Origin of the sequence: Schaalia sp. lx-260 (assembly GCF_021083645.1) — a bacterium.
In the GTDB taxonomy this organism is placed as follows: Bacteria; Actinomycetota; Actinomycetes; order Actinomycetales; family Actinomycetaceae; genus Pauljensenia.
In genome coordinates this window covers 1-57,671 of record NZ_JAJNRQ010000002.1, presented here as the reverse complement: position 1 = coordinate 57,671, position 57,671 = coordinate 1, and the positions used below count along the sequence as shown (strand labels likewise).

At 49.3% G+C, this 57,671-nt stretch carries 50 protein-coding genes and 1 tRNA gene (1 of these 51 running past the window's edge); 12 read left to right on the top strand and 39 right to left on the bottom strand.

Annotation, left to right across the window (positions count from 1 at the left end; translation table 11 throughout):
- The 18 genes from LRP57_RS02265 to dinB form a co-directional block, all read right to left on the bottom strand.
- Positions 1-167, bottom strand: the start of a protein-coding gene (locus tag LRP57_RS02265; RefSeq protein WP_231204713.1) for a DivIVA domain-containing protein. 478 nt of this gene lie to the left of the window's left edge; 167 of the gene's 645 nt are visible here — the first part of the coding sequence; the start codon lies at positions 165-167; its stop codon lies beyond the left edge, outside the window.
- A gap of 159 nt (positions 168-326) precedes the next feature.
- On the bottom strand, positions 327-635 hold the full coding sequence (locus LRP57_RS02260) for a YggT family protein (RefSeq protein WP_331274734.1): 309 nt from the start codon (positions 633-635) through the stop codon (positions 327-329).
- Between the two features lie 3 nt (positions 636-638).
- A complete protein-coding gene (locus LRP57_RS02255) occupies positions 639-1,109 on the bottom strand; it encodes a cell division protein SepF (RefSeq protein ID WP_231204709.1) in 471 nt (156 codons plus the stop codon).
- Positions 1,110-1,123: 14 nt separating this feature from the next.
- Complete coding sequence (locus tag LRP57_RS02250) at positions 1,124-1,960, bottom strand: polyphenol oxidase family protein (protein WP_231204707.1); 837 nt, start codon at positions 1,958-1,960, stop codon at positions 1,124-1,126.
- Entirely contained in the window at positions 1,957-3,234 is a 1,278-nt protein-coding gene (gene ftsZ / locus LRP57_RS02245; RefSeq protein WP_231204705.1) for a cell division protein FtsZ, read from the bottom strand. Before ftsZ ends, LRP57_RS02250 begins: the two co-directional genes overlap by 4 nt.
- A gap of 143 nt (positions 3,235-3,377) precedes the next feature.
- Entirely contained in the window at positions 3,378-4,529 is a 1,152-nt protein-coding gene (locus LRP57_RS02240) for a cell division protein FtsQ/DivIB (protein WP_231204703.1), read from the bottom strand.
- Positions 4,526-5,854 (bottom strand): UDP-N-acetylmuramate--L-alanine ligase, encoded by a 1,329-nt coding sequence (gene murC, locus LRP57_RS02235; RefSeq protein WP_231205224.1) that lies wholly within the window; start codon positions 5,852-5,854, stop codon positions 4,526-4,528. The genes LRP57_RS02240 and murC overlap by 4 nt, the downstream gene beginning before the upstream one ends.
- A 34-nt stretch (positions 5,855-5,888) precedes the next feature.
- The gene (murG, locus tag LRP57_RS02230; RefSeq protein ID WP_231204701.1) at positions 5,889-7,004 is read right to left on the bottom strand and encodes an undecaprenyldiphospho-muramoylpentapeptide beta-N-acetylglucosaminyltransferase; all 1,116 of its coding nucleotides are present in this window, start codon (positions 7,002-7,004) and stop codon (positions 5,889-5,891) included.
- Positions 7,001-8,266 (bottom strand): FtsW/RodA/SpoVE family cell cycle protein, encoded by a 1,266-nt coding sequence (locus tag LRP57_RS02225; RefSeq protein WP_231204699.1) that lies wholly within the window; start codon positions 8,264-8,266, stop codon positions 7,001-7,003. Before LRP57_RS02225 ends, murG begins: the two co-directional genes overlap by 4 nt.
- A 21-nt stretch (positions 8,267-8,287) precedes the next feature.
- Positions 8,288-9,721 carry a UDP-N-acetylmuramoyl-L-alanine--D-glutamate ligase gene (gene murD, locus LRP57_RS02220; protein WP_231204697.1) on the bottom strand — a complete coding sequence of 478 codons (1,434 nt, stop codon included), beginning with the start codon at positions 9,719-9,721 and terminating at the stop codon, positions 8,288-8,290.
- Positions 9,718-10,800, bottom strand: coding sequence for a phospho-N-acetylmuramoyl-pentapeptide-transferase (gene mraY / locus LRP57_RS02215; protein WP_231204695.1), 1,083 nt, complete (start codon positions 10,798-10,800; stop codon positions 9,718-9,720). Before mraY ends, murD begins: the two co-directional genes overlap by 4 nt.
- On the bottom strand, positions 10,797-12,284 hold the full coding sequence (locus LRP57_RS02210) for a UDP-N-acetylmuramoyl-tripeptide--D-alanyl-D-alanine ligase (protein WP_231204693.1): 1,488 nt from the start codon (positions 12,282-12,284) through the stop codon (positions 10,797-10,799). The genes mraY and LRP57_RS02210 overlap by 4 nt, the downstream gene beginning before the upstream one ends.
- Before the next feature lie 41 nt (positions 12,285-12,325).
- Positions 12,326-14,077 carry a peptidoglycan D,D-transpeptidase FtsI family protein gene (locus LRP57_RS02205; protein WP_231204691.1) on the bottom strand — a complete coding sequence of 584 codons (1,752 nt, stop codon included), beginning with the start codon at positions 14,075-14,077 and terminating at the stop codon, positions 12,326-12,328.
- Complete coding sequence (locus LRP57_RS02200; RefSeq protein WP_231204689.1) at positions 14,074-14,472, bottom strand: hypothetical protein; 399 nt, start codon at positions 14,470-14,472, stop codon at positions 14,074-14,076. Before LRP57_RS02200 ends, LRP57_RS02205 begins: the two co-directional genes overlap by 4 nt.
- A gap of 2 nt (positions 14,473-14,474) precedes the next feature.
- Positions 14,475-15,455 carry a 16S rRNA (cytosine(1402)-N(4))-methyltransferase RsmH gene (gene rsmH, locus LRP57_RS02195; protein ID WP_231204687.1) on the bottom strand — a complete coding sequence of 327 codons (981 nt, stop codon included), beginning with the start codon at positions 15,453-15,455 and terminating at the stop codon, positions 14,475-14,477.
- A gap of 118 nt (positions 15,456-15,573) precedes the next feature.
- Positions 15,574-16,005 carry a division/cell wall cluster transcriptional repressor MraZ gene (mraZ, locus tag LRP57_RS02190; protein ID WP_231204684.1) on the bottom strand — a complete coding sequence of 144 codons (432 nt, stop codon included), beginning with the start codon at positions 16,003-16,005 and terminating at the stop codon, positions 15,574-15,576.
- 474 nt (positions 16,006-16,479) lie between these two features.
- The gene (locus tag LRP57_RS02185; RefSeq protein ID WP_231204682.1) at positions 16,480-16,878 is read right to left on the bottom strand and encodes a DUF3040 domain-containing protein; all 399 of its coding nucleotides are present in this window, start codon (positions 16,876-16,878) and stop codon (positions 16,480-16,482) included.
- Between the two features lie 37 nt (positions 16,879-16,915).
- A complete protein-coding gene (gene dinB, locus LRP57_RS02180; RefSeq protein WP_231204680.1) occupies positions 16,916-18,166 on the bottom strand; it encodes a DNA polymerase IV in 1,251 nt (416 codons plus the stop codon).
- Positions 18,167-18,225: 59 nt separating this feature from the next.
- Here dinB and LRP57_RS02175 point away from each other — a divergent pair, with 59 nt between their 5' ends.
- A complete protein-coding gene (locus LRP57_RS02175) occupies positions 18,226-19,215 on the top strand; it encodes a spermidine synthase (protein ID WP_231204677.1) in 990 nt (329 codons plus the stop codon).
- A 57-nt stretch (positions 19,216-19,272) separates the two neighbouring features.
- Here the strand turns inward: LRP57_RS02175 and LRP57_RS02170 are convergent, their stop codons facing one another.
- Together LRP57_RS02170 and LRP57_RS02165 are read right to left on the bottom strand one after the other, a co-directional pair.
- Positions 19,273-20,535, bottom strand: a complete 1,263-nt coding sequence (locus LRP57_RS02170) for an MFS transporter (protein WP_231204675.1) — start codon at positions 20,533-20,535, stop codon at positions 19,273-19,275.
- Positions 20,536-20,671: 136 nt separating this feature from the next.
- On the bottom strand, positions 20,672-21,784 hold the full coding sequence (locus tag LRP57_RS02165) for a PAC2 family protein (RefSeq protein ID WP_231204673.1): 1,113 nt from the start codon (positions 21,782-21,784) through the stop codon (positions 20,672-20,674).
- A 214-nt stretch (positions 21,785-21,998) separates the two neighbouring features.
- Between LRP57_RS02165 and LRP57_RS02160 the strand changes: the two genes are divergently transcribed.
- Entirely contained in the window at positions 21,999-24,281 is a 2,283-nt protein-coding gene (locus tag LRP57_RS02160; protein ID WP_231204672.1) for a HelD family protein, read from the top strand.
- A gap of 61 nt (positions 24,282-24,342) precedes the next feature.
- Positions 24,343-25,554 (top strand): phosphoglycerate dehydrogenase, encoded by a 1,212-nt coding sequence (gene serA, locus LRP57_RS02155; protein WP_231204670.1) that lies wholly within the window; start codon positions 24,343-24,345, stop codon positions 25,552-25,554.
- A gap of 59 nt (positions 25,555-25,613) precedes the next feature.
- Here serA and nrdR read toward each other — a convergent pair whose 3' ends face one another.
- Both nrdR and LRP57_RS02145 read right to left on the bottom strand, forming a co-directional pair.
- Entirely contained in the window at positions 25,614-26,144 is a 531-nt protein-coding gene (nrdR, locus tag LRP57_RS02150; RefSeq protein WP_231204667.1) for a transcriptional regulator NrdR, read from the bottom strand.
- Positions 26,145-26,469: 325 nt separating this feature from the next.
- Positions 26,470-26,940 carry a LysM peptidoglycan-binding domain-containing protein gene (locus LRP57_RS02145; RefSeq protein WP_231204665.1) on the bottom strand — a complete coding sequence of 157 codons (471 nt, stop codon included), beginning with the start codon at positions 26,938-26,940 and terminating at the stop codon, positions 26,470-26,472.
- Between the two features lie 177 nt (positions 26,941-27,117).
- On the opposite strand from LRP57_RS02145, the gene lexA reads away from it, so the two are divergent.
- On the top strand, positions 27,118-27,813 hold the full coding sequence (gene lexA / locus LRP57_RS02140; protein WP_231204663.1) for a transcriptional repressor LexA: 696 nt from the start codon (positions 27,118-27,120) through the stop codon (positions 27,811-27,813).
- Between the two features lie 176 nt (positions 27,814-27,989).
- Here the strand turns inward: lexA and LRP57_RS02135 are convergent, their stop codons facing one another.
- From LRP57_RS02135 to hflX, 3 genes are all read right to left on the bottom strand, one after another.
- Positions 27,990-28,976: an L-lactate dehydrogenase gene (locus LRP57_RS02135; protein WP_231204661.1), complete on the bottom strand. Its 987-nt coding sequence runs from the start codon at positions 28,974-28,976 to the stop codon at positions 27,990-27,992.
- Positions 28,977-29,051: 75 nt separating this feature from the next.
- Entirely contained in the window at positions 29,052-31,301 is a 2,250-nt protein-coding gene (locus LRP57_RS02130; protein WP_231204659.1) for an ATP-dependent DNA helicase, read from the bottom strand.
- Positions 31,298-32,803 (bottom strand): GTPase HflX, encoded by a 1,506-nt coding sequence (gene hflX, locus LRP57_RS02125; protein WP_231204657.1) that lies wholly within the window; start codon positions 32,801-32,803, stop codon positions 31,298-31,300. Before hflX ends, LRP57_RS02130 begins: the two co-directional genes overlap by 4 nt.
- 117 nt (positions 32,804-32,920) lie before the next feature.
- Between hflX and LRP57_RS02120 the strand changes: the two genes are divergently transcribed.
- A complete protein-coding gene (locus LRP57_RS02120; RefSeq protein ID WP_231204654.1) occupies positions 32,921-33,544 on the top strand; it encodes a class I SAM-dependent methyltransferase in 624 nt (207 codons plus the stop codon).
- Between the two features lie 13 nt (positions 33,545-33,557).
- Here the strand turns inward: LRP57_RS02120 and dapF are convergent, their stop codons facing one another.
- Positions 33,558-34,529, bottom strand: a complete 972-nt coding sequence (dapF, locus tag LRP57_RS02115) for a diaminopimelate epimerase (RefSeq protein WP_231204652.1) — start codon at positions 34,527-34,529, stop codon at positions 33,558-33,560.
- Between the two features lie 307 nt (positions 34,530-34,836).
- Between dapF and LRP57_RS02110 the strand changes: the two genes are divergently transcribed.
- The 4 genes from LRP57_RS02110 (at position 34,837) to LRP57_RS02095 (ending at position 37,901) form a co-directional block, all read left to right on the top strand.
- Entirely contained in the window at positions 34,837-35,391 is a 555-nt protein-coding gene (locus tag LRP57_RS02110) for a hypothetical protein (protein WP_231204651.1), read from the top strand.
- The gene (locus LRP57_RS02105; RefSeq protein ID WP_231204649.1) at positions 35,382-36,359 is read left to right on the top strand and encodes an ABC transporter ATP-binding protein; all 978 of its coding nucleotides are present in this window, start codon (positions 35,382-35,384) and stop codon (positions 36,357-36,359) included. The genes LRP57_RS02110 and LRP57_RS02105 overlap by 10 nt, the downstream gene beginning before the upstream one ends.
- A 76-nt stretch (positions 36,360-36,435) precedes the next feature.
- Positions 36,436-37,143 (top strand): hypothetical protein, encoded by a 708-nt coding sequence (locus tag LRP57_RS02100; protein ID WP_231204647.1) that lies wholly within the window; start codon positions 36,436-36,438, stop codon positions 37,141-37,143.
- Entirely contained in the window at positions 37,143-37,901 is a 759-nt protein-coding gene (locus LRP57_RS02095) for an ABC transporter permease (RefSeq protein WP_231204645.1), read from the top strand. Before LRP57_RS02100 ends, LRP57_RS02095 begins: the two co-directional genes overlap by 1 nt.
- A gap of 120 nt (positions 37,902-38,021) precedes the next feature.
- Here LRP57_RS02095 and miaA read toward each other — a convergent pair whose 3' ends face one another.
- From miaA to LRP57_RS02045, 10 genes are all read right to left on the bottom strand, one after another.
- Complete coding sequence (miaA, locus tag LRP57_RS02090) at positions 38,022-39,113, bottom strand: tRNA (adenosine(37)-N6)-dimethylallyltransferase MiaA (protein WP_231204643.1); 1,092 nt, start codon at positions 39,111-39,113, stop codon at positions 38,022-38,024.
- Positions 39,114-39,136: 23 nt separating this feature from the next.
- Entirely contained in the window at positions 39,137-40,669 is a 1,533-nt protein-coding gene (miaB, locus tag LRP57_RS02085; protein ID WP_231204641.1) for a tRNA (N6-isopentenyl adenosine(37)-C2)-methylthiotransferase MiaB, read from the bottom strand.
- 220 nt (positions 40,670-40,889) lie between these two features.
- The gene (locus LRP57_RS02080; protein WP_331274732.1) at positions 40,890-41,450 is read right to left on the bottom strand and encodes a CinA family protein; all 561 of its coding nucleotides are present in this window, start codon (positions 41,448-41,450) and stop codon (positions 40,890-40,892) included.
- Positions 41,440-42,060, bottom strand: a complete 621-nt coding sequence (locus LRP57_RS02075) for a regulatory protein RecX (RefSeq protein ID WP_231204639.1) — start codon at positions 42,058-42,060, stop codon at positions 41,440-41,442. Before LRP57_RS02075 ends, LRP57_RS02080 begins: the two co-directional genes overlap by 11 nt.
- Before the next feature lie 29 nt (positions 42,061-42,089).
- Positions 42,090-43,187: a recombinase RecA gene (gene recA / locus LRP57_RS02070; protein WP_231204637.1), complete on the bottom strand. Its 1,098-nt coding sequence runs from the start codon at positions 43,185-43,187 to the stop codon at positions 42,090-42,092.
- Positions 43,188-43,276: 89 nt separating this feature from the next.
- Positions 43,277-44,245: an anchored repeat-type ABC transporter permease subunit gene (locus tag LRP57_RS02065; protein WP_231204634.1), complete on the bottom strand. Its 969-nt coding sequence runs from the start codon at positions 44,243-44,245 to the stop codon at positions 43,277-43,279.
- Complete coding sequence (locus LRP57_RS02060; RefSeq protein ID WP_231204632.1) at positions 44,245-45,141, bottom strand: anchored repeat-type ABC transporter ATP-binding subunit; 897 nt, start codon at positions 45,139-45,141, stop codon at positions 44,245-44,247. The genes LRP57_RS02065 and LRP57_RS02060 overlap by 1 nt, the downstream gene beginning before the upstream one ends.
- Positions 45,142-45,206: 65 nt before the next feature.
- Complete coding sequence (locus LRP57_RS02055; protein WP_231204630.1) at positions 45,207-46,295, bottom strand: choice-of-anchor M domain-containing protein; 1,089 nt, start codon at positions 46,293-46,295, stop codon at positions 45,207-45,209.
- 179 nt (positions 46,296-46,474) lie between these two features.
- On the bottom strand, positions 46,475-48,025 hold the full coding sequence (locus LRP57_RS02050; RefSeq protein ID WP_231204628.1) for an anchored repeat ABC transporter, substrate-binding protein: 1,551 nt from the start codon (positions 48,023-48,025) through the stop codon (positions 46,475-46,477).
- Between the two features lie 123 nt (positions 48,026-48,148).
- Positions 48,149-52,342 (bottom strand): TIGR03773 family transporter-associated surface protein, encoded by a 4,194-nt coding sequence (locus LRP57_RS02045; protein WP_231204626.1) that lies wholly within the window; start codon positions 52,340-52,342, stop codon positions 48,149-48,151.
- 869 nt (positions 52,343-53,211) lie between these two features.
- On the opposite strand from LRP57_RS02045, the gene LRP57_RS02040 reads away from it, so the two are divergent.
- Together LRP57_RS02040 and LRP57_RS02035 are read left to right on the top strand one after the other, a co-directional pair.
- Positions 53,212-53,285: transfer RNA gene (locus LRP57_RS02040), tRNA-Gly, on the top strand.
- 213 nt (positions 53,286-53,498) lie between these two features.
- Positions 53,499-53,717 (top strand): hypothetical protein, encoded by a 219-nt coding sequence (locus LRP57_RS02035; protein ID WP_231204624.1) that lies wholly within the window; start codon positions 53,499-53,501, stop codon positions 53,715-53,717.
- A gap of 184 nt (positions 53,718-53,901) precedes the next feature.
- On the opposite strand, the gene LRP57_RS02030 is transcribed toward LRP57_RS02035, so the two are convergent.
- Positions 53,902-54,504 (bottom strand): hypothetical protein, encoded by a 603-nt coding sequence (locus LRP57_RS02030; RefSeq protein WP_231204622.1) that lies wholly within the window; start codon positions 54,502-54,504, stop codon positions 53,902-53,904.
- A gap of 1,121 nt (positions 54,505-55,625) precedes the next feature.
- Here LRP57_RS02030 and LRP57_RS02025 point away from each other — a divergent pair.
- Positions 55,626-55,925, top strand: coding sequence for a hypothetical protein (locus LRP57_RS02025; RefSeq protein ID WP_231204620.1), 300 nt, complete (start codon positions 55,626-55,628; stop codon positions 55,923-55,925).
- 236 nt (positions 55,926-56,161) lie between these two features.
- Here LRP57_RS02025 and LRP57_RS02020 read toward each other — a convergent pair whose 3' ends face one another.
- Both LRP57_RS02020 and LRP57_RS02015 read right to left on the bottom strand, forming a co-directional pair.
- Positions 56,162-56,572: a hypothetical protein gene (locus LRP57_RS02020; RefSeq protein WP_231204618.1), complete on the bottom strand. Its 411-nt coding sequence runs from the start codon at positions 56,570-56,572 to the stop codon at positions 56,162-56,164.
- Positions 56,573-56,584: 12 nt separating this feature from the next.
- A complete protein-coding gene (locus tag LRP57_RS02015) occupies positions 56,585-56,875 on the bottom strand; it encodes a hypothetical protein (protein ID WP_231204615.1) in 291 nt (96 codons plus the stop codon).
- Positions 56,876-57,671 lie beyond the last annotated feature (796 nt).

The following is a 57,671-nucleotide window of genomic DNA, read 5'->3' as shown; positions in this document are numbered from 1 at the left end:
GCAGCTTCAAGTTTTTCTTTCAGATCTTGATTTTCAGTCTGAAGGGTGTAGATCGTCGATACAACCTCGTCGAGGAATTCATCAACCTCAACCTGATCGTAGCCTTCACGAAACTTCACGTACTGGAACTTCTTCGCGAGCACATCTTCAGTAGTGAGCAGGGCCATTCCTTTGCCTCTCTGTCTCTTGGATGTCGCGCATACGAATTTGCTCTTGCGTATGCGCTACGGGTGTATCGGCAGATAACCCGTCATGCACTTCATGAATATAATATCTGAAACGATGTCACATTATCATCATTGGTCACATCTCACATAATTTTGATGTCAGATGTACTGCAGATAAACAGCAAAACGCTGCGCAATAAGGACTATCAGCACAACAATGATGAATCCCATATCCACAGCGAAGCCCTGTCCTAATCGCAATGGCGGAATGTGACGCTGAAAAAATCGTATGGGCGGGTCCGTTATCCAAAAACACAAGTTAAATAACGGTAACAAGGTAAGGGGTGGTCGCCAACGTGGTTGAAAAACATTCACCCACTGGATGACCATACGCGCAACCAGAATCATCATATACACAGATGAAACGAGTGAGAGAAGCCACCCGACCCAATGAAAAAATAAAGTCACGTATCAGCCCTGATTAAAGAGCATACTCCGACGAGGTGTACCACCAAAGTCGCCACTGACCTCCACTGTACGCGGAGAAAGCAAGAAAACTCCCGGAGTCACTCGCTCAATGACACCATGTAACCCAAAGGTTAAACCTGCAGCAAAGTCAATCATGCGACGAGCTTCCTCATCGGACATTTTTGTCAGATTCAAAATAACTGGCAGCCCCTGACGGAAAGACTCTGCGATAGACAAAGCATCCGCATAGGAATCAGGATGCACTGTGACTATCCGAGAAAGCTGGGGAGCAGGAGAAGCCTCCGAGTATTTTTCAGAAACCTCATGAGTAGGGGTTTCATGTCGCACAGAAGGCAAAGGGGTCACTTCGGCAAAATCTTCAGCCGCAGCATAAAACTCTTGGTCGTCTTCCATGTTCTCTGGGGTATACCATCCGAGGAAACGACGAGCACGCGCCCCAAAAGGCTCTGTCATTCTTTTCTCCTTACCTATAAGTGTGCTGCTGCCACCGTAGTGGGGTATGAGCGTAAAACTGTTAAGACACGCGGAGAGTCATCAATATCACCAAAATAATAAGGACGAATAACCCCTATTTGACGTCCCGACTCAGGATTTCGACGGTGAGAATGACATGTGTCCTCCTCGATTGTGCAGATACCTTCAACAAAGATTTGTTGTATTCCGCGCATCCGCATTTCTTCACACGCTGCCGCCTGTAAATTGATGGCAGGAGTTCCCCAGCTTGTTGTTGAGTAAGCTGCCGGATGGGTCATTACTGCCTGGTCACGCATTGATGCCGGCACCTCGTAACAAGAACCACAAGCTGATGGGCCAATGACGACACGCACATCTTCCATCTGACATGATAGGTCCCGCATCAGAGAAAGCGTGCGAGTCAAAATTCCTGATAAAAGTCCTCCTCGCCCCGCATGAACGCAGGCAACGACAGAACCGCCACATGCTGACATGAGGATCGGCATACAGTCTGCGACCATAACTGCTGCAGCAGGCGCATTTTTCCACTCACGCGCGTCAATAATCATCGCGTCGGCCACGATTGGGCCGTATTCCATTGGATACGGGGAATCAGGTACTCTCAATTTTGCTAGGTCATCATCACAGGTAAAAACGGCCACCTGATTCCCGTGTACTTGATTCATCCATATAATCGCGCGTCCAAGATCATCAGCTAAATGATGACGACGCTCATGCACTTTTTCCTCATTATCAGAAACATGAAGGCCGTAATTCGCCCGCAAAGGATCGGTGCCGTATCCCGCTCCAGTGAAGCAGTACACGGCACCACGTGTATCCACAGGGGTCATCGTAAGAAGTCTGGGATGTCAAGGTCTTCTGGACGTTCTTCCTCATCAAAGACACGAGGTACTTCCAGTGAGGCTTCTTCTTGAGGCCCCTCCGTCGGAACGTGACCGACATGTGATGCTGTCGGAATCGGAGGAAGGGGTGACTGTGCAGAGGCGCGGCGAGTAGGAACTTCCACAGTCGCACGGTGAGCAGGTCGAGCAATTGGAACTTCACCTAATGATCGCTTCTGTACTTCAGGAACAGGAGGTGCAGAAGTCATTACTTGACGAGCAGCGGGGGTTGGTGCAGGAGTTGCTGAAGGCGCTGTAAAGTTTTCGTCCTGAGTGTCGGCTTCATCAAAACCCGCGGCAATGATTGTGACGCGGATTTCGTCGCCTAATGCATCATCGACCACGTTACCGAAAATAATATTGGCTTCCGGATGAACAGCTTCACGTACAAGCTGTGAGGCCTGAACGATTTCATGCAATCCAAGATCAGATCCGCCTTGGAAGAACATAAGGACACCGTGTGCGCCGTCAATAGAGGCTTCAAGCAGAGGCGATGATATAGCTGTTTCAACAGCTCGTAAAGCGCGATCTTCACCGGTTGCTGCACCAATACCCATCAGAGCAGAACCTGCATCCTTCATCACTGATTTCACATCGTTGAAGTCCACATTGATAAGGCCCGGGGTGGTAATCAGCTCAGTGATACCTTGAACACCAGAAAGAAGGACCTGATCGGCTGCGCGGAAAGCTTCTAATACGGAGATTCCCGTATCTGAAATTTTCAACAAGCGATCATTGGGAATAACGATGAGGGTATCTACTTCTTCGCGTAGTGCATTCACGCCCGCGTCAGCTTGCGCTGAGCGACGCTGCCCTTCAAAGGAGAACGGACGTGTCACAACACCAACTGTCAGCGCTCCACTTGCCCGCGCGATACGTGCCACCACGGGGGCTGCGCCGGTTCCTGTTCCGCCGCCTTCACCGGCGGTCACGAAAACCATGTCAGCGCCTTCAAGTGATTCCGCAATTTCATCAACGTGATCCTGCGCAGCTTGACGACCCACGGTAGGATCGGCACCTGCACCCAGACCGTGTGTTAGCTCGCGTCCAATATCAAGTTTCGTATCTGCATCGGACATCAGAAGCGCTTGTGCATCCGTGTTGACAGCGATGAAGTCGACGCCTTTTAAGCCTACTTCGATCATGCGGTTAACGGCATTGACACCGCCGCCACCGACACCGACGACCTTTATCACAGCTAGTTGATTCTGGAGTGCCGCCATGTGTCGTTCTCCTCACCCAATCCCAAACCTTCAACCTCAAGTAGAAGGTTGTTGTTTTTCCTGTATTCTGGCTGAAAGAAAATAGAGGTCAAAACCGCAATGAGCAAGTATGTGCTCGGGCGTGTCGAAACACTCGGACAAAACTAGCGAATCACAGGACGTGTAGGCGCTGAAACATCATAGGTAGCAGCCGAACGCTCCGCCACCAAAATAGCTAACACACGACTTTTCAGCTCCACAGCCTCATCAGTCCCCCACACCACCGATGCACCTGATGTCAATGTAAAAGTCACAAACATACCATCAGAGGACATAAGATCACATTGACTCTGCAGATCCGTACCTAAAGCAGTCCACGCATGATACAAAGCAGCAGCAGCCTGAGTACGTTCCTTCCCCTCCTCTTGAGGTAAAACAACGCGCGCAGTACCCTCAGCAGGAACACCCTGACCCCGCCGCAAAATAACACCCGACTCATCAACATGATTCCACGAAGAATCAAGCCTTTCCGATAAAACAACTTCACGAAGCGTCAAAACAATATCCAAACCCACAGGATAACGTCGCTTCACTTCCACATCCTTTACCTGCGGAAAAGAATGACGAATATGCTCAGCAATCGACGAAAGAGACAAACGAGTCAAAGGAACGCCATACCATTGCTCCACTGATTCAACGACAGCCACAGGCGACACAATCTCATCATCACTTCCCGTCACCTGTATCTGCTGTTGCTCTAAAGCAAACAAACGCGAAAAAAATACACCCCACACGCACAGCGCCACAGCAAGAACAGAGAAACATGCAACGATATAACGTCCCGCACGTAAACGACGACGAGCACGTCTTTTTTCTTCAAGCCGCGCAGTCGCAGAGGCAACAGGCGCTCCCTGAGAAACACCCATAAGTTCCACGGCGGCACGTGAACCAATAGGTCGACGAAGAACCTCACGTAAACGATGACGACGCCCCGATAATTTCACAGTATCTGAAACAGAATCCTCAGAAATACTCTGCCGCGCTTCCTCTTGTACTATGCGACGGTGCCGCAAAGACTTCTTACCCCTTTGACGAACAGGTGCACCTACAGGTACAGAACAAGAAACAGAAGTATCCTCAGGAACACGGATACTCACATGCGCAGATTGCTCAAGATCAGAAGAAACCGACTCAGTAAAAACAGCCGAATCCTGTGACAGGCCCCCTGTTTTTTCCTGACCAGGCACAAACTCGCGCCCTTGAGTGTCCTGAGAACGTGAATCAGAAGAACGACGAGGACGAGGCGGAGTTTTCACTGCAACGACTCCCACTGACGCAGCGCATCACATGCGCATGAAGTAATATCACCCGCACCCATCAGCAACAAAACACCATTTTCGCCGGTTAAGTGAGCAGCAACACGCGTTGCTTCATGCATATCACGTACCCATTGCGCCCCTTGAATATGACGGGAAATAATCGAAGAATCCACGCCCTCCACAGGATCTTCACGAGCAGCATAAATATCGGTGAGCACCACGTGATCCGCAGTTGATAAAGCCCGGGCGAAACGATCAGCAAAAGAAAGAGTACGAGAAAACAAATGAGGCTGAAAAACAACCGTGACAGGACCACCCTGCGCCACCATCCGCGCCTGAGCAAGAGCAGCCGCAACCTCTGTTGGATGATGCGCATAATCATCAAACAAACGCCGCGAACCTACCTGTCCGCGTAACTCAAAACGACGCGCAGTTCCCGTGAACGCACTAAGCGATTGAGCCATGACCTCAGGTAAAACACCGAGTTCACAGCCCACAGTCCAAGCTCCCACCGCATTTAACACATTATGTTCACCAAATAGCGGTAATGAAATACGCACAGAAATATCCGCATAAGACACTCGCGCTTTCATCCCATCCGCTCCTACATGCACATCATGTATCTGCACATCTACAGGAATCAAACAACGCTCAGGACGACCATAGGTAAGTACACGGTGACGTTGAGAAGCAGCTTCAGCTAAACGAGCAGCACCGGCATCCTCTGCACAGCAGACAAGCAGCCCCCCCTCAACTAAACGATCAGCAAACTCAAGGAACACAGCCTCGAATTCTTCAGGACTGCCATAGCGATCCATATGATCCGGTTCCACATTCGTCACAAGCTCAATCACAGGAGCATAATTCAAAAATGACCCGTCAGACTCATCGGCTTCAGCAATGAAAATATCGCTTGCACCCACATGGGCTCCAGAACCGTAACGACCAATCACAGACCCCACTGCTGCGGAAGGATCATAACCGGCCTCAGCAAGCGCAACAGTCAACATACCTGATGTGGTTGTTTTCCCATGCGTACCCGCAACCGCAACAAAACGCATACCCTGCGATGCTAACTTCAAGGCCTCAGAACGGTGAATAATGCGCTGCCCACGCTCACGAGCCACCCTATACTCAGGATTTGATTCACGTATTGCTGTTGATACGACCACCGTTGCATCTGCTGAAACCGCGTGCGCATCATGCCCGCACCGCGCATCAATACCAAGTGAACGCAGACGCTCTAAAACAGGCGAATCGCTTCGATCACTGCCAGAAACCACAGCTCCTCCGGCTGCAAGAAGCTCAGCAATAACCGACATGCCAGCCCCGCCAATACCAATAAAATGGTAACGATCAGCCACGAGCCATCGCCTCCCCCATCACGAGATCTGCCAAACGAGTCGCCGCATCAGTCTTTCCGATATTCACAGAGGCACGTTTCATCTGATCTAAATGGTCAGAAAGCATTAAAGAGAAAACTTCTTCACGAACAAAATCCGCGTCCACACACGCATCCTCCACAAGGAGCGCGCCACCGCAAGCCACATGATCGGCAGCATTCAGGCGTTGCTCACCATTACCGATCGGCAGAGGCACATAAACACACGGCAAACCTAAAGCCGTCATTTCAGCCACCGTACCCGCACCACTGCGACACAGCACAAGATCAGCAACAGCGAGAGCATCCTCCATTGTCGAAAGGTAGTCATGCACCAACCAACGCGAAGAAACCCCGGCCTCTTGAACAGCGGTACGCACTGCTTCGTCTTTACCACGACCAGTCAGATGAATAACTTGAACATCCTCAGGTAAAAAACGCGCAGCCTGAGTCACAACCTCATTCAAATGAACAGCACCCAAAGAACCGCCTGTTACAAGCAGTGTTTTCATATCCGACGAAATACCTAAACGGGCAGCAGCTTGGAAGCGCCGATCCTGCAACTGATCGGGGTGACGACGAGCCTGCGCTAATTCACTGATCGCACTACGCAAAGGCAAACCTGTCACCGTCGTCATTCCTCGACGAGCCTGCAAAGGAGTAGATTCAAATGTTAAAGCCACGACACGCGCCCACTGCGCCCCTAAACGATTAGCCAAACCTGGACGCACATTTTGTTCATGAATAACCACTGGAACGCCACGTGAACGCGCCGCAAAGTACGCAGGCGTTGACACGTAGCCACCAAAACCTACAAGCACATCCACGCTTTCAAGGAGTTCTTCACAGCGCTTCACTGCTCGACGCAAACGTAACGGCAAAGTCATTAAAGCTGGCGTTGGTTTCCGAGGAAGGGGTACTTTCTCAATCGTTTCCAATGGAAAACCGTGAGCCGGGACAAGATCAGATTCTAAACCCTCCTGAGTTCCAAGAACGATCACTTCATTTCCGCCTTCACGCAACACATGACCTGTTGCGAGCAAAGGATTCACGTGACCTGCCGTACCGCCACCGGCTAAAAGGAATCTCATCGTACCTGCCTGCTTCGTTTCGTTACTTTATCCGCTGGCCGGCGTTTAGGAAGTACCCGAGGATCACGACCAGCAGAAGATTCATCGGGCCGTCCCCACCTTCCCATGCCTGCTTCATCTCGCGCGAATCCAGCAACAACGCCTAAAGCAAGAGCAGTGAAAAAGAATGAGGAACCACCATAGGATACCAACGGCAAGGGAACACCAATAACCGGACCGATTTTTGTTACTGAAAAAATATTAATAATGGCTTGAATTCCAATCCACGAGGCAATTCCCGCAGAACTCACCGCAACAAAAGGTGAAGTGGTTGTCATACACAACCGCACAAGCGCCCACACAAGAACAGCTATACATGCAAGAACAGACAGGGTACCTAAAAGCCCAAATTCTTCACCTAAAATAGCTAGAATAAAATCCGTATGACCTTCCTGAAGATAATTCCATTTTTCACGTGAAGCCCCCGGGCCTAAACCTGTTAAACCACCAGAACCCAAAGCCCACAGCGCGTGGTCAATCTGTTCTGGTGCAGAAAGGTTACGGACACTTTGACGCCACGGAAGAATATCAAGAACCCGTCGAATACGTGAAGGATTCATCGCAACTAAAAGAACCATGACCGGAATGCTGACAACCACGGCCCACCCGAACCATTTTGCTGGTAGCCGAGCAACCCATAAGGCACCGACGCAGGAAACCATGACAACTAAAGCAGTTCCAAGATCACGGCCCAGCATGATGGAGCCAACAGCTATAACAAAAGCAAGGCCCACCGTCGCAGCCATTTGTTTCCAGTCATGAAGACGAGCACCTGTACGGGTAACCAGACGTGCCAAAAAAATGATGATCGCAAGTTTCATAAATTCGGAAGGCTGTGCCTGCCCCAAAATCGGCAGGTAAATCCAGTTCCTGTTACCGCCAACTTCCCTGCCAAGCGGCGTGAAAACCAAAAGCTGTGCCAGTAACGCAGCCACAAAAATAAACGGAGCGCATTTATACCACCACCAGGGGTTAATCATGTGCACACAAGCCGCAAGCAGAGTAGAAATGACAATAATTCCAAGCTGGCGAAGAAAAGCAGAATACGGGCTTTCACCTTGCGAGATATGAAGAACCGCCGAGGCAGAAAAACCCATGACCAAGCCAAATAATGTCAATAAGGTAGCGGGAATAATGATGAGGTAATAGGTCACCACAGGATGAGCAGGAGGCCTTTCTTTGTTTCGATCTCCAAACTCAATTTTCGGTAGGCGAAAACGCATATCAGACCTCCCCTGCCCTTTTTACTTCCCCCATTGGCGGGCAAGTCGCTGCACAGCCTCAGCAAATACGTCACCACGCTGACCATAATTCTCAAACTGATCCCACGAAGCACACGCCGGCGCTAAAAGAACCGTATCACCTGGACGTGACAGGGCAACAGCTTCATTCACCACTGAAAACATCCAATCCTCATGTTCAGCTACTTCAACAACCGGTATTTCCGGAGCATTCTGTGCAAAAGCACGAGCAAAGTCAGTGCGGTCTGCGCCGATAAGAACGACACCTCGAAGCTGATCTTTAACGCGCACAATCATGTCATCAAAGACCTGCCCTTTCGTGTCACCACCGCAAATCCAAATAGCGCTATGCGGCTCTAATCCACGTAAAGATGCTTCAGCAGCATGCGCATTCGTTGCCTTTGAATCATCAATCCAGGTCAGATCTGCAGCCTCAGCGATCACTGCGCGACGATGAGCGGCCGGACGGAAGGTACGCAAGCCCTCAGCCACACTTTCAGGTGAAACATCAACAGAACGCGCAAGCGCAGCCGCAATCAGCGCGTCCATCATTACTGCTGCTGTTACAGAACCACCATAGGCAGCAGCAACATCTTCAACATCAGCAAGGTGCAGGGCGTTTTTGTGTCGATCAGCTACAAATGCCCGATCTATCAAATGATTTTCAACAAGCCCCACCTGCGATACAGATGGAATCCCCAATGTGACGCCGATAGCACGCGCCCCCTCAATCACATCGGCATCTTCAACCATTTTTTCAATAGGACGATCATGCGCTGGGTACACGCAAGCCATCTGGGTATGAGTATAAATACGTGATTTATCATTCGCATACGCTTCAGGACTTCCATGCCAATCCACATGGTCCGCATCCACGTTAATACATACGCAAGCCCACGGCGATAGCGTATGAGTCGTATGCAATTGGAAACTAGAAAGTTCAACGGCAAAGATGTGCGCATCTGTGTCAATAGCTTCACAAATGGGAGAACCGATATTTCCTACTTCCATTGCGTGTTTACCTGCAGCCCGTAAAATCGAACCCAGCATACCAACGGTTGTTGTTTTACCATTTGTCCCAGTTACGCAAAGCCAAGGCCTACCAGCATGCGGCCCTGATTCTTGCAATTGCCACGCAAGTTCAACTTCACCCCATACGGGAATTGAGGAGCGCTCACATGCCTGCATGAGCGGGGTATGCGGAGCGACTCCCGGTGAAACAATAACGAGTGTTGGTTGTGCTGCTAGGACCGCCTGTGCTAAAGATTCTGGATCTGTAATCGAGCGGACGTTCACCTGTGGAAGATCCGGTAAGGGAGCTGCCCCTTCTTTCCCGTCAAAAACCATCACGTCAATGCCGCGACGCACTAAAGCACGGGCAGCGGCCTTGCCTGACACACCCCATCCGACGATTGCTACTGGTGACTGAGGAATCACAGGCGAGACACCCACTCTGCATAGAAAAGAGCCGCCCCAATCATGGCAAGAAGTGCGGCAACTAACCAGAAACGAATCACAATTGTGATTTCTTTCCATCCTTTTTGTTCAAAATGGTGATGCAAAGGAGCCATGAGGAAAACGCGGCGGCCTGTTGCTTTGAAGAAAGCCACTTGAATAACCACTGAAATAGTGGTGGCAAGGAATAAACCGCCTGCAATCACTGCAAAAAATTCCGTATGCGTCAGTAAAGAAACACCGGCGAGGACACCTCCAAGTGCGAGTGATCCTGTGTCACCCATGAAAATTTGTGCAGGAGAACAGTTCCACCACAAGAAACCCGCTAAAGCTCCTACAAGTGCAGCACAGATGATAGCGATATCCAGAGGATCACGTAACGCATAGCACGCATGAACATTCAATGTCCGGCCGCCACATACCTGCATTGTAGAAAAGTACGACATGAATGTGTAGGCACCGAAAACAAAAATAGATGCACCAGCAGCTAAACCATCAAGCCCATCCGTCAGATTCACAGCATTCGACCATGCTGTTACCAGGAAATTTGCCCACAGAATAAAAAGAATAACGCCGAGGATGATGCCGCCAAAAACCAGTGACACGGTCAAAGTGTGCGTAAACGTAATCTGGAGGGCCCCCGGGGTGTACCCCCTTTCATCGGGCAATATGAGTGCGCCCACGGCAAAAAGGGAAGCTACCGCAAGTTGGCCAATGATTTTTGCACCGGCATGAAGCCCCAACGAACGCTGACGCATGATTTTGATGGAATCATCAAGTAAACCGATCACGCCTAAACCTACAAGAAGGAAGATCAGCAAAATACCTGACCATGTAGGCCCCCCGTTTAGAAGGGAACCGACAAGCCATCCGATGACGGTGGCGAATATGAAAACTACGCCCCCCATTGTTGGAGTACCGCGTTTTGTGAGGTGTTGTGTAGGCCCATCCTGACGGATGAACTGACCGTACTGGTGGGCAACCAGATAGCGGATAAACAGAGGTGTCAGACCTAACGAAAGGACAAGGGCTAAAACGAAAGCCAAGATAAGCCCTATCATCGGACGGTTCCCCTCTCAATGAGCATGTCGGCGACAAGATGAGCGCCAGAGCCATGCGATCCTTTCACAAGGAGCACACAGTCCTCAACTATCTCCTCTGAGAGGATACCGAATGCTTCCTGTGGTGTACGCGCATGACGTGTGCGGGTCGCCTCAGAAAGTTCCTGTGTGATATATCGCGCCCCGTCTCCCAAAGTAATCACGGTATTAATGCCACAATGACGTGCCATCTGTCCGACTTGACGGTGCATAGCTTCAGCTTCATCACCAAGTTCAAGCATTTCACCCAGAAGTGCTATGCGAGGGCGAGTACCAGCCAATGTTCCTAAAGCAGTAATTGCAGCACTTATCGAATCAACATTCGCATTATAAGAATCGTCAATCAGCGTGTATCGGCACGAACCGTAGTTTAAGGAGCGCACGTCCATTCGATGTGGTGATTGTGCACGGGCATTCGATAGGTGCTTGGCTATATCTGCTGCTTCCAGTCCCAAAGCATATGCTGCTGTAGCGGCTGCTAAAGCATTAGCAACATGGTGAATACCAACTAATTGTAAAGTCACAGGATATGTGTGGTATTCAGTAATTTCATCGGATGGGGTCGAAAGATGAGCTGAGGTTTCTCTTTCTTTTACGGTTGCCACTGGACTATGTGTTTGAGCAGGTAACATAAGTGAAAAAGATGGACAGCCTTTTTCGTCTATCTCAACATCTGCGGCGGTCACACATGCATCAGTTTTCCCCGCGGCAGAAAAAGTCATCACGTGGCCTTGTGTGCGATGTGACATGGCCATCACATTCGGGTCGTCTGCGTTGAGGACAGCGATGCCTTGAGATGTCAAGGCTTCCACAAGTTCAGCTTTTGCTTGCGCGATTCCTTCTACGTTGCCAAAGCCTCCCATGTGCGCGTGCCCAACCATCAGTTCAACTGCGACATCGGGAGGTGCAATATCCGCAAGGTAAGCAATATGTCCACGACCAGAGGCACCCATTTCAAGAACAAGGTAACGTGTGTTTTCTGTAGCTGTCAGGACAGTCAGCGGCATACCGACTTCATTATTGAAAGAGAGTTTAGGTGCCACTGTGGGACCGTGAGCGGACAAGATCTGATGGAGCAGGTCTTTTGTTGTCGTTTTTCCTGCAGATCCTGTCACAGCGAGCACACGTAGGTTCGGATTTTTGGCTCGAAGGTCTGCAAGATGAGCCTGCGCAAGGCGTCCCAAAGCACGTGTCGCATCTGGAACACGTATCTGCGTATTTGGCCCATCTGCACGGTATTCTTCAACAATCGCAGCAACAGCCCCATTGTGCTTGGCAGATGCGAGGTAGTCATGCCCATCCGCATTTTCACCGCGTCGCGCAACGTAGAGTGAACCCGGTGTCACTTCACGTGAATCAGTGGTGACAATTCCTGTGATTTCACAGGAAGGGCCGGTTATTTGCCCTGAGAGTGCCTGTGCGATCCAGTCGCTGCTGCGGTGCATCTTTCTCCTTCCAGGTGTTTTTCCTGGTGTGCTGTGAATCCTTATTGAGAACTGGACGGATATAGCTGGGCTTCTTCGGCAGAGGCAGGTACGCCGAGAATACGAACGGCATCTGCTCCCACGTCACCTAGGAGAGGAGCGGAAGAACTATCACCGTATAAGCCATTAGCAGGATTGTAAATGACAACGGCAATAGCGAGTCGTGGTTTATCGGCGGGAATGATTCCTGCCGCAGTTGAGAGAATACGTTTGGTTCCTCCCTCAAAGATTTCTGCGGTACCAGTTTTAATACCGACACGGTATCCTTCAACTTTCGCTAAGCCACCTGTGCCGCCTTCACCCGAAACAACGGATTCCATCATTTTGGCTATCTGAGCTGCGGTATCGGCCGATATTACTTGAACGGGTTCAGGAGCTTGAGGGGTGTGTACTGTGCCGTCCGCTAAAGTCCACGAGTCAATGATTCGTGGGTTAATTCGTACTCCCCCATTTCCGATGGTTGACATGAGTGTGACTTCTTGGAGGGCATTCATTGAGTAGGCTTGACCGAACATGGTAACGAAACGGTCACGTCCTTGCCATTGATCTGGGGGACGTAAACTTCCGGTAGTTTCGCCGGGCAGTTCAATTCCTGTGACTTCACCAAAACCTAGGAGACGCATAAATTCGTAGCGTTCTTCGTCGGTGAGGGTTTCACCGATTTGCATTGTTCCCACATTGGAAGATCGAGCCAAAATACCGGTACTTGTTAGGTTAAGAACAGGGTGTGGGATAGCATCTTTTATGATGCCATCGCCACCGGGAAGCTGCACTGTCGAAGCTACTTCATATACTGAGGTGGGTGTGCTTGTTCCTTTTTCTATTGCTTGCGCCATGGTGACGACTTTGCCAACAGAACCTGGTTCAAAAGCGTATTGGACAGCTGAAATGGGTTGTACTTTTGATTTATTTGGCGCTTCAGAAAATGAGTCTGCAAGGACAAGGACTCGTCCGCTACTTACTTCGGTGACTACTACTGCTCCCCACTCTGCTTGATGTTTACGCACACGGTCATCAAGTTTTTCTTGCACTAAGTGTTGCAGATCAGCATGAAGTGTCGTACGGATTGTCGCTCCGTTCATGGGTTCTTCGATGACTTTTTTACCGCCGGGCATTACAGCACCATTCGGCGCAATTTCGTACGCTTCTTTACCAGCAACGCCTTCTAACAGAGAATCCATCGTTGCTTCGAGGCCTGAGGCGCCTTTGCCTTCAGCATTGATGGTACCGATAACTGGTGCTGCTGTATTTCCATTGGGGTAGACACGGTCTGTGACGGCTTCCCATTCGATACCGTGTATGTCGAGTGCGCGAATATCCTTGTAGGTTTGTGCGCTCACATTTTTCTTCAGGTACACGTATGTGCTGTCACCAACGAGTTGTCCGCCAAGTGTAGCCTCATCTATGTCGAGAAGTGGCGCAAGAAGTCGGGCGGCTTCTGCAGGACCTCGACCTTGTATTTTTTGAGTTCTTTTGCCGTCTACTGTTTCGTAATGTATCCAGCGCGCAATATTTTGTTGATTTGCTGCAATGTGATAGGTCTGAACAGAATCAGCAAGTACGGTCCCGGTCGCATCAATAATTGTGCCGCGCTGAGCAGGAACCTCTGACACTTGGGTGCGGACAATTTGTCCTTCTGTTGCCAGTGTTTTTGCTTGGATAATTTGAATATCAAAGAGGCGTACAGCGCATATACACAGTAATAAGAGGGTGATGATGACGATCCATCGTGCCCGACGAGCCGAAAGTGTCATTGGGCAGCCACACCTGCGTCAACTGTGCCATCTGCTAAGCGAATGATTCCTGGGCGTCCGGAAGGAACCATATCTTGCGCTTTGGCGGCCTTTTCCAATGAGATCGCAGATGAGCGTTCATGGATCTGTACTTGCATCTGGGCAGCTTGAGAGTTGAGTTCGTTGAGTAGAATTTGCTGCTCACGAATAGCAAATGATGTTTGGGCCATCCGCGTATTGAGCAGCATAGGTGTCACGATAGCTGCAACGAGTGCGAACAGTACCACGAGTGTCAGCGGGAGGACCGAACGACGTGGCTGCGCTCCTCCCTCAACGATATGTAGCCGTGGAGTGGCTGGCATACGCAGCTGATCTGTCCGCGTTGCCGGACGGTTCCTGTTGGGTACAGCGCTCATATTCATTCCTTCCACGGTGCAATAATTTGGGCTCCGCGTAGGCGTACAGATGCAGAGCGGGGATTGTGTTCTTGTTCTTGGGTATGTGCTCGTTGCGCACCGCGTGTCAGCAATGTGAGACGTGCTTGAAGATGCGGAGGTATTACCGGCATTTCGGGGGGTGCTTGATCTGTTGCGCCACGTTTGAAAATATCTTTCACAATGCGGTCTTCAAGGGACTGGTAGGATTCCACTACCAGTCGGCCACCGATCCTGATGCTGCTCAGTGCGCGAGGAAGCGCGTGTTCAAGAATGCGTAGTTCGTCGTTGACGGCAATACGTAGTGCTTGGAATGTGCGTTTTGATGGATTCCCACCTGTACGCCGCGCAGGTGCAGGGATGGAACGACGAACAATATCAGCAAGCTGTCCTGTACGTAGTATCGGTGTTTTCTCGCGTTCTGTCACGATATTTCGCGCAATTCTTGAGGCAAAGCGTTCTTCACCGTAGATTCTTAGAATACGTGTCAGTTCCGCTGCGCTCATATGTGCAATCAGGTCTGCTGCTGTAGGCCCATCTGTAGGGTTCATCCGCATGTCAAGAGGAGCATCAACAGCGTAGGAGAAACCACGTTTTTCTTCATCAAGTTGCAGCGAGGAAACACCTAAGTCCATGAGGACGGCTTCAACTTTCCCGTCATGACCATATTCCTGAGCCACTTCGTCAACGTGGTCGTAGGTTGTATGAACTGCGTGAAAACGAGAGCCGAATGTGCTCAGTCGGCGTGAAGCAATACTGATTGCTTCAGGGTCACGGTCTATACCAATGACGGTGACATTAGGGAATCGTTCAAGAACAGCGTGCGTGTGCCCACCCATTCCAAGGGTGCAGTCAATCAAAATAGGTTTTTCCACTGTGAAAGCGGGAGCTAGCATAGCTAAGCATTCGTCAAGGAGGACAGGGATATGCAAAGTTGCAGGGTCAGCATGTTCAGGCCCGGCCATGCTATATCCTCCTTTCCTCTGTTTCCTTGAACATTCCTTCGCCTATCGGGGTCCCCCACCGAGTTCTGCCATCGGGGAAGTGATGTCAGACCTTGGGGCGGAGACCTCAATATGCGCTTTAGAACATTCCAGGAATGATTTCTTCTTCTGTATGTGCGAATGCTTCCTCTTGGAGGGCAAGGTATTCATGCCAGGCCTCGGCATTCCATATTTCTGCTCTGCTTCCTGCGCCAATAACGATGAGTTCTCGACCAAGATTGGCGTAATTTCGCAGGTCAGATGGAACAACGATTCGACCTTGCTTATCAGGCATTTCTTTGTATGCGCCAGAAAGCATGACGCGGATCCAGTCACGAGCTTGTTTTGATGACAATGGTGCGCGTCGCAGATCAGCGGTCATATTCTCAAATTCGTGGGCTGGAAAAGCGTAAATGCAGCGTTCTTGCCCGCGAGTGAGAACAATCCCTCCCTCCATGTCTGCACGGAATCGGGCAGGCAAAATTACACGTCCTTTGTCATCGAGCTTTGGCTCGTAAGTTCCAAGAAACATGTTTCACCGCCTTCCCCTGCGTGACATCTTCCACCACTTTACTCCACTTTTTTCTAAAATCAAGATATTTACACGCAAAAACTCTTGAGTTATTGCATAAATATGCTGAAAATAAGCCAAAAATAATTGGTGGAGGAAAATGGGGGAAAATACACACTTTTATCTCAACAGATACGCAGGATAAAAGTTTCCACACACACACTAAAGACCGCAAAATTTTTAGGAGATACTGCTCATAGCAGCGAAAAAGACTCAGAAAAAGCGATATATCCCCAACAAAGGCGCATAAGAATCACAAACACATATCTATGCTGGGGAGCAAAGTGGAAGCAGAAAAACTATGTGTCACAACCAACTATTTCATCAAAGCATTCAACACAAAAAGTTGAGACACAATCACACAAAATGACACAAGAGCAGCACAAATATTCCGTGCGCACAACAGCGTACGCACAACAAAAATCACATAGCGCTTTAACGCTGCTGACGCTCATCCCAATACTGTTGCTGCCTGTACATGAAACGGGACCACATGCCTTTACGTGAAACAGCCCCAGCAGAAGCACTCTGTGATGAATCTGTTCGGAACATCCACAGCAAACCCGACACCATCACAACAAACCCGCATACCGCCAACGCAATAGACGTATAACTGTAACCCAAAGACACAGCTGTTAATAACAGCAGCGAACCAACAATGACGACACACAGCCCCAAAATAAAACGACGAGGTGACAAACGCAGACGCTCACGTGGCACAGGGCGAGGCTCAGCAGCAGAATCAGACATACCTGCCACAAATTGGGGATCCGAACGACGGAAATCTGCTTCCATCTGTTCAAGAACTTTCTTTTCGTACTCAGATAACGCCATCGCGCACTTCCTTGTCGTCGTCTCAGTTGCCCTTAGTCTAATGCTCTGTGGCCCGAGGAGACGAATCTCCATTCTTTGTGGACTCTAACAAACGAGCCGGACGTAATGCATACGCACCAAAACGTTCAACCACCTGATCCATTGCACGCTCAGTTGCCCGCGGACGAGGATCTTCCTCCAAAGGCACAGCAAAACCTTCATCTGCACGTCGAAGCCCTTCCGCACGCACACCCAATAAACGCACCCCAGCAAGGGGAATGGGCTGAGCTTTCAGCAAACGCTGCGCAGCCAACGCGAGGCTACGCCCCACATCAGTAACATCAGGTAAAGTTGCCGAACGAGTTACCGTCACAAAATTCCCATCACGTATTTTCAGAGCAACACCAGAAGCAACAAGACCTGCCCTACGCAGACGCGCAGCACATTTATGAGAAGCAGCCAAAACAAAACGCTCTAATTCTTCTCGCGAATAAATATTGTGTTCAAAAGTGCGTTCCACACCCACAGATTTTTCCGGATGAACAGCAGCAACCGGACGAGGATCAATCCCCCACGCCAAATTATGTACGTGATGAGCATGAGCCGTACCTAAAAGTTTCACCACACGATCAATAGGTAAAGCAGCAAGATCACCTATGGTGGTCACACCCTCACGCTCCAGTATCTCCACAGTACGCGCGCCTACACCCCATAAAGCTCCCACAGGTAAACCATGTAAAAAAGGCAAGGTCGCCTCATGAGAAATCAACAATAAACCATCTGGCTTCGCATTAGCTGAAGCAATTTTTGCCACAGACTTATTGACTGCAATACCAACAGAAGCGGGTAAACCTACTTCAGTGCGCACCCGCTGGCGAATCAGCTCTCCAATCACACGCGGAGAACCTAAACGCCGCCGAGCACCCGACACATCCAAAAATGCCTCATCAATACTGACCTGCTCATAAACAGGGGTAATACTCGACAATACCTCCATCACACGATGCGAATACTGTGAATAAAGCGAATAACGAGAGGCCACCACATACGCATGAGGACATAAACTCCGCGCGCGACCCATTGGCATTCCTGCACGCACCCCTAAAGCACGGGCCTCATATGTCGCAGAGGTCACAACACCGCGATTACCTTTACCGCCCACAATCAAGGGACGTCCACGCAACTGCGGATTCTCTTGTAATTCAACCTCAGCGAAAAAAGAATCCATATCAACATGAAGAATCGGGGTATGTGAATCATCATCACCCCAATCCTTTACTCCCCTGCTATCACGTGGAGCGTGAGACATATACACCCCCTTTTGCTCATAGCCCCTATTTTCCCTCATTTTTCACTACAGTGTCTTTCATGAAAAAAGGTCCCCGGCTGCGCGGCGCTGAAGAATTCCCCATTGACTACGGATACGCCCGCCTTACTCAAGACGGCCCCCTTCTCACCTTATTCCTCAATGATGTGGAATCGTCATGTATTGATATAAACGACCCCACGCATATGGATTTTGAATACATGCAACATATGACATGTGCTCTCCAGGCCACCTACGAGACGCAGGCACGTATTCAGGTCCTACATCTGGGAGGAGCCGCATGCGCACTGCCGCGAGCTTGGGTCACACTTTTCCCCCATTCACGGCACACTGCTGTTGAATACGATGCAGCTTTAGCGCAACTCGTGCGTGAACACTTTGACCTACCACGGGCACCTCAATTGAAAATTCGTGTCGGTGAAGCACGCCATGAAACAGAAAAGACTCGCCCTCAACGTTGGGATGTTATCGTGCGTGATACTTTTGCTCACGGAGAAGTACCCTCGCACCTACGCACCATTGAATACGTTCATTCTGTTGCGCGCGCATTAAGCCCCGGCGGACTCTATATGGTCAATTGCGCACATGGTGGCATAAGTGACGCACGCTATGATATTGCTGCCGTATCTGAAGTTTTCGATCGAGTCATTGCTATTGCAGATCCAAAAGTAGGACGCGGAGGACGCAGAGGAAACGTCGTCCTTATTGCCCAAAACACCTCACCTAAAACACATGCCCCTGCACAAAAGACTTCTTTTCCGCATAACGACTTATCCTATGAAACGGCGAGCGCACCTGTACCTGTGGTAAGGACACATGCAGATTCACCCTTCACTAAATCTAAATCTGAATCCGAATCCGCTTCATCTTTTCAGCCTATTGTTTATCACAACACTGATTTTTCTCTGTGTGATTTTGAGGAGATTGAACGTTTACTCAGGCGTTTGCCACTGCCTGCGCGGGTAATACAAGGGCATGATATGCGTAAATGGTACGCCGGTATTCACCCTCTACATGACGAAGGCGCATAAGATCACCGTAGGCTCCCCTGTTTGCTCGTAAACTACCAGGAAAACTGCAACTTTTAATCAGTCAGTTGTTCGACCAAAGAACACATGTCGTGCTTTTATCAGTGTGAGCACAAAACCTATGATGCCAATAAGCCACAGGAAGGCCTGCGCACTCATAGCTACACGGAAATGGCTCCACCCTAAGACCTCATCCCCTGAGAGCGCATCAAGGGTAATCCCGATAGTAAGCATCGTCGTCAAAGTCGCCATGAAACCACCCATATTTGCCACAGATAAAGCTGTTCCTAATGTGTGGATGGGTGAAGTCATCCGGACAATATCAAATGCAAGCGATGAAGATACCGCCCCCAATGCCAAAGCCACAACAAGGCAGGTGGCAGCAAAGATAGAAGGCGGCGAATACGAAGAAAGCAACCAAGCCCATACTGCGGCAATCACCGTGAAAGATAGGGCAATCATATGCGGACGTCGTTTCGGCATCCGCGCACTCACAATACCCATCACAGGGCCGAAAAGAATATTTGTCACAGAGAAAATAATGAGCATCCTGCTGACTTGTTCTGGTTTCATCCCCATACCTAAGGTCATAAAAGGAACTCCCCACAGCAAAGTGAATGTCATCGGTGGCCCTGCGCCAATCCAATGAGCAAAGAAACCAGCCCATGTTCCTGGATTACGAAATACATGAGGGGACACACTGGGGAAAACCTGAGAATCAGACGGGGTGTTTTGTGTTGAATCACGTATCCCAAGAGCAGCGATGAAGGCCACGATCAGTGCAGCGGCGGCTGTCATACAAAAAGCAGGGCTCCACCCCCATTGATGAAGTGACATCAAAAACGGTCCTGCAGAAAGGATTTGTCCAAAAAGCCCGAAGATTGACGTGAGTTGAGTAAATATTGGGATGTGCCGTATGGAAAACCACGAGGACAGTAAGCGTAAAACTGAAATAAATGCTGTGGCGTCTCCAATGCCTAAAAGGATTCTGGCAATGATCGCCCACATAAAAGATGAAGAAAAAGCCATTTCGGTTTGTGCAATAGCAACAAGGACAGCACCCAATGTCATCAGTCGGCGCGGGCCCCATCGATCAAGCAGAATCCCCATCGGAATCTGCGCGCAGCCGTAAACCCCTACTTGAAGGGCAGCAAAAAGAGCAAGTCCCGATGCTGTCAGGCCGAAGCGTTCTATTGCTTCTACGCCGGATACTCCTAATGACGTACGAGCAGTAACAGCCACTATGTAGATCAGCATTGCGCATGCCCATACGCGAATACCTGTAGCAAATTGTGGCGGTGTGTGATTATGCGATGGTGTCATGGTGTACGTCAGAAGATAGAGCGGGTCAGATGGGCAGGTGGATACATCACACAGTTAGGTTTTGAGCGTAAGACAGTAGTGGAAACCTGTACACTCGCCTGCGCGTATCTGCCGGTTATTCACAGGTCAATCCGTTTTACATCTGTTGTTCAGATGGAGGAAGTGGCGGTGGTTCGTGAGTGTCTGCGCGGTGGCGAGGAATATGGCGGATATTCAACGAGGCAGAGTTTTTCTGTGCTTCTCGATGCGCTAGGCGGCGCAGAACGTCCTCTACGGTTTCCGTTTCAGGTTCGCTTTCCTCATCGGTTTGTGATGCGGAATGAGAAGGGGCATTCTCCGTCACATCCGCTGAATTTTTCGTGACATTTGCCAAATAGGCTTCAATCACATCTCCGATATTTTGGGTTTCTGTATGCGGCGCAGAGGTTACATCGTCAGAAAAGGAAGTTAAGGGAGCAATACCGTTGGCCCCTGTTAAGGCATCGTAGTGTGTTTCTAGGGCTTGAACAGTTTCATGGATCTGCGGATTTTCTTCCGTGAAACTTTCAAGAGCTGCGATATCTTCGGCAGCTCCACGCTCTAAATCCCCTACTGGTAAAGCCAGTCCCGTTAGTTCAGAGAGTTTACGCAGGATCGCTGAGGATACTGCAGGATAAGGACGATCAGCCATGTAGAAAGGAACCGATCCGAGTAAAGCCACTCCGTCAATACCTGATTCAGCTAAGCGTGCTTGAACAAATGAACTCACAGGAGAGGGAAAATACATTGGCTGCATCATCTGTGGTTGAGGCGGAATCAAAGAAGAATCCGTTGCTTGAATGTGAACTTGCGCAGGCCGCGTGTGTGGAGTTCCCGCTGGCACACCATGCAAAGACACCGTGATTTCCACTCCTGCTTCTTCAGCGATCTGACGTATGTGGGAGGCAAATTTTTCCCACCGCATATCCGGTTCAGGACCGTGAATCAGCAAAAATGGCTGTCCTAAATCATCATCGACACGTTCCACAATAATCTCGGGCATATTCAGATCGGTGGATACCCAGTCCTCTACTGTCAGCACTGGCCGGTGGGCGCGGTAGTCAATAAATTCGTCCGTGTGGAATGTTGCAATCCGGTCTGTACGTAAGGCGTGACGCATCTGTTCTACTGCGATATGACCGGCAACCCCCGCATCAATAGCGCCATCGAAATGTAAAACCAGGATCGGTGACTTTACTCCCCATGCAGGCCCTTGATCGTACAACGGCATAGCGCTCCTCCCCTGCGTACGTATGTGTAGTGATACTGTGCCGTATTGATGACATTGATGTTTTCTATTGTGAGTACCACGCTACCCGCTTACTCAAAAGAATTCCCGTCGAAAAGAAAATGTGGCAGGAACATCAGTCTTTCTTCCAGCATTTTGAGTAAGAAATTGACACAATGGTGGGTCCCTTCTTTTTCAGATTCACTGTGGAGGCACTGTGTCGGATTCGCCGCATTCGAGTGATATCTCGCGTGAAATCACCCGCGAACAGGTTTTTGTTGACAATGCTTACCGTCATCTTGATGACCTGCGGGACACATATCGTCAGCGTCAAGCTCGTGTCCACGCCAACCACGGGGTAGGAAATGCGCAAGGCTGGACAGAACGCGATGCTATTTCAGCTCATTACGGGAATATGGCCGCGCGCTTAGATGGCGTAGAAGACCGACTGGTCTTTGGCCGACTTGACGATATGGAAGGCAAGCAACGCTATATTGGGCGCACCTCATTATCTGAAGAAGATGGCACTTCGCTTCTTATTGACTGGAGAGCCCCCGCTGCCGCTCCTTTCTATCGTGCCACACCTATTGACCGGCAAGGCATTGTTCGCCGCCGTCATATTTTGACACGTGCGCGCACAGTTTTAGGGATTGAAGATGATGTCCTTGATGCCCAGGCAGCCAGTGAGTCCGGTTTAGAACTTCAAGGTGAAGGCGCTTTGATGGCAGCTTTAGGTAAAGCGCGTGATGGTTTTATGGGCGATATCGTTGCTACCATTCAGGCTGAACAAGATCATATTATCCGTGCGCAAAGTAACGGTCTGATCGTTGTTCAAGGCGGTCCCGGAACTGGTAAAACTGCTGTTGCTTTACATCGAATTGCTTATCTTCTTCATGCTGAACGTGAACGTTTAGAGCGCTCAGGTGTGCTTTTAGTTGGTCCTTCACGTGTCTTTTTACGTTATATCGAAAAGGTCCTTCCTTCTTTAGGTGAAACAGGCGTTGTGTCTTTAACCGTAGGTGACCTTGTCCCAGGTATCAAAGCTCGTGGCGTTGAATTACCTGATGTTGCCTACATTAAAGGTCTTTCAGCGTGGACACAGATTCTGCATCGCGCGGTTCGTACTCTTGTGCAAATTCCACTCCATGACGAAGTCCTTGATGTGTGGAATCGTCGTGTTACTCTTCGGCAAGACGATGTGGTACGCGCAGCAAAATATGCACGTCGAGGTGGTCGCCCTCATAATGTTGCGCGTGATGTTTTTGCTTTAGAACTGATGAAAGTCTTGGCTCGGCGTTTAATCACTGAAGCTGCGGGCATACCTGAAAGTTCTGATATAGATTCTGAAGAATTTACTTTGTGGCTCCAAGAAATCCGGGATTCTGTCAGCGCACGTCGAGCAATTAATCGTGCGTGGATGCCTACTTCTTCCCTTACCCTTTTGGAACGTTTATGGGCTAAACCAGCTTTACTTGCACGACTCAATGATGAAGTAGGCTCTCCTTTATCACCTGAGCAGCTCACTCAGTTAGCTCGCCCACGTACTTCTCCTATAACAGTGGCTGATATCCCTTTACTGGATGAATTAGAAGAATTACTTGGTCCTTTACCTTCCTGCGCTGCTTCGCGTTCTTCTGCGCATGATGATGAGGCAACGCAGGTAGAACGCGCACGTGAAGCAATGGAGGCTTTAGGGCTTGGTGGCGGTATTGTTTCAGCAGAAATGCTAGCTGAGTCCGTTGCAGGTGCCGCAGAATTTACTCCACTGGCTGAACGCGCTGCCCGTGATCGTACCTGGACTTATGGGCATATTGTGGTTGATGAGGCTCAGGATCTTTCTGCGATGGCGTGGCGGTCTTTGCTGAGGCGTTGTCCTGCTCGTAGTTTCACGGTCGTCGGCGATTTAGATCAAAGGCGCGGTAATCATCGTATTGCCTCGTGGTCTGAGGCTTTGGGACCTGCTGTGCGAGCTTTGACCGATGAATTTGTTTTATCTGTGTCATATCGGACCCCTCGCACGCTTACTGATGTAGCTGAACGTGTTCTTGCGCGCGCAGGTATGCCTGTTATTCACCCTATGCAGGCTGTACGCGATGTGGATGATTGTTTGCATATAGTTGATGCGCGAGACGAGTTTCCAACGCATGATGATGACGAAGCTTTACGGATGGCTGTTGCGGCAGTGCTGCGCCACGTATGTGAGGTACTTGACCAGCGTCAAGGACGTGATTATGGTCGCGTAGCGGTCCTCCTGAGTGCTGATCGTGCCCGAGCTTGGGGTGGTGACACTGTAGGCATGTCGACGCTGACTGAGCGCGTAAGCGTATTGTCGGCGAGCGCCTCTAAGGGTTTGGAATTTGATTCCGTCATTGTTGTGGAGCCTTCAGAGATTCTTCATGATGGCCCTGGGGATTTATTTGTGGCTTTGACACGCGCAACCTACGACCTCACTGTTGTGCATTGCCAGTCTTTACCTGCTGGTATGGATGAATGGGAGTAGGGAAAGTCCGTCTCACGGATATTCCTGTTTCTTTCTAGCTGAGCATGGCACGATTAAAGCTATGACTCGTGTACTTCTTTTAGAAAATCCTCACCGCGTATCTGATGATGTTTTCCAGCAGGCAGGTATTGAGGTTATTCGTCATACGGGAGCACTTGATGAGGATGAACTCATACAGGCTCTTGATGGCGTTGACTACGTTGGTGTGCGTTCTAAAACGATGGTGACTGAACGAGTGCTGCGTGCTCGTCCTCATTTACGTGCTATCGGCGCTTTTTGTATTGGGACAAATCAAATTGACCTTGGGTGCGCTACTTCTTTAGGTATTGCTGTTTTTAATGCCCCGTATTCTAATACCCGTTCCGTTGTGGAGTTAGCGATCGGTCACATCATTAATTTGTCACGACGTGTCACAGTTAAAAATTCTTGTTTACATCGCGGTATATGGGATAAGAGCGCTGATGGTGCGCATGAGGTACGTGGACACACATTAGGCATTATCGGTTACGGCAATATTGGTAAGCAGCTGTCTGTTTTAGCTGAAGCTATGGGGCTGAATGTTATTTACTATGACGTGGCAGAAAAGCTTTCTTTAGGTAATGCCACACAAATGCCGACTTTAGAATCAGTACTACGTGAAGCTGATATTGTGTCCATTCATGTCAATGGTTTACCTGATAATGCGGGTTTATTCGGTGAGCGTGAGTTCTCTTTAATGAAACGCGGTGCTTTATTTATCAATTTGTCGCGTGGTTTTGTTGTGGATGTGGAGTCTTTACGCGATCATCTGCTCAGCGGTCATCTTGCTGGTGCTGCCTTAGATGTTTTCCCTTCAGAGCCTAAGGCGAATGGGGATCCTTTCACATCGGTACTTTCAGGTCTTGATAATGTGATTCTCACTCCGCATATTGGTGGTTCAACTGAAGAGGCTCAGTGGGATATTGGACGTTTCGTATCCGGTAAGATTGTTGATTTTGAGAAAACCGGTTCAACGGATATGAGTGTCAATTTGCCGAATTTGCAGTTGCATTCTTCGCCTTCAGCTCGTTTCCGTATTTCTTTGGTTCACCGAAACACACCTGGTGTTTTGGCTTTGGTTAACCAAGTTTTCGCTGAGTCTGGGGCCAATATTGAAAGTCAGATTCTGTCTACGTCAGGGTCTACAGGATATGTGCTTACTGATATTTCATCAGAGTTACCTGTGGAGGCTTTAGCGGCAATTGAGCAAATGAATGACACTATCCGTCTTGTTGTGACGGCTATTCATCGCTGAGGCGTGTACAGACTCATCTTTGAAGGTTTATCTGCGTATTGGTTTTGTTGCCAAGATTTTTAATCTAAAAGTGTAGGCACTGAATCTTGAGGTGGAGTTTTTTTGCGACGGGTGTGAGCTGTGGAGCGTGCTTGTGCGCTTTTTTTACGCCCTTGGAGTTCTTCGATTGCTTGAGCAAAATCTTCTACGCTATTGAAGGCACGGTAAACCGAGGCGAAACGTAAATACGCTATTTCGTCGAGGTCGCGTAAGAAAGGCAGGATGGCTTTTCCTACTTCTTCGGAGGACACATTTGATACTCCTGAGGACCGTATTTGTTCTTCAACTTGTTGTGCAAGATAGGCAAGCTGATCGCCGGTGACATCAGGGCGGCCACGGCATGCTTGTTTGAGTCCAGAAACAATTTTGTCGCGCGAGAATGGTTCCACGACGCCTGAACGTTTCACCACTTGGAATGATGATGTTTCCAAAGTTGTAAAGCGTTTCTTACAGGTAGCACATTCCCTTCTGCGACGTATGGAGGCACCATCATCAGCGATTCGGGTGTCTACTACGCGCGAATCGGAACTCTGACAGAAAGGACAATGCACCCCATAAAATTACGTTTACATTGAGTCCAATGCAAGAGGCACACGAATAGTAGACACTTTTTCCACACATATCACGGCGATAAACACTATTCTTTCGCGGATTTTGCAGTTTCTGTGTCTTTTTTCGCCACCCTTTATTCGTCATACGTGCGTGAGCTTCCCTATACTCTGGGATTTTGATACGCATAGCGTGAGCACATATATATCGACACAAAAACTTCAGTTATTTTCTTTTATGTTGAGGCATCTGCGACGTATTCATCCCGCACGATGCCACACAGACTGAGGAAAATAAGAGCCTCTGACCTCTTATATAGCAAAACATCTACTTGTCATACCGAGGAAGCGCAATCGTCTGCCCCACAAGCAAAGTTCCATCAATAGGATTCAAACGTTCGATATCCGTGACTACTTCCTCAAGAGGACGGCTTGTTGGCACCGTCGCAGCTAAACTCCACACAGAATCCCCTGCACGTACTAAATGAACGCTTGTCGGAATGTGAGAGATATCAGGCTGCAGAGCAAAACCTATATGTGCAGCACATACGCTAGCAATAACAGTACCGAATATCGCAGCCCCCACTTTCAGCGCAGAAAAACGATACTGGCGTATCGCTCGTGTACGAGGAGGATGAGGACGACGAGCAGCCGCAGGGTTTTCTGACCGTAAAGCACGACGTACACGACGACGTGAAGGCGCCATGCGAATATCAGAAACCGTTGCAAGAGGCATATCCCCTGCACTCAATACACGCATGTCATGTTCCGTAGCGATTTCATATGCTTTAAGCGCCATTTCTACCTCCACAAACTAGAACATATGTTCGTCGAACACATGTACGATATCATTATTTTTCGGTAATGTCGAGAACCGCTCGAACATGTGTTTCACTTCGACGATTTATTCGCATAACCTGTGTATTACTAGTGGAACAGCAGGCACCCACATCTGCGTACCGCCCGGGAGGAACTCATGGAAAAAACACCGCTCACTGAACGGCAACTGCAAATACTGCATCACATATCCGCACATGCACACAGCCACGGCTTTCCCCCGTCAGTACGCGAAATTGCCTCAGCAGTTGGACTCGCTTCCCCTTCAACAGTGAAGCATCATCTCGATATTCTTGAACGTGACGGATATCTCCAACGAGTTCAAGGTTTACCACGAGCACTTGAAATTTCTGAAACTGGTCGCACCCTATTAGGCCACGGCAACACGCAAACACCCCATGACAATTCCACCGAAGCTTCATTCATTGATATCACTGTTCCAGTTGGACATGCCGATGAGGAAGCCTCCAATATCCCCCTTGTTGGAAGAATTGCTGCAGGAACACCTATCACCGCCGAACAATACGTGGAAGATATCTTTCAGCTACCCACCCGCCTAACCGGGCATGGACAACTATTCATGCTGGAAGTACACGGAGATTCAATGATCGAGGCAGGCATCCTCGATGGAGATTTCGTTGTGATCCGCGCACAGCACACAGCACATGAAGGTGAAATTGTTGCCGCCATGATTGAAGGCGAAGCCACCGTCAAAGTATTTTCACGCACAGGTGGACATATCTGGCTTTTACCCTGTAACGAAAATTACTCACCTATTGACGGTGACACTGCAACTATCCTTGGTCGCGTTGTCACAGTACTGCGATCCCTCTAAAAACATGCACAATGTCAGTACCGGACATATTTCCGCCGCAAGCATCATGATCTGCTCATAAAAAGAAACGACCGCAACTACCCAGACTCACACGCATAAGACATAATAAAAATCCTGCCCTTACAGCCAAAAGCCACAAGGACAGGATTCCTGACAAAAATCAGCAGATACAGCTCTTAAAAGCCCAGATCGCGGGCCACCTGACGCAAGCGCTGCGCAGAAGCAGTTAAACCATCACGTTCACTTAAAGTCAATGGTGGATTCAACACGCGCCCCGCACCTGCACGCCCCACAATCGTCGGCGCAGCCATACAGACATCTGAGATCCCTTCCCAATCCTCTAAAAGAGTGGAAATAGTAAGTACACGGTTCTCATCACGCAAAACAGCTCCTGCAATACGTGAAGCCGCCAAACCAATCGCGTAATTCGTTGCGCCTTTACCCTCAATAATCCGATAAGCCGACTGGACAACATCTTCAGCAATACGACGACGCAAATCAGCGTCAAAAAGAGAACCTGACAATGTTGGCCCCCAATGACGCAACGGCACATTACCGATTTCTGCACTTGACCACAACGCCACCTCAGAATCACCATGCTCGCCCGCAATGTATGCGTGAATATTCTGCGTAGCAACACCTGTTTCTAAGGACACCAGATAACGCAGACGCGAAGTATCAAGGACCGTTCCTGAACCAAAAACTTGATTACGAGGCAAACCGGTAATCTTCAAAGCCGCATATGTCACCACATCCACTGGATTTGTAATAAACATAAAAATGGCTTCAGGAGCAACCTTTTGTAAATTCGGCACAATCGTCCGCATCAGTTCCACAGTCGAACCTGCAAGCTCCAAACGCGACTGTCCTGGTTTTTGTTTCGCCCCAGCAGTCACAATTACTAAATCAGCGCCGCGAACAATTTCAATATCATCAGATCCTTCCACGCTACTCGTTGGCGTGAATTGAATACCATGCGCAATATCTAAAGCTTCAGCCTCTACTTTCGCTTTATTAATATCATGCAACACCACCGAACGCGCATCCCCTTTAATGGCACACGCATAAGCAACAGCCGTGCCAACAGCACCTGCACCTACCACAGCAATTTTTGATGGACGTCCCGTAGACATCGGATACAAGCTCTGTACCTCGCTACTCATCTTTACCCCCTACACACATGTTATTTTTTATAACTATTTCTATCATCACATATTTTCTGATCTACTATGTGCAACCTACGTCACAGATGAAGATAAGCGCGACAAAGCCTCACGCACAATTTTCGGATCACTTGTAGGCCACAATGCAGGCATTGAACGACGAATCATCGCGCCATAGGACTTTGTCACCAGCCTTTTATCAAGAACAGCAAGCACACCACGATCTTCACTGGTACGCAAAAGACGTCCCGCGCCCTGCGCCATCAATAAAGCAGCACGCGGAAGAGAAACCGTCCAAAAACCACTCCGGCGATTACGTTGAGCCACATCCGATAACGCCTGTATGACAGGATCATGAGGATGAGGAAAAGGGATTTTGTCAATAATGACCAAACGACACGACAACCCTGGCACATCCACGCCCTGCCATAAACCTAAAGTTCCCACCAAAGAAGAATTCACATCATCTCTGAACTGTTCAACCAGCGAGGACACACTCGCATCCCCCTGAGCAAAAACCTGAGTGCGTACCCGTGAACGTAAAACCTCTGTAACGCTATGAACTGCCCGACGAGACGAACAAAGCACTAAGGCTCCCCCACCGCTAGCCTGCACAAGATCGACAATCTCCTCCAGAGCCTCCAAAGAAATACCTGAAAGATCAGGAGGAGGCAGATGACGGGCCACATAGAAAATACCCTGATGAGCCTCATCAAATGGGGTCCCCACATCTATACCGCTCCACGGCACATCCGACACAAACAAGCCACATTCGTAAGCAATCGGATCAAAAGAACTACCCACATTCAGCGTAGCAGAAGTTAAAACCGCAGGTCCTTGACCTAAAGCCACCGTTCCAATTGCCCGCGCCACATCCAATGGGGCAAGAACCAGCTGCGGATGTGGGGTAGATGATATTTCAGAGTATTCCACCCAGGTCACTGTTTCCTCGGCAGGACGCGACCATGCGGCACATACAGCAGTAATTTCATCAAGAGCAGCCCGCGCCAATGTTTTACTGGCTGCTTCCGCGTCTGAGTCACTGACTTGCGTGTACGCATCCCGACATGCCTCATCAAGACGACGCAGAGCGTCATGTAAAATTTGCGGCCGCTCGTAAAGGAGGCCAAGCGGTAAATCCTCAAGAATCTGCGAAAGTTCCTGTGTGATTTCTTCAAGAAAATGTGTATCAATACGCCCATGCGTACGAGCAGAACGAGTAACACGCGCTAATTGAGAAGCAGACAGCGACACAGCAGCTTGCGAACGCACCCGTTCAGCCAGTTCATGCGCCTCATCAACAACCACCATATCAATGTCAGAGAAAAGATCATTCTCCCCTGTCGCATGAATCCCCAACAAGCTATGATTCGTGACCACAATATCGGCATGAGCAGCTTTCTCACGGGCATTATGAGCAAAACACTCCTCCAACATGGGGCATGAACGGCCAATACATTCACGCCGAGACACGCTGACATGACGCCATGCGCGATCTGTTGGCCCAGGCACCATATCGTCACGATCACCTGTGGGCGTTGTACGTGCCCATTCACGTAAACTCATGATCTCAGCAGCTATAGGTGAAGTAGGGCCTTCGGTTTTTTCAGATTCACCCGGCAAAAGCGAAGAATCAAAAAGCGTATCCTCATCAGGATATCCGCCTGCAAGCTTATGCATACATATGTAATTACTCCACCCTTTGAGCAGAGCCACACGAGGCGTATAGCCGACAAGCCCCTGAAGGACCTTACTGACAATAGGAGCATCATGTGTGAGTATTTGACGTTGAAGTGCCAAAGTTGCCGTAGAAATCAGAACCCGCGCATTGCCTGTCACCGCATGAACACACGACGGAATCAAATAGCCCAGCGATTTTCCTGTGCCGGTTCCCGCTTGCACGAGGACGCGAGCGCAATCACGAATCGCCGTGGCAATCGCATGCATCATCTGTGTTTGCCCGGGGCGCACTGTTCCAGAAATATCAGAAAGGACGCGACTCAGTACTGTGTCACATAATTCTGTCAGGTCCGGTGTACTTTCTGCTTCCCCATCAGGCGCACTCTTGAGCTCGATACCCGGCGTAGTCCCTCTTTTAGTCTCTCTTTGAGAAAGCACATCCGCAGCGCACGAAAGATCAGCCTGCCCGCCCGACACAGCGTGACTATTACTTTCCTGCTCCTCATTTTCTGCAGGAGTCAGATCAGGGGATTCGCTCTTAATATCAGCGTTCTTTCCTTGGGTTCTTTCAGCAGTTTTTTGCGAGGGTAATGTCTTGTCGCTGCTAGGCAAGGAGGGGTGCGAAGCAGATTGCGCTTCATTCATGTGTTGTCCTGCGCCCCCGCCTCACGTAAAAGCTGTGCGAGGCGAGCCTCTACACGTGCCACAATATGCGTGCCTTCTGAACCGTATTCTTCGCTTTCGATTTCGCCTTCTTCATGTACGAGGTGAACCAGGTCCCCTCGTGAATACGGAATTGTCATATCTACCTGCACCCGTGGATGTGGAAGCATATCCTGTATCACAAGACGCAGATCTTCCATACCGTGTCCCGTCCATGCTGAAACAGCAACAGAGTTCGGGAAAGCTGTGCGTAATAAAACAAGCTGTTCCGGTGTCGCTAAATCTGCTTTATTGAGCACAATTAATTCAGGAATCTCACGCGCACCCGGAATCGTATCGAAAACTTCATGTACCGCACTTACTTGCCCTGCAGGATCAGGGTGAGCAGCATCAACCACATGCACAATAAGATCTGCTTCAGCGACTTCTTCAAGAGTGGAACGGAAAGCCTCAACTAATTGGGTAGGTAATTGGCGGACAAAACCAACGGTGTCAGTGAGCGTGTAGAGACGACCATCCGGTGCTTCTGCTCGGCGAACAGTAGGGTCAAGGGTGGCAAATAAAGCGTTTTCTACAAGAACTTCCGCACCAGTTAAGCGATTCAGTAGCGTTGACTTACCTGCATTCGTATATCCCGCGATTGCTACCGAAGGTACACCTCCACGACGACGTGATGCCCGTTGAGTATGACGTGAAGGCTCCATTGCTTTAATATGCGCACGTAGACGAGCCATTCGAGTGCGGATACGGCGACGGTCTAATTCGATTTTGGTTTCACCTGGGCCACGTGAACCAATGCCTTCACCACTTGCCACACGGCCACCGGCCTGTCGGCTCATTGATTCACCCCAGCCTCGTAATCTGGGCAGTAAATATTCCAGTTGCGCCAGTTCAACCTGAGCTTTACCCTCACGAGATTTTGCGTGCTGAGCAAAAATATCAAGAATCAGTGCTGTACGGTCCACCACCTTGATTTTGACAACATCTTCAAGGCCACGTCGCTGGCTGGGCGCGAGTTCACCATCCACGATAATCGTGTCCGCCCCATTTGCGGCCACAAGTTCAGCGACTTCTTTCGCTTTTCCTTTCCCGAGGTATGTAGCTGGGTCAGGGGTAATTCGACGTTGGATCACGCCATCTAACACTTCTGAGCCCGCTGTTTGAGCAAGAGCAGCCAACTCTCGTAAAGAATTTTCTGCTTCCTCCTCAGTGCCTTGTGTACGTAGCCCCACAAGAACAACTTTTTCAAGTCGAACCTGTCGATATTCAACCTCGGACACATCTTCAAGTTCCGTAGATAAACCACGTATACGACGTGTACCTGCACGGGCTTCTCGTTCCAACCATCCTGCATCATTGCGCGTATCTTGACCATCGGTTGATGCTAAAGCTGTCCCTTGGCGAGCAAGAACACGTGCCACGATTTCTTCTGCTCTGCGAACAGATTCATCGTGTGGCTCTAGCTGTTGGCCTGTATGCGGCATAGGTTTCCTCTCGAAAAGCTCGTGTCGTGATGCGAAATACTCCCTCTAGTGTTTCATGTTGAGACATTTTTTGCGTGCTTCATGGAGGTGAGCTTCAACCTCGCGTAGGCTACGCATGTGGACCAACAACAGTATTTCACTTCCTCAGCTCCTGCTACCGATAACGAACTACGCGTACTGCGTGCAACAGCGCGCGGTCATGATCTTGAAATGTGGGTGTCTGATAAGGTTTTTTCTAGCGGGCGTATTGATTTAGGAACCCGACAGCTCCTGGCTGAAGCGCCGGCATTACCCGATCAGGGTTTTTTCCTTGATTTAGGGTGCGGTTGGGGTCCTCTAGCTATCACAATGGCTTTGGAGTCCACGCAGGCTCATGTATGGGCGGTTGATGTGAATGAGCGGGCACTTGATCTGACAGCCCGTAATGCCGTTCATAATGAGGTGGAAGATTGTGTTGAGGTCTTAGATGCCACTCGCGCTTTGGAGCGTGCTCACGCTGAAAATCTGCGTTTTGATGTGATCTGGTCGAATCCACCGGTCCGTATCGGTAAAGAAGCGATGCACACCATGCTGACAAGCTGGCTGTCTTTACTTGCCCCTACGGGACGGGCCTATTTAGTGGTTCAAAAGAATTTAGGCGCAGATTCTTTGATTACGTGGCTGAGCAGTGTAGGTTTTCCTGCGCAAAAAATTGCGTCAAAGAAAGGCTATCGGATTATCGAGGTGCTCCCTCACGTATAGTCAGGTGTAAATGTCACCATGTAATATCTGCGATATGGGCAGCAGGGCCTTTCAGTAAAACTGGCGCAAAATCAGAGTCTCCTAAGTCGATCTCAACCATGCCACCGGGAATATGCACATGCCATGTACGTGGAGCATCCTCCCCTCGTCTACGTGCCGCAGCAACAGCCGCAGCACAGCAGCCGGTACCGCATGAAGCAGTTTCGCCCACGCCACGTTCTAATACACGCATAAGTAAACGACCACGTTCCGCGTTGATATCGCTCGGAGTCGTTATATCAACTGTGAGTTCAAGATTCGTGCCGTGAGGTGGGACAGGATCGTACACAGGACGTAAAAATTCGGGGGCATATGCCGCATCTACTGTCGGTAATACAGCATTTTCAAGGGCTTTTTCATCTCGAACGTCAATGACTTCATGAGGATTTGGCATATCCACGTGAATTGAACGGTAAGTATCGGGCAGGCCCGGTACACGTATCCTTGTTTCTTCCCTACCGTTGGTGCGTGCCTGGCCCATATCCACGCAATACCAGTTTTCTGCCTGCTCTGTGCTGCTAGGCAACCCTGTTTCGTTTGATATCTCAGGGATTTGTGAGGTGTTATTTTTTCTTGCATCTACATACTGCGGCGTGGGAATGAGGGTGACACGACGGATTCCTCCTCGTGTGCGCACGTCAATTGACTGGCCTTCATCGAGGCTAATGTAGCCACGCCTACGCAGGTGGTGTACGAAAACACGCACACCATTTCCGCACATTTCCGCCAGTGAACCATCAGCGTTACGGTAATCCATGAACCACATGTCACCGTGGCGCACACAACGTATAAAACCATCAGCACCTATACCGCGTGTAGGTGAACACCACAATGCAACCTGTTGGGCAGATATGTCATACGTATTATCAGGATCATCACAGAGGACAAAAGTGTTTCCTGTGCCATGCCCTTTTGCCAATATCATTGATCTTTGAAGTAGTGACATATGTTCTGTCCTTTACCTGCCCTCATATACCGCAATTGATTCGTGTGGTGCAGCGGTTTCTTTCCCCTTATTTTGTCGTATTTATCCTTCCTACTTTGCGGCGCGTCCACAAAATGTTGATAGTGGGAGGTACGTTTTCGACACGTCACTTCTCTGGCAGATGGTAAGCACCTCACGCTTTGTATGCATTACACCTTTGCCCCTCAATGAGAGTCAAAAACACACGTACTCCTTCCCTATCACGGACCTAAGTCCACATGTTGAGAAAAATAATATTTCTTTCCTTAAGACAAAGCAGACTGATCAAGTGAGCAAATCCAAGGAAGGTATCTCATGTCCCCATTATCCACCTCTATGCGCCCCTACTTACGCTACTGATTTAGGTGTCCGCCAGATAACAGATCCCAAGACTTTTTATGAAGAATACCTGCGCTTAGCGCAGCTACCTCCTATAGAAAAAGAATTAGTTTTTGACCATTTCCAAAAACGAGATATTCTTAGCTTTTCCAACGATATAGATGGATACATTTTATTTTTTGGAAACTACACGATTGCCTCATCAATAATTTTAAGACAAAGAAAAGATTTATTGAAATATGGCTCATATGACACATTAATAAAATGCGGAGTAATACTTGCCGCGATTTCAAATTATTATGCATTAATGGCAGTAAAAGAATTCACATTAATTGGCGCTTTAACTTCACTAGACACCGCAGGAAAAATACTCGTATCGAGTTTATATAAAAATGGACAGACCCAGCTATCTTCAGAAATAAACAAGATACGCATATTAGATCCTCTTGGAATACACATGTCTAGGGCCATCAAAATGAGAAAAATAGAGGAAGTATGCTTTTAACAGCTTCTGATCTTGTCCGTGATTTCCGTGCCCCACACTCTAGTGTACGCGCTGTTAACCATGTATCTTTCACACTGGATTCTGGTGAAATTTTAGGACTCGTCGGCCTCAATGGGGCAGGAAAAACAACGCTCGTTTCTCTGTGCACTACCATGCTGGCTCCGACTTCTGGCAGCCTCACAATATGTGGAGTTAATGCCCTCAAACGCCCTTTAGCAGCCCGCAGATTTATCGGTGTTTCCTTAGGTGGCGACAGCGGTTTCTACCTTCGTTCAACCGTAGAAGCAAACCTCAGATTTTTCGCTTCCCTTGCTTCAATCCCTCCAAAAGAACATGACCAGCACATCATGCGTCTCCTGCGTTTAGTGGACCTCACGCAGCAAAGTCATACAGAGGCAGGCGCGCTTTCGCGAGGGCAATATCAACGACTCCACATCGCTAGAGCACTCCTGGGACATACACGTATTCTTATCCTCGACGAAGCCACAATGGGACTTGATCCTGATAGTGCCTTACATATTCGTTCGCTCATAGCACGTATTGCCTGCGAAGGAACAGGAATTATCCTCACCAGTCATTCAATGGAAGAAATCGAAGACCTCGCCACACGCATTGTTCTTATGGACCACGGATCTTTTATTGCGCAAGGAACCTCTCACGACATCATCTCTTACGCAGGCCTCACGCAGGTCGCACACACGCTTATAGCAGCCCACAACCTCGCTCGCTTTGATGAAAAGACCTGCCGTACCCTTTTAGGAGATCAAGGAGCAGTCAGCCTCAGACCCGTCGGTGTACATTGGAAAGCCACTTTCTACTGGCACAAAAATCCTGATGATCTCGTTGCTTTCATCCACACATACTGCACGCGACAAAAAATTCCTATTCCGCAAGATATTCGCCTAACAAATGCTCAGCTTCAGGACGCTTTCATATATCTGTCACGCAGAAATGCTCCTGAAAGATAGATTTTCATGAACCGCATACGAATAGCTTTCTTTTTTTTGGCATCAGTACGCTTCAGTTACTTATTTCGTTCACCTCATGTTCTTCGCTACTTTTACTGCTGGGATCACTCAACGTTTTGCTGTCATTGCGTGGGAAACTGACCCATATGCGGCCTTTATTCGTACCGCCCTCATTGGCATGTGGGCAACTTCTACCAGCGCTGCAGGAATCATCAGTTTTGAACGTAGGCGAGGGACTTTACTTTATCTTTTTACGTCACGTACATCACGTGTCTTTGTCCTTATTGCCCTTATTTCAAGCGTTTCAGTCTTTTCGCTTCTGTCTTTCCCACTTGCCACACTGATATGGATTATTCCTGGTCACGGCCACCTTTCCATGTCGCTTCTTTTGCCTTTACTGCCTCATTTGATTTTCCTTATGACACTGTCATGGGCAGGTTTATTCGGCGTTACTCTGATCGTTGCTTGTATTTTCGTATTAACTACACATGCGATGGCTTATGAATCACTTCTTTTAACTCCACTCCTCCTCTTTTCAGGGGTTCTATGGGACGCACAAGGTCATTCCCTCTGGGAAATAGTTATACGGAGCATTTCGCCGACTATGCGCCTATTTTCTCTTATGTATAAGCTGCCAGTATTTTTGTCATCTGCTGAGGGATTCACGTGCTCTGAAGTACTCTACGCCTTAGGAACAATCACCGGATGGACTTTCTTTGGTTGCTCCTTATGTATCCTATGCGCACATCACGCCTACAAGAGCGGAAAGATCGGGGCCCGCTGATGTGGTTTTCACGTTTTTTATCCGCCCTTTTGCTTTCCCGTACTTCATCGCATTACTGGGCAACAGGTCGTACCCTATGCGTTTCTCTTATAGCGGCTCCGCTTCTTGAGATTATTGCCTCGGTTTTCTTGGGAAAAGCTCTGGGCGCTCCCCTACTGGATGCCGTGGCTTGCCGATTTATTTTACTTGGCACAGTTATCATCAGCGCCAGCACATTCACTTTGAGCGTGGTTACTGACAATACAAACGGTATCCTCCCTCAGGTCCTCACTTACAGACGTTTCGACACAGCATATTGGTGCCCCCACAGCACATTATCTGCTTTCTCTGGCGTTTTATCAGGTCTTGTGTCAATTGGGGCGTTAATGCTCTGTTTTACTCCATTTTCACCTATCATGACACGCGCATGTCTCTTATTACCTTGCACCGCAGTTGCAGGATGTGCTCTCGGTTTCCTGTGCGCAACATGCGCTCCTTTGACTCAGGACCCTTTTCTCCTTCTGAATACTTTCATCGCTATGCTGCCACTCAGCACGGGGGCGCTTGTTCCATTACACAGCTATCCTGCGCCTTTGTCAGCTCTTTTTATGTATTTTCCGTTTTGGCACCTCATCAGTAGTATCGAAGCCCCTCAGTCCGATCTTTTTTCATATATTTTCTTTGAGGTTGTCGTCAGTCTTGTAAATTGCGTTCTTGCATTATTTGCTTTATATGCCCTGCGTCAGAGAATCCGTCAAGGGTCACATAAAAAGGCGTAGTGTCATATGTTGTGAATAATTTACACACGTCATTCATGAGGGATAAGTGGAAATGACACACTTTCATGCTTCTGTCAGAATCAGAAGCAAGACATGTACACAGCCCTGCCTGTAAGGGTATTAGCAACGGGCAAGATGATATGTCACAGCTTGTACAGCCTGCTCCAGCAGTTGTTCTGGTGCAGCAGGTGGCAGCCATATCACCCGATGATCTGGGCGCAGCCACTTTAATTGTCGCCTCGCCAACTGACGGGTCGCTAATGCCACCGAGTCGCGGGCCTCGTCCAGACTGATATGCCCATCAATATAGGCCAAAGCCTGAGCGTAACCTGTTGCTTTTGAAGCGGTCTTACCTTCACGTAATCCCAGCGGAATCAAAGAATGAACTTCTTCAACTAGGCCCTCGTCGAACATCTTTTGTGTGCGCACCGCAATACGTGTATCAAGTTCTTCTAGGGGACGTTGTATCCCAAGCATCACAGTCGGCTGGTAATAGACACGCTGCGGCATAGTTGCAGAATAAGGTTTCCCTGTCAGTTCAATGACTTCAAGCGCTCGAATAATGCGTCGCGTATTATTCGGGTCAATGTGCCGCGCAGCTACAGGATCATTTTCGGCAAGTCGCCGATGAAGTTCATGAGTATCAGCGAGCCTCTGCGCTTCGGCTTCTAAACGTCGTCGAATAGCAGGGTCAGTGCCCGGGAAATCAATAACGTCAAGAAGCGCACGCTGGTAAAGTCCCGACCCACCGGCAACAATCACCATATTTCCGCGTGAATGAATCTGCCTCACATCTGCGCGGGCTTGCTGCTGGTACAGGGCGGCTGAGGCTTCCTGTGTGATATCCAAAGTGTCAATGTGATAGTGAGGAATCCCGCGACGATCTTCAAGGGGAGTCTTTGCGGTCCCAATATTCATGCCGCGATAAAACTGCATAGAATCTGCAGAAATAAGTTCCGCATTCCCCGGAGCCTCAAGGTATTCAGGCAGTTTTTCAGCAAGATCAAGTGCAAGGTCACTTTTTCCGGAGGCAGTTGCGCCCACCACAGCAACTATGAGTTTCCACGGTTGAGCTAACCGAGGGAGAGCAGCGCTTGATGATAGCTCACGAGTGGAAGAAGGTCCCTCCCCCATGCTTTGCGTACCCTCCCCCTCTACGCGCGCAGGCACAGAAAGGTCACCTGATATTTCAGGTAACTCGTAGCCTCCCATGATTAACCCGTTCTTATACGCACTTATGCTCGGATTTTCAGTGTGGGAATACCCAACTGTACTCGTGTGTCTTTTGCGGCTTCCTCGGCAGCTTGTCGTGCTTGCCATGCGTCACCTGCACGTGTACGACGCACATCGAATAAGCCTCCACTAAGCGCTGAATCAGCAATCAAATGGTGCGGCGCCCCGTAAGTGACAGTGGCACGCACAATATCACCTGGACGCGGCTTATACATATCAGGTAAGCCCTCCGGCACTGCAACATGAACAAGGCGATTATCACGTGCACGGCCTGAAATACGCGAAGTAGCGCCGTCTTTACGACCTTTCCCTTCAGCGATCAGGACTTCAACTTCTGTTCCCACAAGGGCCGCATTATCTTCAGCGCAGATACGCTCTTGGAGGGCAAGCAAGCGTTTATAGCGTTCTAAAGCCACGTCTTCTGGTACTTGATCGTCACGATCAGCAGCGGGCGTTCCTGGGCGTTTGGAATATATGAAAGTGTATGCAGAGGAGAATCGTGCTTCCTCCATCACTTCTAATGTCTGTTGGAAGTCCTCCTCAGTTTCCCCTGGGAATCCCACAATAATGTCCGTGGTGATCGCCGCTTCAGGGATAGCTGCACGCACACGGTCTAAGATGCCCATAAATTTTTGCCGCCGGTACGAGCGACGCATTTGCCTTAAAACCGCGTCAGATCCGGACTGTAAAGGCATATGGAGGCTAGGCATCACTGTAGGTGTTTGCGCCATAGCTTCAATCACGTCATCGGTGAAAGCAGCAGGGTGTGGACTTGTGAAACGTACTCGTTCAAGCCCATCAATAGTGCCGACAGCACGTAGAAGCTGAGCAAAAGCCCCTCTTTCACCGAAACCCACACCGTAGGAGTTCACGTTTTGCCCTAGTAGTGTGACTTCAATAGCGCCTTCAGCGACAACAGCTTCAACTTCAGCAAGAATGTCACCTGGGCGACGGTCCCGTTCTTTTCCGCGCAGGTGCGGCACGATACAGAATGTGCACGTGTTATTACAGCCTACGGATATAGATACCCACGCGGCATAAGCACTTTCACGGTGAGTTGGCAGTGTGGAGGGGAAAACTTTCAGCGCTTCTTCAATTTCAACGGCAGCGCGACGATTATGTTCGGCACGCGCAAGGAGGACAGGCAGCACATCAATGTTATGTGTCCCAAAAACAGCATCCACCCAGGGGGCTTTCTCGATGATCCCGTCACGCATTTGCTGAGCGAGGCATCCTCCAACAGCAATTTGCATTCCGGGGCGTTCACGTTTAACAGCGGCTAATTGGCCTAGATTACCGAATAGGCGTGTAGCAGCATTTTCACGTACAGAACATGTATTAATGACAACAACATCAGCGCCCATATCGCCCGCATCTGTCGCGCGTGCTGCGGCTTCAGGAACTAAATCGACAGGGACAAGGCCAGCACCGTCAAGCAGACCGGCAATACGTTCCGAATCATGCTCATTCATTTGGCAGCCTAAAGTGCGCACTGCGTAGGTGCGCGGCAACGTGGTGTTCATTTCAAGAGTCATCGTCGTCGATTCTAGGTCTTTTTGATCTGTATTCCGTGTTCAAAAAGGGGTGATGAGGTAGTTCTCTCACTCCGTGAGGACAACAAGCTGTTCCCCTAGCTTCGTATTGCCTGAGGACGCATACGAGTTGAGGAAGTTTTCAAGAAAACTCATGTTTCTTTTCCTTTAGGCATTACGACTGAGTACAAAGCTGAGGATCAGAGTGTGGATTTTTCATTTCTCACACAGTTTCTGATATTTCTTTTCCTTCCACGAGAACCGATAGCAGACGAAGTACACATTCCACGGTTTGAGTACGTACATGCGTGCGATCACCGACAAAATGATATTCACGATGCGCATATCCGCCATCCCATGCAAGAGCTATGTGCACTGTTCCAGCTTCGTGCCCATCTGCTGGTCCTGGTCCTGCGACACCGGTTGTACTCAAACCAATATCAGCATGTAAAAGGGCACGCACATTCTGTGCCATTTCGATAGCAACATCACGGTGTACTGGACCATGCTGTTCGAGAAGCTCAGGTGAAACGTCCAGCAAACCAGTTTTCAGGTCAGTTGCATATGCGCATACGCCGCCACGTAACACGTGAGAAGCTCCCGCGCTGTCCACAAAGCGCGCGCATAAAGCGCCGCCTGTTAAAGATTCAGCGCAGGCAATTGTTAGTTGATACTCTGCTAGTCGATGAATGAGGGCTGCCGTATCTGTGCGATCAGTGATTGTCTCCATGTTGTGTTCCTGGGGCAAAGATGGCTTTCTGCGGTATTCAGAGTTAGTCGTCATATGCATATTCCTCTGATTCGTGATCGGTCCACGAGGATAAGCTTTCCTGCACGACCCTGTGAATAATGTGCTGTGGATAGCCTTTTCTGGCTAGCATTCCCATGAGACGACGTTGAGCAACATGCGTGTCCAATGCGAGCATTGTTCGTTTTTTCTTATGTGCTAGTTCGCAGGCTTTTTCGTATTGATCTTCACTACTTATATCGGCAATGGCGCTGGCAATATTGTTTTCGTCTACTCCTTTGCGTCGTAAATCCTCCACCAAGGCTCTGCCAACTTTCCCGCTGAGCGTAAAAGCAGAGGAAACAACTGCTCGAGCGTACGCAGCGTCATCAATTAAGCCTACACTTTCAAGCCGATCAAGGACTTCTTCAGCGATTTCTTGCGAAAAACCACGCGACAGTATCGCTTCACGAAGCTGAGCACGAGAAGCCGCATGTGAATCTAAACGACGTAAAGCAACTTCTCGTGCCGCTTCTACAGCGTGAACACCGGTCAAAGCAGCATTCTTTTCCTGCAGTTTCCTTATTTTTTCTGCAGGAGAGACATATTTTCGCCGTTGTGGTTCACGGGCGTCACGACATTCTTCTGGATCAGAGTACAGCACCATTTCTCAGGCCTTTCAGCACCGAGCACGTATCAGAAACCTGCCTCTGCTGATGGGTCCTCTGCCTCAGTAGCCGCGTCGTCTGTTTGAAGTTCTGCATGTGGATCTTGTGCAATACCAACAGCAATTAAAATCTTATTTTCAATTTCTGCAGCAAGTTCAGGATTATCAGCAAGGAACTTTCGGACATTTTCTTTTCCTTGGCCCAACTGGTCTTGTTCATAAGTGAACCATGAACCTGATTTATGGATAACCCCTGTTTCTACGCCCATATCAATAATGGAACCTTCACGAGAAATTCCTTGCCCATACACAATGTCAAATTCGGCTTGCTTAAAAGGCGGAGCCATTTTATTTTTCACAATCTTCGCACGTGTACGGTTTCCGACAAGTGTGCTTCCGTCTTTCAACGATTCAATACGTCGCACATCAATGCGTACTGATGCGTAGAATTTCAGGGCCTTGCCGCCTGTTGTTGTTTCAGGAGAACCAAAGAAAACACCAATTTTTTCACGCAGCTGATTAATGAAAATCGCTGTCGTGCCGGTCGCTGAAAGAGCGCCGGTAATCTTCCGGAGGGCTTGACTCATCAATCGTGCTTGTAAGCCCACATGAGAATCCCCCATTTCACCTTCGATTTCCGCTTTTGGAACCAAAGCTGCAACAGAGTCAATAACAATAATGTCAATTCCACCTGAGCGAATCAGCATGTCAGCGATTTCTAAAGCCTGTTCACCTGTATCAGGCTGTGACACTAACAAAGCATCAGTATCCACACCAAGTGCACGCGCATACACAGGGTCAAGTGCGTGTTCAGCATCAATAAAGGCAGCATTCCCACCAGCTTTTTGAGCGCTCGCAACAGCATGTAATGCCACAGTTGTTTTACCGGATGATTCAGGACCATAAATTTCAATGACACGACCTCGCGGCAAGCCGCCTACACCTAAAGCAATATCGAGGGCCAATGAACCTGTAGGAATCACTTGAACAGGGGGGCGAGTCTCCTCCCCCAGACGCATCACGGAACCCTTACCAAACTGTTTATCAATCTGCGCAAGTGCAACTTCAAGAGCCTTATTACGGTCATTTCCTGTGTACACCGATGCGCTTTTACGTGAAGCTCCCATGGGTATTCCGTTCTGTTCTGGGCCTCGCCGGCCATCGTCTTATTCTGGTCTTGAACACCTATGCCCTCTCCGAGCCGGTGTAGATGACGTTATGCGCGACCAATCGCATCCGCACTCACAGCACCATCATTGTGGATATCTGAGTGTTCATCCACAGAAAGAATAGATGGAACATCTGTTCGAGCCCCCTCGACACGCCGAGAATTCTTCCGAAAATATCGAACAATAAATCCATGACGAGGTGCCACACACCAGGCAATAACAAAAACCACAGTCAGTACGCAAACAATTGAGGCACCTGTCGGTAAATCTGCAGCCCAAGACACGTAGATACCGATAAAACTCCCTGTCACTGCAATACAGATCGCAACCCACACCATATGGACAAAACGATCAACCAGCAGTCGCGCTATCGCCGCAGGAGTCACAAGTAAAGCAAGAACCAGAACATTACCAATCGTCTGAACCGACATCACCACCGCTAAAGACACCGCGATATACAAAACAATATCAAGGAAAAGTAAGGGTAAACCTTGCGCTCTGGCCGTCTCACGATCAAGTGACACCGCAATAAATTCCTTATGGAAAAAAGCTACAAGCGCAAGCACAAGAACCGAAGCGACCACAATCACGGGAATATCTTCAGCCGGCACACCGGTGATCGAACCAAAAAGAAAATCTTGCAAAGAACCCGCATAGCCTGGCGCCCAGGAAATAATCACTACACCCAGCGCAAAAGCTCCCACGAAAAGCACACCGATCACTGAATCTTCTTTGAGCCGCCGATTATGTGAAAGCAAAGCCACAAGAATCGCAGTACACACACCCGCAACAGAACCACCCAGCACCAAAGAACCCGACATCACGAATGCAATAGCTAAACCCGGGAAAACAGAATGGGCTACAGCATCGCCAATAAATGCCATCCCACGTAAGACCACATGAGTCCCCACCACCGCACACACAATGGCACTCATCGTCGCTACAAGTAAAGCGCGAGGTAGGAAAGCTAAAGACGGATTCAGTAGGTCCATCAAAAAATCTGTAAAAGAAAGCATCAGATCACTCCCAAAGCCCTCAGCAATGGATTATTTTCACGGATACGGAATGTCTGAATCCACAGCTGTGCGTCCATCAGTTCTTCTCGTCTCCCGCTGGCGACCACATGACGATTCACCATATATAACCGATCACAGTCAGCTAAAGCTGCCACAAGATCATGCGTACTCATCAGCACGCCGTGTCCTTCACGTGCAAGTGAACGGAAAAGATCAGTTAAACGTTCCTGAGTTGGCATGTCTAAACCTGTGAATGGTTCGTCAAGAAGCAATAACGATGGTTGCAGAGCAAGGGCGCGGGCAACAAGAACACGTTGCCGTTGTCCGCCGGATAATTCCCCGATGATTCGTTTACTTAAGTGAGCAATATCTGCTCTTTCCATTGCTTCTTCCACGGCACGTTGATGTTCAAGACGAGGACGGCGACCATACCCTAATGCTCCCGTCAGACCTGACACAACAACCTCACGCACAGTCAAAGGAAAATCCCATGCAAATTCATGACGTTGAGGCACGTATCCAATGTGGCGTGCATGTAATTTCTTTCCCTGACTAAGGATGTCACCACTACGTGCAGGTAAAAGACCCAAAATTGAACGAATAAGCGTGGTTTTCCCTGCACCATTAGGGCCAATTAAAGCAACAAATTCACCAAAATTCACTTGCAGGTCAATCTCGGTGAGGATCCGACGACCCCCTAAATCCACACTTAAACCGCGAACGTCAAGGACAGGCGCAGATTCGGTCAGCTCGTGAGAATCATCTATCCGCAGCTCAGGGGCGCGGCGTGCTGATTCGTTCATTGTTTCGCTTTTTTCGTTGATTTCGTAGGCTGCCTGCGCATGGGATACTTGAGGCGCGCGTGTCCCTGAAGTCTTTATTTGACGAAATTTCATGCTTTTACCTTTAGCTGTGCGGTTTTTCAGGGGTAGGTGGGTGTTTCTTATGAAAAACACTCACGTTATACCTCATGGTTTTGCATGTGTAAGCGGCGTTCTTCCTGTACTCGCATAATGTCTCGGCGTGTTGCACGCGAGCGCAGCACGATAAGAACAATCACAAGGATGAGGATGAGCACTGCGCTTGCAATCAGAATGTATGTCATCGTCGATATGCGCGTTTCAGAGACCCCTGAAGTCGCACCTGTTTTCGTCCCGCCTTTGCCTGGTGTGACAGATGCAGATGAGGGCGTATCTGCGGAGCTGCTTTGAGGAGTGGACATGTTTTCTGCCTGTGTGAAGTCCTCAGGAACAGGTGCTTTGAGGGCTTCCTCAGGATCTGTCGAGTCACCAACAGCGAAACGTAGGGCCGATTGTGCGCACATATGGGACCCATCTTGCATGTCAGCACATATGCGTATCGGCGCAATGTAAACACCGGGCTGAGTGAACACCCAATTTGCGTGCACATGAGTATTCACATCAATCCACACATCTTGCGGGCTGGTAACAGTAGCATCAACCAGCACACGAGGTTCACCGAATGTTCCATCTTGCAGGAATAGCCACGCTTGTCCAGGCCCGTGAATATGACCAATACTCATGGTGGCTCCCCGACTCATGCGTTGTGTTGCTTCAGGATCTTGCGTATTCCATCCTAACCACACAACATCTGGATTTTGAGTTTGAGGAATAATCCACCATTTTTGTCCTTCTTTGCCGCCAAGGAATTCATAGGGAGCCTGTGTAGGCGCGTCAAGGAGCCCACGATCATTGACTTTCAAGACAAAATGGTTAAGGTCACGCCATAGCGGTGTTGCACCGGAATCATCGCGTGCAAGAATTTTCCACTCCCCCTCAACAATCTTTGGACCAATATCCACGTGCCCTGATTCCACCACCGCATTGTGTGCAGATACGCTTTCAGTGGAGTCAACACTTTGAGCAAGGTCGTCCTCAGCCCACGCGGTAGGGGCAGCTAGCATAGGCGTGAGCCCTAGGAAAAACGCGCTCAGAAAAAATGCGATACGCCAGATGAAAGATTGTTGTGTTTCGGCACCATGAAAAAATGTAGATCCGCCCTGCAGATGGCACTCATTGGTTGTTTTCATACGTTGTCTTTCTTTTTATACGGTGCGGGAAGATGCGTATTGTGCTTGCTGCGGACTTGCCTCGCATCAAGGAAACAGCATTGACCTTTACCCTCACCTTTTCTTTTTCCTATGAAGAATAAATCTGATAACCGCACACGTAATTATCCTGTGGCTAGCGCATCACTACTGTGAGGTGCTCATGGCTGGTTTGTGCTCCCGCCTAAACATTGAGCAAGTGATCGGGCATTAAAACGCATCATCTCGATATATGTGGGGGCGGTTGCGTCAAGGGTATCACCGTATAAAGGGCATACTTCAATACCATTTTCAGCGGCAACGGTTTGTAAAGTGGAACGCCTACGTGCCAGTTGCGGCTCCAAAAAGACTGCCGGAATTTTCAAGTTCTTAATTGCGGTCACCAGCTTCTTACGGTCACTGATAGAAGGTTCGACCGCCGGATTGGGCGCAACAAATCCTGCCACGTTCATACCGTAAGCATTCGCTAAATACCCGTAAGCATCATGTGTTGTCACTAACTGACGTTGTTCTTGCGGGATAGATGAAATCATTGAGGTCACATATGCGTCGACTTCCTTTAGCTCACGCAAATATTCTTCAGCATTTTGCCTGTACTCATCAGAATGTTCAGGGTCACGCTCAATGAAACGATCACGTAAGACACGCACATAGGCAGCCGCATTATGAGCATCATGCCACAGGTGAGGATCAATTTCCCCGTGTACGTGTTTACCAAGAACCGCCTGCGGCAGGAGGTAAATATCTTGCCCAGGCGAACCTAAGAAACGAAAGCCTGACTGTCCAGGAATTTGTGTCAGTGTGCGCGTAGGAACGTCAACGACCACGTCATCTAAGGACACAGCAGCCAAGCCCGCGACGTGCGAGGCCCCTGGAACTTCTGGAACGTTCAGTGGATTTGCCCCATCTTTTGTACGGTCCACCATCAGGTCGATTGTGTGAGCGTCAAGGTCAACAGTCAGGTCAGCGTGCCCCGAGGTCAGGACTTGACGTCCCATTGTGCGGGCGACCTGAGCCGCATCCACCCCGACAGCGCACACAAGTTTCGCTGTGCCAATGTGAATGGGTGGTTGTCCTTGTGCTGTGCGTAGTGCTGCCGTCACATGAATGGTGTACACGCCAGGTTGTGTAAAAGCCCAGCTCATATGTTGGTGGGCATCGGCCGGTAGTGTCGTGGTGTCTTTCGCATACCCTGTTGATTTATCAAATCCGTCAGATGAAGCAAAACCTACTTCAGGTACTCCAAAAGTTGTTGTCAGGTATCCAGCGGCATCTCCTGGGCCTTCAATGGCTGTGACACTCAGGTCGATTTCTGAGGAACGAGTAGCACCATGTTGCGTGCCTTTACCGGCGACCCTCATCCCAAGCCACACAGTGTCCAGCGCACGGTCTTCCACGAGAGGAAGAATTGTCGCTCCTTGTTTCGCAGCTTCCTCAGCTAAAGACACAGAAAGCGCATCAGCAGGCAGATTGGCATCCAAAGTTTTAATCAGCGAATGCTGCTCTAGCATGAGGTAGTTCGTGACGGCAATATCAGCATAGGCAACATCACGAATACCGCGTAGTGAAGGCTCCCAGCTGTGGGGGTCAGCGCCTTGGGGAATCAGCTGGCTCACTTTCACATGTTCACCGCCGACTTGTCGAGCAAAATCAGCAAGTATGCCAGTGGTCGTTACTACGTTCAGCCTACGGGCTTCAGCAGAGGTCGGCATATGTGAACTACAAGATGCCAGCAGGCATACGCTCAGGCAGGCGCTTAACACCCACCCGAACCGTATGCCTGTTGACTTGAGTATTCGTTCTGTACTCATTTTCTTTCGTGTCAATCTGACGGCTTATGATCGCATCTGACGACGACGTATCATCATCGACGCGCTACCAAGGATGAGGAGCAGGCCCGTGCATAACACGATGTCGCGTACCTGTGCGCCGGTGGTAGCCAGTGAACATGCTTCACCACTGGGTGTACGTCCTACTGTTTCACTCACCATAGGTAGACCATTGGGACCTTTTTCACCTGTCAACGTAAGAGTTGATCCATTATGGGTTCCGCTACCGTTGAGCGCTTCGCCTAGAGGCTTTACTTTCATCAATAGCGTCACCTTGTAGGTTCCTGGTTGAGTGAAAACCCAGTTCTGGTGTGCATGAGTATTTGCCGGCAGGGTGTACATAGATCCGGGGGCGTCAAAAACGTGCGTGCCGACACCTGATCCAAGCGCTCCTGCATTAAATACTGCAAATTTTCCGGGGCCATTGACAGATTCAAGGGTGAAAGTCACTCCGCCTTGGGTTCCGTTCACGATTTCTTCACGTTGGCTGTTCATTCCCAGCCATGGGACTCCTTGGATTTGTGTGGAAGGAATCATCCACACATCTGATCCTTCTGTGGCGATAAATGACAGTGCAGCTGGAGCTTTCAGTTGGGCAGGAGTCCCTACAGCGAACACCAGTTGAGCTGGGTCGATCCATCGCGCAGGTTGCTGGCGCTCATCCTTGATTCGCGCATAGACTGTTTTATTTTCAATGGCGGGTCCAAGGTCAAAATGTCCGTCATTTGCGTTACCACGTGCTCCTGGTCCCACATTGAATGTCAGTGTGGTGCGCGCTGTATTAGCGGGAGCTTGTGAAGCGCTACGTAAGGTAGCAGCTTCGGCAGCGGTTGCTTCGCGTGTAATTGTGGTGGGAATACAAACTTCCGTGCCACGTTCAGGTGCAGGTGCTCCCGTGTTTTCATTTCCCTGTGGCGTCGGTGTTGTCTCTGCCGTGTCTTCTGTATCGGTATGAGGTAAGGACGTGGTATCAGCGATGTTTTCTTCCGAAGTGTCCGTATCTTTCTCATTGTTTCCGGCATTCACATCACCGACATCAATGGTGTAGGTGCGTGTCATTGTCGTTACTGTTTCTTCGTTGCCAGCGCTGCGGAAACCGCTTACCATTGTTGGGCGCGTTGCGTGAGCTGTCACGGTGAGTGTGTAACGCCCTGGGGCAGTAAATGCCCAGTTCACGTGAGTGTGTCCAGGGTAATTCTGGAGGATCTGTGAACCTGCAGGGTTCATCTCATAGCCACCGGACACTAAACGTGACTCCGGTCCGCCCAAGGGGTCTTGAATCCACATGTAGATTCGACCATTTTTGGGCGCCTTGTAGGACACGTCGAATGTGGTTTTCGTGTACCCTGCGGCTTTAATGCCTTGCGTGTCCCATCCTGGCCACAGCAGCTTCGGGTTTTGTGTTTGCGGCAAGATCCACGCTTTCTTTACTCCTGCTAATGCTTGAGGCCAATACGCTGGCTCAGATTCTTGGGCCATCTGAGCACTGTTTTTGACTTTCAGGAGGACTTTTTCTGGTTCTCGTAGTGTACCTACCGCTGTGTTGTCCTCTTTCAGCATGAGGTTCAGGTGTCCTGCACTATCAGCAGTAAGGTCAAACATGTCAACGTGCCCATGGTCAAGAATGACTTCAAAGCCCGAGTTATCACCAGAGGCATTCAGATCCTCAGTGCCAGTATTCGGTTGTGAGGCTTCGTTGGAATCCTCAAGAGTATGACCGGCAGCATCATCGGAACCTTCAGATGTATGAGCGTCATCATTATGTGAGGAGTCGCTGCTGTGAGCTTCGGGAGCGTGTTCTTCTAAAGTACGTAAGAAGTCTTCTCCGCAGGCTTGTTGGATAGCTTCATTACCTACCGCATAGTACAGGGCGTGAGCAGCGTAGGATCGAGCAAACCAGCCGCTGTCTTTACGATAGTGCGCAAGGAAGGAATAGCTGGCCCTGTAAAAGCCCGGAACATTAAAGCTGGTCGCCGTGTGCATATGCTCAGGCCCTGTAAAGAAAATACGTGCTTTGTCATTATGTGAATCGAGGAGTTTCTTTGAACCATCCAAGATGTTGGATTGCCATAGAATCATCCGGCCTGGTCCGGTGTAGTCTTCAATTTCTGTGAGAACACCAAGGGTATCGATCTTTGAGTAATCCATTCTTTCGGTGTTCATCCCCAGCCACGGCAGGTTTTCTTTTTGAATTTCCGGCAGTGTCCAGACTTTTGTTCCTTCAGGGCCGAGGGCTGTGAGTACTGCGCTCATACGTTCTGATGTGACTAAGTGAGAGGCCGAATCAGGTACGGGGACTACCACCGTGTTGCTGTTACGCATGACTCGTTTCGTTCCTGAGTCATCAGCCAGTTGCACATTCACTCTGCCATTTTGCTCATTGTAGGCTGTCAGATCGTAATGGCCTGGGGCTGCACACACATATTGTCCTTGCTCAGGCAGATTCGCATTTTCGGCTTCTACATCGTCAGTTGTTTCATCGGATTCAAAGAGGTTATCGTGATCTGTAAATTCTTCAGTCCGTACTTTGATTTTGTCACCTGGTGTTGTGCCTTCGGGTAGTTGCACATCAGTGTCAGTGCCTACAAGCCATTCCACTGAATATTCATCGGAGGTAATGGATGCGCCTTCTTTTGTTTTCGCGGTGACAAACCATGTGGTCGTGTAACGTCCGGGTGCAGAAAAAGTCCAGTTGTAGTGTCCGTGGGCTCCGGCAATCAGTGACATTGAGTGTTTTTCTGGGTTTGCGGAGTTAAGGTCTTCTTGAGCGAATGATCCCCCACCGTAGCGCCACAGTGACATCCATCCTGGGCCTTGTACTGATTTCAGGTGCAGCTTCAATGTGTAGGGGTTAACCGTATCAGGCATACGTCCTGCGCCTACACCTGCCCATACTGGGCGGGAGCCTTGGTAGTGCTGTCCGGGAGCATTCCAGAGCACGTCACCAGGTTTTCCTAGGAAGGAAAGGATATTTGATTTCGGTAGTTTAATACGGGATACTTCGCGTCCGGTTTGCGGGTCAGAGTCAGGTCCTACGCGCACCGCAACAAGGTTGTGGGGACGCAATGTGCTTCCGTCAATAACGCCGACTGCGAGTTCTTGGTTTGTTTTATCCCAGTACACATGTGCAGCATCTACGTGTGTGCGCAGCAGCATTTCTTTACCGCTTACGGGGTCTTTCACATGTGGTTTCGGTGGCATGATACTGGGGATGTCACCGGTAAATTCAGCTGTTTCGTCAGCCTCATCATCTTCAGTATTTGTTGTTGAAGGTTGTGAGGTTATTTCTGTTTCGTTGGAGTTTGATTCTGTTGTATTGGCCGTTCCTGCTTCACTTGTTGGCTCACTGGGCGAGGATGTTGCGTCAGATAACTCATTTGTCGGTTGCGTAGGTGTGAGTGTGGCGTCCTCTGCAGAGTGCGATGGGGGCTGCTCTGCGGTTTCGGGGTTTGACGTGTTTTCTGCGCCTGTTGGGGATGAGGAAGGATCTTCAGATGCCGCGGCCGATGAGGTTTCACCGACGATCACCGTGTAGGTGTGTTCGACTTTGCGTGAGAAGCTTCCTCCATTATTTTTTTTACCGAGTGCTCGCACATTCAGCGTATAGGTGCCTGGCTTCGTGAAAACCCATGTGGTGTGACGGTTTTGCTGGCTTGTTTGTTCCAGCCAGGTCCCGGTGTGGTCAATTTCGTATCCTTCATCTGAATCTTCAGCGAGTGATACGGGTTCAGAGTTTTCGTTGTATCCGTAGGCGAAAATACGGCCACCTGCGGGCCCTGTGAAACCAACCTTCACAGAGGCTGCAGTGTAGTAGGTACTACGAGTTGTATCCCAGTAAAAAGCGGGGCTTTCATTCGTATTTTGTGAGGCGGTGGCATACCCTGCAGGAACTCCCTGTGGGGCATTATTGTGTGCGGTACTGAAGGTGCTTTGTGGAAGTTTCAGAGCAACTTTTTCCGGCTCGTATGTTTTTTCGTTAGCTTTGATTCCCACAGTGAAGTATGGGGTTGATTCGTCTTCTACCCCGCTTGCCACATCAAAGATACTCACTTTTCCTGAGGAAATAATTTCCTTTTCTTCGGGAGTATCAGCAAAGGCCATAAATGGTTGCGAGGCGATGATAACAGCAGACAGTGCGCATATGCTCGTGAGCGAACGCAAGAGATTTCGCTTGGTGCGCGACAGAATCGTGGTGGTCATGGCTGTCTTTCTAGAAGAAAATAATAATGATTCTCATTTAGAATAATCTGTTCATTTGCTATACGTCAAGCAGCACCCACACCCATTTTCACCTACACACAAACATCCACATTGATTCTTATTCCACATACAAGTACCAGATTTTTCACCTCTTTACTCCTTCCCCAATAATGACTGCACCTAAACCACACTTAAACCGCATTTAAGCCACACCACCACGAACCTGACATACAGCGTTAGCCCTCCCAACAATGCTTGCACACTCATCCCCCACCAGCTCAGACAGAGACTCCCGCACACAGGCGGTCGTCTTGGCACGACAGGGTTTTCGCGGGGAAACCAGAGACTCCCGCACACGGGTGGTCACCCGGCCCCGTGACTTCGCTAATCTGACGCACGCCGCAACGCCCAGGCACACAGGCGGTCACCTGTGGGGAAACTTATCCCTCGCCACCTCCAACACAAGGGAAGTATTTTCACCAAGCAAATAAATAGCTCTACATGAGCCATAACCCTTTAAAGCAAGCAGTCAGTATCTACTTCAACACACCCCTGACATAATGCACAAGGAGCCAGGTGACAACACATACGCACACTCGCCTTTGCCTGACCCTGAGCACGATGCGCAAGGCGGGCAACAAATAAGCCAGAACACCACACAGGAATAGCTTACGGATATGACCGCACTGCAAGGAGTACTTCAGTTTACGGATATGACACGCAGCATAAAGGCTATTTCACCTTACAAATCACAAAGAACAGCATATGAATAATCAAAAAAGAAGGTTCGACACACCGGTTCTGGACATAAATTCGCTTTTAGAGTGCTGGCACGCTATCATTATTTTTCGTCAGTTACGGCTGATGCTGCGGATGTAGCTCAATGGTAGAGCCTCTGCCTTCCAAGCAGATGGTGCGGGTTCGATTCCCGTCATCCGCTCCAGGCATGTCCTTTGCAATTCTTCACCTCTGAGTCATTGAGTGACAGGCGCAAAACATTCGCATATTTCTTGACAGGTTTGCCGAATATTGGTCTAATCTCAGCAGTTCCCATTAGCTACAATTTGGGTAACGGGAAGTAGTCCAGTATCACTGAGCCCCTAAACAAGCTGGCCCCGATCTCATCCGGCAGTTTCGGTTTGAAAAGAAACTGGACATGACTAATGCCCCCGACAGAACGAGGGTACCTAAACTCTCCGTTCCTTTTATGCTAGGCGAGATACCGCAGGAGAAGGAAGAAGAATGCGGCATCGGAAAATCTATTGGTTCAGCTCAGGGTATCGATGCGGGTTATCTTCTGAATGAGCTCTCATCGTCATGCGAAAACTTAGATTCTTACTCCATTTCCTGTTCGGTGGTTGCGCTCTTCTTTTGACGAGCGAAAGTGAATATGAATGGAAAAACACAGAGTACAATCAACCAAACGATGCTGGCACTTTGTGTATACCTCGGAAAGAATGAAGCAGCTGTGTAATACAGAGTTGTTGATGTAACGAAGGCAAAAAGTCCGTAGAGTAATATGTAAAGTAATGTGCCTTTTGTTTTTTGTTTCATCATGTTTACCTGCATGCAGCTCGGTGGCTTATTGTTCCAACCCACAGCGTGGGGCGAGAAGCAGGGCATTTCCCGTACTGACTAATGTAGACGGTTGCGGCTCCGCCGACAAAAGCGATCAGTCCAGCGGAAATTACGCTACCAACAACTGTTTCGGCTAACGCAGCTGCTGCAGCAGTTGCCATCGCGGCAATAGCTGCCGCTCCCCCAGTGGCAATTGCTGTTTGATCAGTTTGATTAAAAGTGATGGCAGGTTCCCAACCCCACATAGCGCCCCAAATGCGTTCCTCGTACCGCGGTATTTCGGTTACGAAACTCATGACGACTGTCCCGCTGTCTGGATCAACGACTCCGTATTCTTTTTCGAATACTGTGGGTGTTTCATGCGAAGACAGGATCTTTAGCTTTCCTTCCTGAACAAGATCATTCAGGCCCTGTGTGAATTGTTCTGGAGTGATGTGAGGGGTATTTGTTTCTTTGTTGGATGAACTAATAGTTGCACCCTGAATGGTGGCGAGTTCTTGCGCGTTTGCGATTCCAGCAGAAACAAATACTAGTGAAACCGCTGTCAATGTCGCAGTAAAGATCTTCGATGGTGAGGTTTTCATAATGTTTCCTTTTCTGTTTGACCATCGTCGGTGACGGGAAAGCACGCAGTAGGTTCGGACTGCATATGCTCGTATTACAAAACAAATGTTCTATAGAGCGACAGTTTCACTATATCTACATTCGGTAAGTGCGTCAAGGGATAGAGCACGTTTCGCACCTGCTGCTCAATGACCCAGGTGTGAAGATTGCAAGGGATATGTCTGGATGTTTCTTGACCAATTTGGACACAAGAAATTTTGGCAACGCTGGGAGGTGTCCGGGGTGCTGTTTTTATTGTTCTGAGGCAGTTTTGGGGTGTAGGGCCCGGCAATTGCGGGATCGTTAGCGTATTCTTGCTGGAAGCTGATTACCGTCTAGGGGCACTTTTTCAAATTGCTTTGTGGCCCACTCCGGCCGGTCGCGTCAGAAAGTATGGGACTAGCATCGAAAGGTGTTGCCCATTATTGAAATCCGATGCTCCGAGGAGCTTCGCTAGAATTCATCCTTATCTACGCGGGGAATACTCACTCCTGGTGATGATCGGGACCAGGTTGGTCCTGCTGTGGTAAAAAGAAACCCGCAACCTGTTGGGTGCGGGTGGTCAATATTGTTGCTTGAAAGGGGTTAGGCGAGGGACCCGAGGCCTGCCCCAGGATTTCTCCCTTAATGGTGGGCTGGCTGGCTTCCCTCGCCTATAAAAGCATATTATCGAAAATTTCGATGAATGCATTTTATATGTGTTATTATCTTGATTGCGGGGTTGCCACCCTGGGCCCGGCTTGAAATAACAACCCGTTGGATGAAAATCCAACTAGAACGCCCGGGCTAAGCGCTCCGCTTTACTATGCCAACTCGATTTCAATGAACTGGTCACCGTTACGTGCCAAATTCATCCTTATCTACGCGGGGAATACTCTCGTACTGAGTTTCCTCAAGAGTGGACCCCGCATGATATTGCCAGTGCAATACGTGAGGTGTTAGAGGCTAAATGAGATGGGCAGCTTGTAGGGACCTATTCTGCTCAGGTCAACGGAAAAATGATCACAGTGAAAGTAAACCCTCCGAAGAAAAACAAAAACGCTGATACGACCACAGCAGTTAGTACAGCACATATGGGATTGCCTTATTAAGGAGGGTAGAAATGGTTTTGACAGATGAGGAATTTTCTAAGATTTTAGAAATCATTCATTACGACCCCGACAGAAAAGACACATTTTTGCCTCTTTATGTCAAGTTGCGTCCTTATTCCCTAAAAAACCCGCAAGGGCATCGTGATATTGAAGATGCTGACAGCATGCTTATTCCTGATGAGCTTTTAGAAGAATACCGATTACTCTGCATTGAAAATAACGGTACGGAAACCTACACGTACGAAGCCTATCTTGATGCGCAAGCACTTCAAGACGAGCTGAAAGCCGAAGACAAACACGCCACCTTATAACCCCACCTGAACTACCCATAAGAACCTCAAGCGCACGTGAGCTGCTCTTGGGGTTTTCTTATACCCAATTTTTTATCAACGTGCCCAGTGCCGCATGGTGCCGGGTTTTTCACTCCCCCCTTCCGCATGGAAAGGACACAGCTCATACCAAAGACTCATCTCTACTTACGCGGGAAGCAGGCTCTTGACAAGCAGTAGTGCACACGGGGAGAATTCTCATGCGCGTGCTGGGGGTATCAGGGAATACAAGACCCGCTAGCGGGGAACACCTGTAGGGCACCTTCCATTTTGCCCGAGAGTCGCCCGGCACGCCGCCTTTTTATAGAACGGGTAGTAGACTCATCCCCGCTTACACGGGAAACACCGGCCTTTTGACGTAGCTTCTTCTGAGCTTTTTCCAAGTCACGAAATTCGGGAGCCCAATACGGGTCTTCTGGCATTTCAGCGCGCAACCGGGCCATGAGCTCATCAGGCAGAATCACATCACCGTTGATGAGCGGACTCAAAATGAAAATGAATGCGGTGCCCGGATCCATCTCGTAATATTGATCCCCTATAGCAACCTGCCCGTAGGGATCACGAGTCTGAGCCGCATACACATGCAGATCGTCATAGAGCTTGCGGACCTCCATCATCTCATCCAACACTGCGTTCACCTCCTACGGTAGCCCTTGATGCACGGTTTTGATCTCCAACGCACCTGCTTTATTTCGATGAATAGCCACTGTTACTACTTCGCCTCTAATAGTAGCCGATAAAGGGGCAAGCGACTCCCCGTCCCAATAATTTTCAAGGACTTCCCGTATAGCGTTAGTGATGTCACGCTGCGTCCACGACTGCGAAAACTCGCTACGCGGCCTCATCCCCTTAACCTTCCACCCGTGACCATACATGTGTCCGCCACCGTATTTCGGATTCCCGCCGTAGAGGATGTGCTCAAGCGGACTCATCCCCGCTTACGCGGGGAACACCAACTATCTGCTATGCTGTGTCTTGCGAGGTACTCCCTGGGCAAGGCTTGAAATAACAGCCCGATGGACTTTAGTCCTGTCTGAACGCCCGGAACGTGGCCCCGCTTTAATCTTATTTCAAGTGAATTTCTGTAAAGACCCTTCCATTTTCCGAAAGAACAAACAGACGACGTATAAGAAATTCGGGGCGTTCCTTGCGAGCTTGGTTGTATCGGCTTAACTGTGAGATCAACTTTGGACTAGCACTAAAGCGTCCTATGTCGATAACGAAAACATCCTTAGTTACTCCGTTTTTCAGAGCCTTCGCAACAGCGGATGAAATGTTATCGCGTATCGTGGAAGCTTTCGACGATGTGCATTTTAATCCGGATACTTCGTTATTATTCGTTAACCAAACAAAATCATTTGTTGAAAGAAACGTTTTCGTATCTCTTGGTATCCATTTCACTCTCTCCCCGCGTCTTTCAAATCTTTCGAGGAAATCCAGTTCGTGTTCGGCTCATCCCCGCTTACGCGGGGAACACTTCTTCTTCTTTTCTTTGTATTACTTTCTTTTCGGCTCATCCCCACTTACGCGGGGAACACTGACGGTGGGCTGGCTTCCCTCGCCTATGAAGATAGAGGGCCCCTTGCCTGGCCCAGGATTTCGGCTTATACGATAGATCTTGTTGGTGGGGGTTTATTCGTTGATGGCCTTGAGCGTGTTGGTTGACCATGTGAGGTCGGCCCAGGTGATGGCTTGTCCCCAGTGTTGTTGGCGGGCTTGGTTGGTTTC

Excerpts from the sequence above, each read along its gene's own strand:
- LRP57_RS02080 (WP_331274732.1), bottom strand. The coding sequence starts at position 41,450 with ATGACGACTAACTCTGAATACCGCAGAAAGCCATCTTTGCCCCAGGAA.
- rsmH (WP_231204687.1), bottom strand. The coding sequence starts at position 15,455 with ATGGCCGGGCCTGAACATGCTGACCCTGCAACTTTGCATATCCCTGTC.
- dinB (WP_231204680.1), bottom strand. The coding sequence starts at position 18,166 with ATGTCTCACGCTCCACGTGATAGCAGGGGAGTAAAGGATTGGGGTGAT.
- LRP57_RS02165 (WP_231204673.1), bottom strand. The coding sequence starts at position 21,784 with ATGCCGTTGTACGATCAAGGGCCTGCATGGGGAGTAAAGTCACCGATC.
- murC (WP_231205224.1), bottom strand. The coding sequence starts at position 5,854 with ATGTCGGTTATTGCTGAGCTTCTTGCAGCCGGAGGAGCTGTGGTTTCT.
- LRP57_RS02100 (WP_231204647.1), top strand. The coding sequence starts at position 36,436 with ATGTTCTTCGCTACTTTTACTGCTGGGATCACTCAACGTTTTGCTGTC.
- LRP57_RS02175 (WP_231204677.1), top strand. The coding sequence starts at position 18,226 with ATGAAAAAAGGTCCCCGGCTGCGCGGCGCTGAAGAATTCCCCATTGAC.
- LRP57_RS02055 (WP_231204630.1), bottom strand. The coding sequence starts at position 46,295 with ATGAAAACAACCAATGAGTGCCATCTGCAGGGCGGATCTACATTTTTT.
- mraZ (WP_231204684.1), bottom strand. The coding sequence starts at position 16,005 with ATGTTTCTTGGAACTTACGAGCCAAAGCTCGATGACAAAGGACGTGTA.
- LRP57_RS02065 (WP_231204634.1), bottom strand. The coding sequence starts at position 44,245 with ATGCTTTCTTTTACAGATTTTTTGATGGACCTACTGAATCCGTCTTTA.
- LRP57_RS02050 (WP_231204628.1), bottom strand. The coding sequence starts at position 48,025 with ATGCCGACCTCTGCTGAAGCCCGTAGGCTGAACGTAGTAACGACCACT.
- LRP57_RS02200 (WP_231204689.1), bottom strand. The coding sequence starts at position 14,472 with ATGAGCGCTGTACCCAACAGGAACCGTCCGGCAACGCGGACAGATCAG.
- ftsZ (WP_231204705.1), bottom strand. The coding sequence starts at position 3,234 with ATGGCGGCACTCCAGAATCAACTAGCTGTGATAAAGGTCGTCGGTGTC.
- LRP57_RS02030 (WP_231204622.1), bottom strand. The coding sequence starts at position 54,504 with ATGAAAACCTCACCATCGAAGATCTTTACTGCGACATTGACAGCGGTT.
- LRP57_RS02225 (WP_231204699.1), bottom strand. The coding sequence starts at position 8,266 with ATGCGTTTTCGCCTACCGAAAATTGAGTTTGGAGATCGAAACAAAGAA.
- miaB (WP_231204641.1), bottom strand. The coding sequence starts at position 40,669 with ATGACTCTTGAAATGAACACCACGTTGCCGCGCACCTACGCAGTGCGC.
- LRP57_RS02205 (WP_231204691.1), bottom strand. The coding sequence starts at position 14,077 with ATGACACTTTCGGCTCGTCGGGCACGATGGATCGTCATCATCACCCTC.
- LRP57_RS02170 (WP_231204675.1), bottom strand. The coding sequence starts at position 20,535 with ATGACACCATCGCATAATCACACACCGCCACAATTTGCTACAGGTATT.
- LRP57_RS02095 (WP_231204645.1), top strand. The coding sequence starts at position 37,143 with ATGTGGTTTTCACGTTTTTTATCCGCCCTTTTGCTTTCCCGTACTTCA.
- LRP57_RS02025 (WP_231204620.1), top strand. The coding sequence starts at position 55,626 with ATGGTTTTGACAGATGAGGAATTTTCTAAGATTTTAGAAATCATTCAT.
- LRP57_RS02255 (WP_231204709.1), bottom strand. The coding sequence starts at position 1,109 with ATGACAGAGCCTTTTGGGGCGCGTGCTCGTCGTTTCCTCGGATGGTAT.
- mraY (WP_231204695.1), bottom strand. The coding sequence starts at position 10,800 with ATGATAGGGCTTATCTTGGCTTTCGTTTTAGCCCTTGTCCTTTCGTTA.
- LRP57_RS02185 (WP_231204682.1), bottom strand. The coding sequence starts at position 16,878 with ATGGCGTTATCTGAGTACGAAAAGAAAGTTCTTGAACAGATGGAAGCA.
- LRP57_RS02250 (WP_231204707.1), bottom strand. The coding sequence starts at position 1,960 with ATGACCCCTGTGGATACACGTGGTGCCGTGTACTGCTTCACTGGAGCG.
- LRP57_RS02035 (WP_231204624.1), top strand. The coding sequence starts at position 53,499 with ATGACTAATGCCCCCGACAGAACGAGGGTACCTAAACTCTCCGTTCCT.
- dapF (WP_231204652.1), bottom strand. The coding sequence starts at position 34,529 with ATGTCACTACTTCAAAGATCAATGATATTGGCAAAAGGGCATGGCACA.
- LRP57_RS02210 (WP_231204693.1), bottom strand. The coding sequence starts at position 12,284 with ATGCACCGCAGCAGCGACTGGATCGCACAGGCACTCTCAGGGCAAATA.
- LRP57_RS02045 (WP_231204626.1), bottom strand. The coding sequence starts at position 52,342 with ATGACCACCACGATTCTGTCGCGCACCAAGCGAAATCTCTTGCGTTCG.
- LRP57_RS02105 (WP_231204649.1), top strand. The coding sequence starts at position 35,382 with ATGCTTTTAACAGCTTCTGATCTTGTCCGTGATTTCCGTGCCCCACAC.
- LRP57_RS02130 (WP_231204659.1), bottom strand. The coding sequence starts at position 31,301 with ATGAATGAAGCGCAATCTGCTTCGCACCCCTCCTTGCCTAGCAGCGAC.
- serA (WP_231204670.1), top strand. The coding sequence starts at position 24,343 with ATGACTCGTGTACTTCTTTTAGAAAATCCTCACCGCGTATCTGATGAT.
- recA (WP_231204637.1), bottom strand. The coding sequence starts at position 43,187 with ATGGGAGCTTCACGTAAAAGCGCATCGGTGTACACAGGAAATGACCGT.
- LRP57_RS02060 (WP_231204632.1), bottom strand. The coding sequence starts at position 45,141 with ATGAAATTTCGTCAAATAAAGACTTCAGGGACACGCGCGCCTCAAGTA.
- hflX (WP_231204657.1), bottom strand. The coding sequence starts at position 32,803 with ATGCCGCATACAGGCCAACAGCTAGAGCCACACGATGAATCTGTTCGC.
- lexA (WP_231204663.1), top strand. The coding sequence starts at position 27,118 with ATGGAAAAAACACCGCTCACTGAACGGCAACTGCAAATACTGCATCAC.
- LRP57_RS02145 (WP_231204665.1), bottom strand. The coding sequence starts at position 26,940 with ATGGCGCTTAAAGCATATGAAATCGCTACGGAACATGACATGCGTGTA.
- LRP57_RS02075 (WP_231204639.1), bottom strand. The coding sequence starts at position 42,060 with ATGGTGCTGTACTCTGATCCAGAAGAATGTCGTGACGCCCGTGAACCA.
- murG (WP_231204701.1), bottom strand. The coding sequence starts at position 7,004 with ATGAGATTCCTTTTAGCCGGTGGCGGTACGGCAGGTCACGTGAATCCT.
- LRP57_RS02015 (WP_231204615.1), bottom strand. The coding sequence starts at position 56,875 with ATGAGTCCGCTTGAGCACATCCTCTACGGCGGGAATCCGAAATACGGT.
- LRP57_RS02135 (WP_231204661.1), bottom strand. The coding sequence starts at position 28,976 with ATGAGTAGCGAGGTACAGAGCTTGTATCCGATGTCTACGGGACGTCCA.
- miaA (WP_231204643.1), bottom strand. The coding sequence starts at position 39,113 with ATGGGAGGCTACGAGTTACCTGAAATATCAGGTGACCTTTCTGTGCCT.